General features: G+C 58.7%; 56 protein-coding genes and 1 pseudogene. 32 read left to right on the top strand and 25 right to left on the bottom strand.

Annotation, left to right across the window (positions count from 1 at the left end):
- Positions 1-51 precede the first annotated feature (51 nt).
- From AKU94_RS00360 to miaB, 3 genes are all read right to left on the bottom strand, one after another.
- Positions 52-417: a hypothetical protein gene (locus AKU94_RS00360; protein ID WP_157056336.1), complete on the bottom strand. Its 366-nt coding sequence runs from the start codon at positions 415-417 to the stop codon at positions 52-54.
- Between the two features lie 17 nt (positions 418-434).
- On the bottom strand, positions 435-1001 hold the full coding sequence (locus AKU94_RS00355) for an OmpA family protein (RefSeq protein WP_232295629.1): 567 nt from the start codon (positions 999-1001) through the stop codon (positions 435-437).
- Positions 1002-1177: 176 nt separating this feature from the next.
- The gene (gene miaB, locus AKU94_RS00350) at positions 1178-2485 is read right to left on the bottom strand and encodes a tRNA (N6-isopentenyl adenosine(37)-C2)-methylthiotransferase MiaB (protein WP_050525385.1); all 1308 of its coding nucleotides are present in this window, start codon (positions 2483-2485) and stop codon (positions 1178-1180) included.
- 163 nt (positions 2486-2648) lie between these two features.
- Between miaB and AKU94_RS00345 the strand changes: the two genes are divergently transcribed.
- Positions 2649-3518, top strand: a complete 870-nt coding sequence (locus AKU94_RS00345) for a DNA replication complex GINS family protein (protein ID WP_050525384.1) — start codon at positions 2649-2651, stop codon at positions 3516-3518.
- Positions 3519-3818: 300 nt separating this feature from the next.
- On the opposite strand, the gene AKU94_RS19440 is transcribed toward AKU94_RS00345, so the two are convergent.
- Complete coding sequence (locus AKU94_RS19440) at positions 3819-4142, bottom strand: SAVED domain-containing protein (protein ID WP_157056335.1); 324 nt, start codon at positions 4140-4142, stop codon at positions 3819-3821.
- 242 nt (positions 4143-4384) lie between these two features.
- On the opposite strand from AKU94_RS19440, the gene AKU94_RS20090 reads away from it, so the two are divergent.
- The 8 genes from AKU94_RS20090 to AKU94_RS00305 all read left to right on the top strand — a co-directional run bounded on the left by AKU94_RS20090 (position 4385) and on the right by AKU94_RS00305 (position 12386).
- A complete protein-coding gene (locus tag AKU94_RS20090) occupies positions 4385-4546 on the top strand; it encodes a hypothetical protein (RefSeq protein WP_232295628.1) in 162 nt (53 codons plus the stop codon).
- A 472-nt stretch (positions 4547-5018) separates the two neighbouring features.
- Positions 5019-5483 (top strand): (2Fe-2S)-binding protein, encoded by a 465-nt coding sequence (locus AKU94_RS00335; RefSeq protein ID WP_050525382.1) that lies wholly within the window; start codon positions 5019-5021, stop codon positions 5481-5483.
- Between the two features lie 3 nt (positions 5484-5486).
- On the top strand, positions 5487-7709 hold the full coding sequence (locus AKU94_RS00330; RefSeq protein ID WP_050525381.1) for a xanthine dehydrogenase family protein molybdopterin-binding subunit: 2223 nt from the start codon (positions 5487-5489) through the stop codon (positions 7707-7709).
- Between the two features lie 60 nt (positions 7710-7769).
- Complete coding sequence (arfB, locus tag AKU94_RS00325; protein WP_050525380.1) at positions 7770-8192, top strand: alternative ribosome rescue aminoacyl-tRNA hydrolase ArfB; 423 nt, start codon at positions 7770-7772, stop codon at positions 8190-8192.
- Positions 8189-9454, top strand: a complete 1266-nt coding sequence (locus tag AKU94_RS00320; protein ID WP_050525379.1) for an aspartate aminotransferase family protein — start codon at positions 8189-8191, stop codon at positions 9452-9454. Before arfB ends, AKU94_RS00320 begins: the two co-directional genes overlap by 4 nt.
- Complete coding sequence (locus tag AKU94_RS00315; protein WP_050525378.1) at positions 9451-10389, top strand: phosphotransferase enzyme family protein; 939 nt, start codon at positions 9451-9453, stop codon at positions 10387-10389. Before AKU94_RS00320 ends, AKU94_RS00315 begins: the two co-directional genes overlap by 4 nt.
- Positions 10386-10841 (top strand): NUDIX hydrolase, encoded by a 456-nt coding sequence (locus tag AKU94_RS00310; protein ID WP_050525377.1) that lies wholly within the window; start codon positions 10386-10388, stop codon positions 10839-10841. The genes AKU94_RS00315 and AKU94_RS00310 overlap by 4 nt, the downstream gene beginning before the upstream one ends.
- 72 nt (positions 10842-10913) lie before the next feature.
- A complete protein-coding gene (locus AKU94_RS00305) occupies positions 10914-12386 on the top strand; it encodes an inorganic phosphate transporter (protein WP_050525376.1) in 1473 nt (490 codons plus the stop codon).
- Here AKU94_RS00305 and pncB read toward each other — a convergent pair.
- Complete coding sequence (gene pncB / locus AKU94_RS00300) at positions 12383-13675, bottom strand: nicotinate phosphoribosyltransferase (RefSeq protein WP_050525396.1); 1293 nt, start codon at positions 13673-13675, stop codon at positions 12383-12385. The two genes, AKU94_RS00305 and pncB, sit on opposite strands and share 4 nt — an antisense overlap.
- Positions 13676-13791: 116 nt before the next feature.
- Between pncB and argC the strand changes: the two genes are divergently transcribed.
- Positions 13792-14694 (top strand): N-acetyl-gamma-glutamyl-phosphate reductase, encoded by a 903-nt coding sequence (argC, locus tag AKU94_RS00295; protein WP_050525375.1) that lies wholly within the window; start codon positions 13792-13794, stop codon positions 14692-14694.
- Between the two features lie 6 nt (positions 14695-14700).
- Here the strand turns inward: argC and pncA are convergent, their stop codons facing one another.
- Entirely contained in the window at positions 14701-15297 is a 597-nt protein-coding gene (gene pncA / locus AKU94_RS00290; protein ID WP_050525374.1) for a bifunctional nicotinamidase/pyrazinamidase, read from the bottom strand.
- Between the two features lie 66 nt (positions 15298-15363).
- Here pncA and trhO point away from each other — a divergent pair, with 66 nt between their 5' ends.
- The 13 genes from trhO to AKU94_RS00225 all read left to right on the top strand — a co-directional run bounded on the left by trhO (position 15364) and on the right by AKU94_RS00225 (position 29597).
- On the top strand, positions 15364-16269 hold the full coding sequence (gene trhO / locus AKU94_RS00285) for an oxygen-dependent tRNA uridine(34) hydroxylase TrhO (protein ID WP_050525373.1): 906 nt from the start codon (positions 15364-15366) through the stop codon (positions 16267-16269).
- Positions 16270-16389: 120 nt separating this feature from the next.
- On the top strand, positions 16390-16830 hold the full coding sequence (locus AKU94_RS00280; protein ID WP_050525372.1) for a c-type cytochrome: 441 nt from the start codon (positions 16390-16392) through the stop codon (positions 16828-16830).
- Between the two features lie 126 nt (positions 16831-16956).
- Positions 16957-17721 (top strand): NYN domain-containing protein, encoded by a 765-nt coding sequence (locus tag AKU94_RS00275; RefSeq protein ID WP_083444864.1) that lies wholly within the window; start codon positions 16957-16959, stop codon positions 17719-17721.
- Between the two features lie 113 nt (positions 17722-17834).
- Positions 17835-18830, top strand: a complete 996-nt coding sequence (gene accD / locus AKU94_RS00270; RefSeq protein ID WP_050525371.1) for an acetyl-CoA carboxylase, carboxyltransferase subunit beta — start codon at positions 17835-17837, stop codon at positions 18828-18830.
- On the top strand, positions 18827-20092 hold the full coding sequence (locus AKU94_RS00265; protein WP_050525370.1) for a bifunctional folylpolyglutamate synthase/dihydrofolate synthase: 1266 nt from the start codon (positions 18827-18829) through the stop codon (positions 20090-20092). The genes accD and AKU94_RS00265 overlap by 4 nt, the downstream gene beginning before the upstream one ends.
- Before the next feature lie 212 nt (positions 20093-20304).
- On the top strand, positions 20305-23160 hold the full coding sequence (locus AKU94_RS00260) for a monovalent cation/H+ antiporter subunit A (RefSeq protein ID WP_050525369.1): 2856 nt from the start codon (positions 20305-20307) through the stop codon (positions 23158-23160).
- Position 23161: 1 nt separating this feature from the next.
- On the top strand, positions 23162-23533 hold the full coding sequence (locus AKU94_RS00255; RefSeq protein WP_050525368.1) for a Na+/H+ antiporter subunit C: 372 nt from the start codon (positions 23162-23164) through the stop codon (positions 23531-23533).
- Entirely contained in the window at positions 23530-25044 is a 1515-nt protein-coding gene (locus tag AKU94_RS00250) for a monovalent cation/H+ antiporter subunit D (RefSeq protein ID WP_050525367.1), read from the top strand. The genes AKU94_RS00255 and AKU94_RS00250 overlap by 4 nt, the downstream gene beginning before the upstream one ends.
- Positions 25045-25048: 4 nt before the next feature.
- Positions 25049-25540, top strand: coding sequence for a Na+/H+ antiporter subunit E (locus AKU94_RS00245; protein ID WP_050525366.1), 492 nt, complete (start codon positions 25049-25051; stop codon positions 25538-25540).
- Positions 25537-25806 carry a K+/H+ antiporter subunit F gene (locus tag AKU94_RS00240; protein WP_050525365.1) on the top strand — a complete coding sequence of 90 codons (270 nt, stop codon included), beginning with the start codon at positions 25537-25539 and terminating at the stop codon, positions 25804-25806. Before AKU94_RS00245 ends, AKU94_RS00240 begins: the two co-directional genes overlap by 4 nt.
- Positions 25807-25816: 10 nt before the next feature.
- Complete coding sequence (locus AKU94_RS00235; RefSeq protein WP_050525364.1) at positions 25817-26215, top strand: Na+/H+ antiporter subunit G; 399 nt, start codon at positions 25817-25819, stop codon at positions 26213-26215.
- Positions 26216-26278: 63 nt separating this feature from the next.
- On the top strand, positions 26279-27268 hold the full coding sequence (deoC, locus tag AKU94_RS00230) for a deoxyribose-phosphate aldolase (RefSeq protein ID WP_050525394.1): 990 nt from the start codon (positions 26279-26281) through the stop codon (positions 27266-27268).
- A 4-nt stretch (positions 27269-27272) separates the two neighbouring features.
- A complete protein-coding gene (locus AKU94_RS00225; RefSeq protein WP_050525363.1) occupies positions 27273-29597 on the top strand; it encodes an aldehyde dehydrogenase family protein in 2325 nt (774 codons plus the stop codon).
- A gap of 1 nt (position 29598) precedes the next feature.
- On the opposite strand, the gene ccoS is transcribed toward AKU94_RS00225, so the two are convergent.
- The 7 genes from ccoS to AKU94_RS00190 form a co-directional block, all read right to left on the bottom strand.
- Entirely contained in the window at positions 29599-29757 is a 159-nt protein-coding gene (gene ccoS / locus AKU94_RS00220) for a cbb3-type cytochrome oxidase assembly protein CcoS (protein ID WP_050525362.1), read from the bottom strand.
- Positions 29758-29761: 4 nt separating this feature from the next.
- Positions 29762-31954 carry a heavy metal translocating P-type ATPase gene (locus AKU94_RS00215; protein ID WP_050525361.1) on the bottom strand — a complete coding sequence of 731 codons (2193 nt, stop codon included), beginning with the start codon at positions 31952-31954 and terminating at the stop codon, positions 29762-29764.
- Between the two features lie 2 nt (positions 31955-31956).
- Entirely contained in the window at positions 31957-32430 is a 474-nt protein-coding gene (locus AKU94_RS00210; RefSeq protein ID WP_050525360.1) for a FixH family protein, read from the bottom strand.
- Between the two features lies 1 nt (position 32431).
- Positions 32432-33862 carry a cytochrome c oxidase accessory protein CcoG gene (ccoG, locus tag AKU94_RS00205; protein ID WP_050525359.1) on the bottom strand — a complete coding sequence of 477 codons (1431 nt, stop codon included), beginning with the start codon at positions 33860-33862 and terminating at the stop codon, positions 32432-32434.
- Between the two features lie 276 nt (positions 33863-34138).
- On the bottom strand, positions 34139-34711 hold the full coding sequence (locus tag AKU94_RS00200) for a uracil-DNA glycosylase family protein (RefSeq protein WP_050525393.1): 573 nt from the start codon (positions 34709-34711) through the stop codon (positions 34139-34141).
- A 300-nt stretch (positions 34712-35011) separates the two neighbouring features.
- Positions 35012-35791 (bottom strand): CatB-related O-acetyltransferase, encoded by a 780-nt coding sequence (locus AKU94_RS00195; protein ID WP_050525358.1) that lies wholly within the window; start codon positions 35789-35791, stop codon positions 35012-35014.
- A gap of 71 nt (positions 35792-35862) precedes the next feature.
- Positions 35863-37266 (bottom strand): CDP-glycerol glycerophosphotransferase family protein, encoded by a 1404-nt coding sequence (locus AKU94_RS00190; RefSeq protein WP_083444863.1) that lies wholly within the window; start codon positions 37264-37266, stop codon positions 35863-35865.
- Between the two features lie 329 nt (positions 37267-37595).
- Here AKU94_RS00190 and AKU94_RS00175 point away from each other — a divergent pair, with 329 nt between their 5' ends.
- The 5 genes from AKU94_RS00175 to AKU94_RS00155 all read left to right on the top strand — a co-directional run bounded on the left by AKU94_RS00175 (position 37596) and on the right by AKU94_RS00155 (position 43426).
- Positions 37596-38414, top strand: a complete 819-nt coding sequence (locus AKU94_RS00175) for a flagellar motor protein MotB (protein WP_050525354.1) — start codon at positions 37596-37598, stop codon at positions 38412-38414.
- Positions 38415-38530: 116 nt separating this feature from the next.
- Entirely contained in the window at positions 38531-39841 is a 1311-nt protein-coding gene (locus tag AKU94_RS00170; RefSeq protein ID WP_050525353.1) for a flagellar hook protein FlgE, read from the top strand.
- A 12-nt stretch (positions 39842-39853) separates the two neighbouring features.
- Complete coding sequence (gene flgK, locus AKU94_RS00165) at positions 39854-41323, top strand: flagellar hook-associated protein FlgK (protein ID WP_050525352.1); 1470 nt, start codon at positions 39854-39856, stop codon at positions 41321-41323.
- Position 41324: 1 nt separating this feature from the next.
- Positions 41325-42335, top strand: coding sequence for a flagellin (locus AKU94_RS00160; protein WP_050525351.1), 1011 nt, complete (start codon positions 41325-41327; stop codon positions 42333-42335).
- Positions 42332-43426, top strand: a complete 1095-nt coding sequence (locus tag AKU94_RS00155) for a flagellar basal body P-ring protein FlgI (protein ID WP_050525350.1) — start codon at positions 42332-42334, stop codon at positions 43424-43426. The genes AKU94_RS00160 and AKU94_RS00155 overlap by 4 nt, the downstream gene beginning before the upstream one ends.
- Positions 43427-43524: 98 nt before the next feature.
- On the opposite strand, the gene AKU94_RS00150 is transcribed toward AKU94_RS00155, so the two are convergent.
- The 6 genes from AKU94_RS00150 to AKU94_RS00125 form a co-directional block, all read right to left on the bottom strand.
- A complete protein-coding gene (locus AKU94_RS00150; protein WP_050525349.1) occupies positions 43525-43932 on the bottom strand; it encodes an META domain-containing protein in 408 nt (135 codons plus the stop codon).
- 37 nt (positions 43933-43969) lie between these two features.
- Positions 43970-45199, bottom strand: coding sequence for a lytic murein transglycosylase (locus tag AKU94_RS00145; RefSeq protein ID WP_083444862.1), 1230 nt, complete (start codon positions 45197-45199; stop codon positions 43970-43972).
- A 72-nt stretch (positions 45200-45271) separates the two neighbouring features.
- Positions 45272-47527, bottom strand: a complete 2256-nt coding sequence (rnr, locus tag AKU94_RS00140; protein WP_050525348.1) for a ribonuclease R — start codon at positions 47525-47527, stop codon at positions 45272-45274.
- 43 nt (positions 47528-47570) lie between these two features.
- Positions 47571-47993 (bottom strand): GNAT family N-acetyltransferase, encoded by a 423-nt coding sequence (locus tag AKU94_RS00135; protein ID WP_050525347.1) that lies wholly within the window; start codon positions 47991-47993, stop codon positions 47571-47573.
- Complete coding sequence (dapE, locus tag AKU94_RS00130; protein ID WP_050525346.1) at positions 47990-49147, bottom strand: succinyl-diaminopimelate desuccinylase; 1158 nt, start codon at positions 49145-49147, stop codon at positions 47990-47992. The genes AKU94_RS00135 and dapE overlap by 4 nt, the downstream gene beginning before the upstream one ends.
- A gap of 97 nt (positions 49148-49244) precedes the next feature.
- The gene (locus tag AKU94_RS00125; RefSeq protein WP_050525345.1) at positions 49245-49595 is read right to left on the bottom strand and encodes a hypothetical protein; all 351 of its coding nucleotides are present in this window, start codon (positions 49593-49595) and stop codon (positions 49245-49247) included.
- Positions 49596-49709: 114 nt separating this feature from the next.
- Between AKU94_RS00125 and AKU94_RS00120 the strand changes: the two genes are divergently transcribed.
- Genes AKU94_RS00120 through arsH form a run of 4 tightly spaced genes read left to right on the top strand, consistent with a single transcriptional unit; the run spans position 49710 to position 52275 of the window.
- Positions 49710-50069 carry an ArsR/SmtB family transcription factor gene (locus tag AKU94_RS00120; protein ID WP_050525344.1) on the top strand — a complete coding sequence of 120 codons (360 nt, stop codon included), beginning with the start codon at positions 49710-49712 and terminating at the stop codon, positions 50067-50069.
- 16 nt (positions 50070-50085) lie between these two features.
- Entirely contained in the window at positions 50086-51153 is a 1068-nt protein-coding gene (gene arsB, locus AKU94_RS00115; protein WP_050525343.1) for an ACR3 family arsenite efflux transporter, read from the top strand.
- A complete protein-coding gene (arsC, locus tag AKU94_RS00110) occupies positions 51150-51572 on the top strand; it encodes an arsenate reductase (glutaredoxin) (RefSeq protein ID WP_050525342.1) in 423 nt (140 codons plus the stop codon). Before arsB ends, arsC begins: the two co-directional genes overlap by 4 nt.
- The gene (gene arsH / locus AKU94_RS00105; protein WP_050525341.1) at positions 51565-52275 is read left to right on the top strand and encodes an arsenical resistance protein ArsH; all 711 of its coding nucleotides are present in this window, start codon (positions 51565-51567) and stop codon (positions 52273-52275) included. The genes arsC and arsH overlap by 8 nt, the downstream gene beginning before the upstream one ends.
- A 33-nt stretch (positions 52276-52308) precedes the next feature.
- On the opposite strand, the gene rfbD is transcribed toward arsH, so the two are convergent.
- The 6 genes and pseudogenes from rfbD to AKU94_RS00080 all read right to left on the bottom strand — a co-directional run bounded on the left by rfbD (position 52309) and on the right by AKU94_RS00080 (position 57170).
- The gene (rfbD, locus tag AKU94_RS00100; RefSeq protein ID WP_050525340.1) at positions 52309-53160 is read right to left on the bottom strand and encodes a dTDP-4-dehydrorhamnose reductase; all 852 of its coding nucleotides are present in this window, start codon (positions 53158-53160) and stop codon (positions 52309-52311) included.
- A complete protein-coding gene (gene rfbB, locus AKU94_RS00095; RefSeq protein ID WP_050525339.1) occupies positions 53157-54209 on the bottom strand; it encodes a dTDP-glucose 4,6-dehydratase in 1053 nt (350 codons plus the stop codon). The genes rfbD and rfbB overlap by 4 nt, the downstream gene beginning before the upstream one ends.
- The gene (gene rfbC, locus AKU94_RS00090) at positions 54206-54778 is read right to left on the bottom strand and encodes a dTDP-4-dehydrorhamnose 3,5-epimerase (protein WP_050525338.1); all 573 of its coding nucleotides are present in this window, start codon (positions 54776-54778) and stop codon (positions 54206-54208) included. Before rfbC ends, rfbB begins: the two co-directional genes overlap by 4 nt.
- A 415-nt stretch (positions 54779-55193) precedes the next feature.
- Positions 55194-55316 (bottom strand): hypothetical protein, encoded by a 123-nt coding sequence (locus AKU94_RS20750; protein ID WP_408633646.1) that lies wholly within the window; start codon positions 55314-55316, stop codon positions 55194-55196.
- A 257-nt stretch (positions 55317-55573) separates the two neighbouring features.
- Positions 55574-55852 (bottom strand): annotated as a pseudogene (locus AKU94_RS18815) (transposase); the annotation flags it as partial.
- Positions 55853-56144: 292 nt separating this feature from the next.
- On the bottom strand, positions 56145-57170 hold the full coding sequence (locus AKU94_RS00080; protein WP_050525391.1) for an IS110 family RNA-guided transposase: 1026 nt from the start codon (positions 57168-57170) through the stop codon (positions 56145-56147).
- Positions 57171-57210: the final 40 nt, after the last annotated feature.

Raw genomic sequence — 57210 nt, 5'->3', positions numbered from 1 at the left:
ATAAAGGGCCGCAGCTTGCGCTACGGCCCGGTAAACCCGTTTGGCCATCGTTTAGCGACGGACAACCACAGTCTTGCGGCCATGTCCCGAAACGCTGTCTTTGATGCCTTCGGTTGTCGATTGATATTCACGGATCACCGTCCCGGGCGGGTAACGCCCATCACAGATAGGCAGGCCCGATACCGGGTCAAAGCGTGGCGTGGCATAACCTTCCAGCCCGTCATCGATGATCCAGTTCTGGCAACCATCCGGATCATAGGCAATAGCGGCACGGCCATTGGCCAATACGCCCTCGTCATGGCCCTGATCCTTCCCCGTGGCGATGATCGAGGATGCACCGCGGTACCCTTCGGTCCCTTCAAAGTTTTCACAGCCCATCAGTGCCAAGGCAGCAATCAGACCTGCGCTCAATTTCATTGCATTGATCATATCTGTTACCACCTGTAGCAAACGATTTCGACCCGACGGTTCTTCTGCATACCTTTGGCAGAAGAGTTGGGCGCAACGGGGCGTGTTTCCCCGTATCCCATCTGACGCTCTACCGCCGCCCCGACCGAGCGGGCAACAGTGCCAACAGAGGCGGCGCGCCGCTCTGACAGGCTTTGGTTATAGGCATGCGAGGCGCGGCTGTCGGTATGGCCATAGATGCCGTAGCCGAACGCATCCGTGCGTTGAAAGAATTCTTGCAAGCGGGCGCGCCCCTTGGCAGTCAACCGCGCGCTGTCGGTGTGGAACAGCGTGTCGCTGTTTTCCACCAGACAGGTGTTCTTCTTGAGGCAAACCGGCTTACCCGTTTTCGGGTCCCGCCGCGGCACCATATAGCCTTCCAGGCCACCATCCGCCCACCAGTGCATACAACCGTCGTCGTCGACCCAAAGGCCCCATTCGATCTGCCCGGTCACTTGCGGCTTTGCCAGAACCGCAGACGGACCAGAAAGACCGAGCGCAAGCGCAGCCGCACCGATCATGACCTTCATCGTATTGGTAATCTGTTTTCTCACAGTGGTAACCCCCCCGGGTTCACGCATACTTGATATCTATTCAAGACCTGCAATTCCACGCCATAATTGTAAAGCAAAAACTAGACCCTAGCACCATATTGCCGCAGCGATTGTTGCGCTGGGGGCGTTTTTCTGGGGTTTTTTGCCCCCTTTTTACAGGAAACCCGCGCTAATCGTTAAGGCAGTCGTACCGCGGCAAGCGAATTGGTTTTTGACTCCGTCACCCGCACGCGCACCAATTCCCCGGGTTTTCCGGCCGGATCGGTGACGTGAACCGCGTGAAGATGATCCGATTTTCCCACCATCTGCCCCTCTTGACGGCCCTGCTTTTCATAAAGCACGTGCACGTCACGCCCTACCATCGCATCCTGTGCCGCACGCTGTTGCGATGTCAGCAGGGCCTGCAATTCTTGCAGACGGGCATCGGCTACGGCGGTTTCCACCTCGGGCTTTTCAGCCGCCGGGGTGCCGGGACGGGCAGAATATTTGAACGAATAGGCCATCCCGTAACCGACCTCGCGCACCAGCGCCAAAGTCTCTTGGAAATCGGCATCTGTTTCGCCCGGAAAGCCGACGATGAAATCAGAGGTCAGCAAAATATCGGGCCGTGCCGCACGAATACGGTCCAGCACGCGCAGGTAATCGGCCGCCGTATGCTTGCGGTTCATCGCCTTAAGGATGCGATCCGACCCCGATTGCACCGGCAAATGCAGATAGGGCATCAGTTGCGGGCAATCGCCATGGGCCGCGATCAGGTCATCCTCCATATCATTGGGATGGCTGGTCATATAGCGCAGACGGTCGATCCCCTCGACCGCCGCCAGTTCGCGGATCAACCGCGCCAGGCCGTAACCATTGGCATTATAGGCATTCACATTCTGGCCCAGCAAGGTCAGTTCCCGCACCCCGCGCGAGGCCAGATTGCGGGCCTCGGCCAACAGACGCTCAGGGGGGCGGCTGACCTCGGCACCGCGGGTATAGGGCACCACACAAAAGGCGCAGAACTTGTCACAGCCTTCCTGCACCGTCAAAAAGGCCGCTGGGCCACGCATGGCCTTGCGTTCGGGCAAATGGTCAAACTTGTCCTCGGGCGGGAATTCGGTATCGATCGCGCGCTCGCCCTTTTGCACCTTGGCTTCCATCTGGGGCAAACGGTGATAGCTTTGCGGGCCGACGACCAGATCCACCAGCGGCATGCGGCGCAAGATCTCGGCCCCCTCGGCCTGTGCCACACAACCCGCGACCGCGATTTTCAAGTTCGGGTTTGCCTCTTTGGCGGGGCGCAAACGGCCCAGATCGGAAAACAGTTTCTCGGATGCCTTTTCGCGGATGTGGCAGGTGTTGATCATCACCATATCCGCGCCCTCGGCCGTGTCGGTCTGCACATAGCCCGAGGCACCAAGGCTTTCGGCCATGCGCTCACTGTCATAGACGTTCATCTGACAGCCATAGGTTTTGATAAACAGCTTTTTCGGCTCGGTCATTTTTTCGGCTCGGTCATGGGGGGGTACCTTTTGCAAACGCGCCCTTTTACACCGCACAGGCTCCAGCCGCAACGCTATGTGCACAGGGCTTGCCTTTACAGGGCGCTAGCCCGTACCTTCACGCAAAAGCAGCTGCTTTTACCAGCCGGACACCGGGGACAATATGCGACACGAAAATCTGGCATCCTATATTGAAAAGAACCAACAAGCCCTTGCCAAGGGGCCAACTGCCGTCATCCTTGCCGAAGACCCACAAGAACTGGAAAGCACGCTGCGTCACCTGTTGAAAATCAGGTTTCACAACATCGTGTTGCTTGCCGACCCCCAGATCGAGACTCCCCCCGCACTACAGGATGATATTCAGCGCGTTGATTACAACAGCTATCAGCCCCAAGCGTTACAGAGCGCCGTAAACCAGCTCATGGAACCCGCATCCGGCGCCTGGCTGTATTACGGCTATAACGCGGAATATCTATTCTATCCGTTTTGCGAAACACGGAACATCCATGACCTTCTCGCCTTTCACACGCAAGAACGGCGCGATGCCTTCTTAACCTATGTGATTGATTTATATGCAAGGGACCTGAACCTCGACGCCAATGCAGTTTCATTAAAAGACGCTATGCTGGACAAATCCGGCTATTATGCCTTGGCACGGCCCGATCCCGACAATCACAACTATCCGCGCGAACGGCAGCTGGATTTCTTTGGTGGTCTACGCTGGCGGTTTGAGGAACATATCCCCGTGCAGCGCCGCAAGATCGACCGCATCGCCCTGTTTCGTGCCAAATCCGGACTGCACCTGCGCGAGAACTACACCCTCTCGGACGAGGAATATAACACCTACGCCTGCCCGTGGCACAATAACATCACCACAGCAATGGCGTCATTCCGAACGGCAAAGGCCCTGAAATCCAATCCGGGATCACGCTATGATATTCATGATTTCACATGGCATAATTCCACAAAATTCGAATGGCACAGCCAACAACTCATGGATCTGGGCTTAATGGAACCGGGGCAGTGGTTCTGAGGTTTGCGGGTTCATATTGCTATTTGCAGGCAAACTTAGCGTAATTGACAGGTTTCTATCCGCAATTGCCATAGAAATCGTCAGCAATCGCGCTTTTGCCGCAAATATCGACATGTGGGATACGCAAAGCCCAGCCGCCTCGCTGCTGCTGAAGATAAAGTTGAAAAATTGTCGCAAGCGCAGATCAAGTAGCATTCATTATATCGCTTTTTGGTCAAGCGTGTGATGTCCCTCGAACCATATTTCGGTTCTAAGCTGGGTTGAGTTATCGGGTCGGATGGCTGTTTTGGTCTAAAGTTTTCAATTAAAGGACGGTTTCGAGATGAAGCCTATGCCTTTAGATTGATCAGAAATCTCAAGTGCTGGATGAGCTTTCGGTTGCCAGACCCTTCCAAATTCAATCGCACACAAAACCGGAACGGCCGGAAAAATAGACAATCTTACGCCCATTCCATGCGCATTTTTGATTTCATCTAGGGTGGATCGAACGATGGCTCTGTAGCGGCTGAGGTCATCATTATGCCTAAAAATGCCGTGCTTTTGCGGTTTACTGGATATTTCCCAAATAGACACGTCATTCCCAACAGCATCCACAACACGGTCGTCCGCTATTGCTGATGTCACCGAATTCTTCCGGACGACATGCTTTGGGCCTGCTCACGAATTTTCTGTGTGATCCGTCTCGCAAGACTTGCGGCTGGACTTACCAGTAGGTTTGGTCACTATCCTGAAAGTGCATTCCCTTGCTGGAACTTCTGGACATGGTCGGCATGGCTGCAAACCGGGATCAGCATCTCTCGCGCCTGTCATGTGACCAGCAATAGCGCGTAGCGATTGCCCGCGCGATTGCCATGCGCCCCAAGGTCATGTTGTATGCTGAGGTGACATCGGCGCTTGATCCTGAATTGGTCAGCAAAGTGACCGGCTCGATCCGCAACCTGGTCGACCAGCACAATCTTACCATGCTGATGGTGACCCATCAGCATGGGCTTCGCCAGAGACACCCCGGTCCGCGTCTGCATCTTTGATGGCAGCATCAAAGAGTAGGGTACTCGGGCTAAAATATTCGCCCCCCCCCAAGCAATAGCGCACTCAGCAGTTCCTGAGCGCCGTCCTAAAAGCCAACTGATCGCGATTCGCATCTGACGGGGCAGATGGAACCCGACTCTATTTCCCCGGCACCCAGGGCAAAATGCGGGCTGCGAATGAACAGGATCATTGCGCTGAATAGGAAGCAGGGTTCGGTCATTAAGCAAATATTCCGGTGGCGTTATTGCAGCGACCAACCGTGAGAATACCGCTGATAAATCTCGGCGGCATCGGTACTTCTGCGCGCAGCTGTGCGGGGTGTAGAAGGTGCAAATGACCAGCGGATGGCGCAATATCTCGCTCGGGGTCGCCTGCCACATCTCCTTGGCCAGCATTCTGCGACAGGATGTTTGACAGAAACGACACACCGCCCCATGTATAGTCACAGCATAGGAAAAAGGGGGGCCAAGCTTGACCTATGATCTGACCGTAAATGGTACGGCGCATAGCGTTGATATGCCCGGCGATACGCCGCTTTTATGGGTGCTGCGCGATGGGCTGCATCTGACGGGCACAAAATACGGCTGCGGGATTGCGGCCTGCGGGGCTTGTACGGTGCATCTGGACGGGGAGGCGGTGCGTTCTTGCCAGATATGGCTGGAGGATGCGGTGGGCCGCCCGATCACCACCATCGAAGGGCTGGGAACCCCCGACACGCCGCACGCGGTTCAGGCCGCGTGGGTGCAGCATCAGGTGGCGCAATGCGGCTATTGCCAGTCGGGACAGATCATGCAGGCGGCGGCTTTGCTGGCCGAAACCCCCTCGCCGGATGATGCTACGATTGAAGCGGCCATGGCGGGGAACCTCTGCCGTTGCGGGACATATCCGCGTATTCGCGCCGCCATAAAGACCGCCGCCGAAACGCTAAAGGGATAGGCAATGAACACCGCGAAAACCCTCGCACGACGCACGTTTATGATCGGATCCGTTGCTGTGGCGGGGGGCGTGGCATTCGGGGTTTGGGCCTATAAGCGGCCAGCCCCGAACCCGCTAACAGGCAAGGGCCACGCCCTTACGCCCTATGTGGTGATTGACGCCAATGGCATCACATTGATCGCGCCACGGGCCGAGATGGGGCAAGGGGTGCAGACCACGCTGGCCGCCTTGCTGGCCGAGGAGATGGACCTCGCATGGGAACAGGTGCGGGTGATGCACGGCCCCGCCTCGCACGCCTATTTCAACGCAGCCATACTGGAAGAGGGCGTACCCTTTGCCCCCACCGATGAAGGTTGGCTGGCCGAGACCGCGCGCGGGGCCATGCATGTTCCAGCCAAGTTTCTGGGGATGCAGATCACCGGCGGGTCATCCTCTACCCCCGATGCCTTTGACAAAATGCGCGCGGCGGGGGCCGTGGCGCGGGTGGCCCTGATTGCCGCCGCCGCCCGGCAAACCGGTCTGGCCGAGGGCGATTTGACAACCGCAGAGGGGGCCGTGATCTTGCCCGACGGTCGTCGTCTTGCATACACTGATCTGGCACAGGACGCCGCCGCAAGCGATCTGCCTGATGTGCCCCCCTTGAAACCCCGGTCTGAATGGAAGCTGTTGGGCCGTGCCCTGCCCCGCACCGATATGTTGGAAAAAGTCACTGGAACGGCGAAATTCACCGCAGATTTCCGCCATCCCGGTATGGTTTTTGCAACTGCGCGCAGCAATCCGGGGCTTGGCGCGGGCGTGAAAACCTATGACGCCACCAAGGCCCTGGCGATGCCGGGGGTCGTGGATGTTGTCCCCGTACCCGATGGGGTGGCCGTGGTCGCCAATTCCACTTGGGCCGCCTTCAAGGCGATGGATGCGGTCACGATTGAATGGGAACCCGCCCCCTATGCCGCCACAGATGCCGATATGCGGGCCGAGGTCGCGGCCTCTTTTACCCCCGACCACCAAGACAGCCGCAAGCGCGATGAGGGTGATGTCGACGCCGCCTTGGGCGCGGATGCCTGGGCGGCGGAATATACCGTCCCCTATCTCGCCCATGCCACGATGGAGCCGATGACAGCGGGCGCCTGGCTGACAAACGGCCGCTTGCGGGTTTGGGCGGGGAACCAACTGCCAACCCAAGTGCTGAAAGAAGCCGCCAAGGTCACCGGGCTGGACGTATCCGCGATTGAGGTGGAAACCCCCGTCATGGGCGGTGGTTTCGGCCGCCGTGCCGAGATGGATTTCATCAAGCAGGCGATCACGGTTGCCAAGGCGCTGGAGGGCCGCCCTGTCCTGCTGACATGGACCCGCGAAGAGGATATGACCCATGACGCCTACCGCCCGATGGCAACGGCGCGGGTGCGGGGCGCGGTCAAGGGTGGCAAGGTCGCGGGCTTTGATCTGCGGCTTGCGGCACCGGCGGTCATGGCCTCGCAGGCCGGACGCTTGGGGATATCATTGCCCGGACCGGATGCCTCTATTGTGCAGGGTGCATGGGAACAGCCCTACGGGTTTGAACACTACCGCGTGACCGGATACCGCGTGCCTGCGGGGGTGCCGGTGGGGTCATGGCGGTCGGTTGGCGCCTCGCAAAACGCCTTCTTTCATGACACCGCGGTGGATGAGCTGGCGCATCTGGCAGGCGTCGACCCGCTAAACTTCCGGCTGTCACAGATCGATCACGCCCCATCGCGCAAAGTGCTGGAAGCGGTGGCAGAGGCCTGTGACTGGGGGGCGGTTCCTGCGGGCCATGCGCGGGGCGTGGCCTTTTGCCTGTCCTTTGGCGTGCCAACCGCACAGGTAATCGAGGTCACGCAAACTGCGCAAGGCGTGGTGATGACCGGCGCTTGGGCGGCGGTGGATGTGGGCATCGCCCTTGACCCCTCGATCATCGAGGCACAGGTCCAGGGAGGCATGATCTTTGGCCTGTCCGCCGCAATCAGGGGGGAAATCACCTTTAAAGGCGGCCACGCCCAGCAGCGCAATTTCCCCGATTATGACGCGCTGCGCATGCCCGAATGCCCGCCGATCACTGTGCGCATCCTGGAAAACGGCACAAAAATCCGCGGGATCGGAGAGCCGGGAACACCCCCCGCCGCCCCCGCGCTTGGCAATGCAATCTTTGCGCTCACGGGGCAACGTATCCGCAGCCTGCCGCTGAACAAAACAATCAATTTCGCGTAAAGCCCCTTTGGTTTCACGTCCCCCCCTTCCCCCCGCCGCAATTTCGGGTAGGGTCTGCGCATGCTGCGTATAAATGATGATATCACCCTTGCGGATTGGGAACTGTCTGAAAGTTTCTCACGCGCCTCCGGGCCGGGGGGGCAGAATGTGAACAAGGTCGAAACCGCGGTCGAGCTGCGGTTCGAGGCAGAGCGATCCCCCAACCTGCCCGCCCCCGTCAAGGCGCGGCTGAAACGGCTGGCGGGTCGGCGCTGGACCAATGAGGGGGCCATCGTGATCCGCGCCGAGGAAACCCGCAGCCAGATCCGCAACCGCGAAATCGCGCGCGAGCGGCTGGTTGAAATGATCCGCGCCGCCCTTCATGCCCCCAAGCGGCGCATCCCGACAAAACCCACACTTGGCAGCCAACGCCGCCGTCTTGTTGCAAAATCTGTCCGTGGCACGGTCAAATCCCTGCGCGGCAAAGTGGAGCCTGACGAATGACCGAGACCCTGACCGACCGCCGCGCCCGCCTGATGGGGCCGAATGTCCCGACCTTTTACCGCACCCCCGTGCATATCGGGCGGGGCGAGGGGGTCTGGCTTTGGGACAAGGACGGCAAGCGTTATCTTGATTGCTATAACAACGTGCCGCATGTGGGCCATTGTCACCCTGCGGTGGTCAAGGCAATCGCCGATCAGGCCGCAATTTTGAATACGCACACCCGCTATCACCACGATCTTGTGCTGGATTACATCGAGGCGCTGACGGCACGGCTGGGCCATGATATTTCGCAATGTATCATGACCTGCACCGGCTCCGAGGCCAATGACATTGCCCTGCGGATGGCGCAGGCCGTGACCGGCAAGATCGGGGTGATCGCGACCGATAACACCTATCATGGCAACACAACCGCCACATCCGCGCTGTCGTCGCGTCGCCCGCCCATCGGGGGCTATCCCGCCCATGTCCGGCTGGTGCCCGCCCCTGACAGCCTGCGTAATCCCGACCCTGATGGCAGCATCTTTGCCGGTCATATCAAAGCCGCGATTGAGGATCTGAATGCCGCTGGCATCGGGTTTTCCGGCATGATGCTGTGCCCCGCCTTTGCCAATGAGGGCATCCCCACCGTTGCCCCCGGTTTTTTCACCAAGGCCGAGGCGGTGATCCGTGAGGCAGGCGGTTTGATCCTTTGTGATGAGGTGCAGCCCGGTTTTGGCCGGATGGGCAGCCATTTCTGGGGGCATGAGTGGCTTGGCCTTACCCCTGACGTAGTAACCTGCGGCAAGCCGATGGCCAACGGGCATCCGGCGGCGGCAGTGCTGGCGCGCCCCGATGTGATGGCGGCCTTTCGCAATGCCTTTGGCTATTTCAACACTTTTGGCGGCAATCCGGTATCGGCGGCGGCCTGTCTGGCCACGTTGAAGGTGATCGATGACGAGGGCTTGCAGGAAAACGCCGCGAAAACATCGGCCTATGTGATGGAACGCCTGCGCGCATTGCGCCACCCGCTTTTGGCCGAGGTGCGCGGTGTCGGGCTGTTCTTTGGCGCGGAATTTGTGCTGGATGAAAACCACACCCCCGCCACCGATTTTGTCGAGGATCTGGTCGAGGTGATGGTCGCCAAGGGCTTCATCCTCAACCGGATCGGCCGCGCGGGAAATACCCTGAAGATCCGCCCGCCCCTGCCCTTCGGGCGTGAGCATGCCGACCTGCTGATTGATGCGCTGACGGATGCGCTGGCCACCACAAAGGTGCCCGCATGACCATTGAAACCCTGGCCGCCGAGGCCGCCGCCCATTGGCAAGGCACCCCGCAAACCCTGATCCGCGACCGTGAAAACGCGGTGTTCCGCATGGCCTTGCCGGATGGCCATTTTGCCGCCCTGCGCCTGCACCGGATGGGATATCAGACCGCCGCCGCGATCCGGTCGGAGCTGTGGTTTTGCGGGGCGCTGGCCGATAAAGGCCTGCCGGTGCCGCGTGTTTTGGGCGCGAAAGACGGCGCGCAGCTGGTGGAGCTTTCGAACGGGCGGATGGCCTCGGCGGTGGAATGGGTGGCGGGATCGCCGCTGGGATATGCGAGCGTGCCACTGGCCGGAAGCCAAGATGATCAGGCCAAGCAGCACTACGGCCTTGGCCGATTGCTGGCCCAAATCCATGACGTGACCGAAACCCTTATCTTGCCCGCAGACTTTGCCCGGCCTGCGTGGGATCTGGACGGTTTGACCGGCGAGGCGCCCTTTTGGGGCCGTTTCTGGGAACATCCCGCCCTGACTGATTTGGAACGCGGCGAAATGCGCAAGGCCCGCGATTTCCTGCGCACCGCCCTGCAAAAGCATGCCGCCAATACCGCCTTGATGCCGATTCATGCCGATGTCTTGCGCGAAAATATTCTGGTGGATGGTGCGGCCCTGTCGATCATCGATTTTGACGACAGCGGCCTTGGCTTTCCGCTTTATGACCTTGGCACAGTCATGTCACAAAACCTCTATGAGCCTGCTGTGCAAGCCCTGCGCGCGGCGCTGATAGAGGGCTATCAGACCCTGCGACCGGCAGATCCCCGGATCGTGGATCTTTTCACACTGGCGCGCACGCTGGCCTCGGTGGGCTGGACAATGCCCCGCCTAGAGGCGAATGATCCGGTCATGCGCAGCCATATCGAACGCGCCTTGATGTACGCCCGACAGATGATCCGATGAACCCGTTTTTACGCCTGACAGCCAGCCTGTTTTACCGCCCGCCGATTCTCCAGATGGCGGCGCTCTGCCTGCGCGGAACGGGGGAAGGTGCCGAAGTGTTGCTTATTCGCAGCCTTGACAGCAAACGCTGGATCTTGCCCAAAGGCTGGCCCATGCGCGGCAAAACCCTGGCCGAGGCCGCCGAGATAGAAGCCTGGGAAGAAGCCGGCGTGACCGGCGAGATCGAACCCGATTCCATCGGCAATTTCGCCAGTTTCAAGCGCCGTGCCAACGGGTTGCGCCAACGCAGCACCATTGAGGTCTTTGCCTTGCATGTGGCCGATGTCGCCAAGGATTTCCCCGAGGCCGACATGCGCGAATCCCGCTGGTTCCCGGTAAGGGAGGCCATGGAAAAGCTCAAAGAGCCGGAGTTGAGCGAACTGATCGCGGACTACCTTTCATTGCCACAATGAACCTCGTTGTTATCAGCACAAAAAACCGATAGCAGGCGCGTCAGTAATCATTCCAAATGACAGGCAGCCAGAATGTCCGACCGCCCGGTGAACCAGTGGAAAACGCTCGACAAGGACCTTAACCGGATTTCGCATCTGGAACGGGCAAACCAATATGTCGCCCGCCCGCTTGTGGCACCGGGGATCGCGCTGGCCTTTATCGTGCTGGTTGCTGTGATCGCGGCGGTGCTGACGGGGGAATCCTCGGACCGGCTGATTGTCATCGTGGCGGCGGTATTCGGGGCCTATATGGCGCTCAATATCGGGGCCAATGATGTCGCCAATAATATGGGGCCGGCCGTGGGTGCGAATGCGCTTACGATGGGCGGTGCCATTATCATCGCCGCGATTTTTGAAACCGCAGGCGCGTTGCTGGCGGGCGGGGATGTTGTTTCCACCATCTCGGGCGGGATCGTCGCCCCCGAGAGCCTTGCCGACCGCGCGACCTTTATCTGGGCGATGATGGCAGCACTGTTTTCGGCCGCGCTCTGGATCAACCTTGCGACCTGGCTGGGGGCGCCGGTATCGACCACACATTCGGTGGTGGGCGGTGTCATGGGCGCAGGGATTGCCGCGGCAGGTCTGGCAGCCGTCAACTGGATCATGATGGCGCAGATCGCGGCAAGCTGGGTGATTTCCCCCGTGCTTGGCGGCGCGGTTGCCGCGATGTTTCTGGCATTCATCAAGGCCCGGCTGGAAGATGCCGAAGACAAGATCACCGCCGCCCGTTTCTGGGTCCCGATCCTGATTGCCATCATGGCGGGTGCTTTTGCCGCCTATCTGTCGATCAAGGGTCTTAAAAAGATCATGTCGATCAACCTGCCGGTCGCCTTGCTGATCGGGCTTGGCGTGGCGGTTTTGACACAGGTCATCACCAAGCCAATTATCCACCGCCAGTCCGAAGGAATGGAAAACCGCAAGAAATCGCTGAAAAAGCTGTTCGGTTTTCCGCTGGTCGTATCAGCCGCCCTTCTGTCCTTTGCCCATGGTGCTAATGATGTGGCCAATGCGGTTGGCCCTTTGGCCGCGATCGTTCATGCGGTGCAGGATTTTGACGCCGCCAACAAGGTCGAGATCCCGCTGTGGGTCATGATCGTGGGGGCGGCGGGGCTTTCCTTCGGGCTGATGCTCTTTGGTCCCAAACTGATCCGGATGGTGGGAAGCCAGATCACCAAACTCAATCCGATGCGGGCCTATTGCGTGGCCCTTTCGGCCGCGATTACCGTGATTGTCGCCTCTGGTCTGGGTTTGCCGGTCAGCTCTACCCATATTGCCGTTGGTGCGATTTTTGGCGTCGGCTTTTACCGCGAGTGGCACGCCGAAAACCGCGCGCGCCGCCTTGGCATCCTCAAGGGCAAACCCGTCGCCCCCGAGGAACGCAGCCGCCGCAAGCTGGTACGTCGGTCACATTTTCTGACCATCATCGCCGCTTGGGTGATAACGGTGCCCGCCACGGCGATACTTTCAGCCATTGTGTTCATCTGCCTGTCATTTCTGGCGCTTTAGACGATCACATCCATTTTGGTTTGTTCACCCACGCCGAACACCCGCTTATAGCGCGCGATTTCATCGGCCGGGCCCATTGCCTTGTTCGGGTTGTCCGACAGCTTGACTGTCGGGTGGCCATTGGCCGAAACCGCCTTGCACACAAGGCTGAACGGCGCCAGCGCATCTTCGGCCACCAAGCCGCGGAAATCATTGGTCAGCATCGTGCCCCAGCCGAATGACACCTTGACCCGACCTAGGAACTGCCGGTGCAGGGACTCGATCACATCCACATCCAGCCCGTCGGAAAAGATCACCAGTTTTTCACGCGGGTCCTCGCCCTGCGATTCCCACCATTTGATCGCATTTTCCGCACCCGTGGCCGGATCGCCGCTGTCGATCCTAATCCCCGTCCATGTTGCCAGCCAGTCCGGCGCATGGGTCAAAAAGCCCTCGGTCCCGTAGGTATCGGGCAGCATGATGCGCAGATTGCCGTCATGCTCCTCATGCCAATCGGCAAGTACCTGATAGGGGGCCTGGGCAAGCTCTTCATCCGTTTCCGCCAGGGCGCTATAGATCATCGGCAATTCATGGGCATTGGTCCCGATCGCCTCCACCTCACGGCGCATCGCGATCAGACAGTTGGAGGTGCCGGTAAACGCATCGCCCAAACCCTCTTGCATCGCCTGCACACAGCGGTCCTGCCACAAAAAGGAATGGCGGCGGCGGGTGCCGAAATCCGCGACCTTCAGCCCGTCAATGGCGCGCAGCCTCTCGACCTTTTCCCATAGCTTGGTCATGGCGCGGGCATAAAGCACCTGCAACTCGAACCGCCCCATATCGTTCAAAACAGCACGCCCGCGCAGCTCCATGATCACGGCCAGCGCAGGGATCTCCCACATCATCACCTCGGGCCATTTGCCCTCGAACGTCAGCTCATACTGGCCATCGCGTTTTTCCAGATTGTAGGGCGGCAATTGCAGCCCCTCGAACCATTCCATGAAATCGGGGCGAAACATCTGGCGCTTGCCGTAAAATGTGTTGCCGCGCAGCCATGTGCTCTCACCGCGAGACAGGCGCAGGGTGCGGATATAATCCAGTTGGGCGCGCAGCTCTCCCTCGTCGACGATATCGGCAAGACGGATGGATTTGGTACGGTTGATCAGGCTGAAGGTGACATTCGTATCGGGTTTGTTGCGAAACACAGACTGACACATCAACAATTTATAGAAATCCGTGTCGATCAGTGACCGGACAATCGGGTCAATCTTCCATCTGTGATCATAGACCCGTGCCGCAATATCCGCCATCATCCACCCCCCGTTTACATTAGATGACGTTAAATCAAGCCATTGCACGCTTGTCCAGCTTGGCGAACCGCACGCCAGGGTGTAATAGGGGTATTCACTGACAAAGGGAGCGGGCAATGACTGCGAAAGTCTTTATCGACGGCGAGGTTGGAACCACCGGGTTGCAGATCCGCGAACGCCTTTTGGGGCGCGAAGATATCACCCTGATTTCGCTGGCCGAGGACCGGCGCAAGGATGCGGGCGCGCGCGCCGAAGCCTTTGCGCAGGCTGATCTGGCGATCCTTTGTCTGCCCGATGATGCCGCGATTGAGGCGGCGGCGATCTGTGCCGACCTCCCCACCCGCGTGATTGATGCCAGCACCGCGCACCGCGTGAACCCCGATTGGGTGTTCGGCTTTGCCGAGATGGCTGCGGGCCAGCGTGATGCCATTGCCAAGGCCAAGCGGGTGTCCAACCCCGGATGCTATTCCACCTGTGCCATCGCGCTTTTGCGGCCCTTGGTGGATGCGGGGCTTGTGCCCGCTGCGGCGGATCTGTCGATCTTTGGCATTTCGGGCTATTCGGGTGGCGGCAAGGCGATGATCGCCGAGTTTGAAAAAGGCGAGGCCAGCGGCGCATTTATCTATGCCACCGGCCAGAAACACAAACATATGCCCGAGGTAATGGCCTACGGCAAACTGTCCCGTGCGCCGGTCTTTGTGCCTGCGGTGGGGCAATATGCCCAAGGGATGCTCGTGCAAATCCCGCTGTTTGATGTCGATGCGGGTGCCGTTCACGCGGCCCTGACGGCCCATTACGCAGGCAGCCAGTTTATCTCGGTCCGGCCCTTGGATCAGGTACAGCCCCGCGAAAACCCCCAAGCGCTGAACAACACCAACAAGCTGGAGCTGTCGGTGCTGGGCGATAAGGGTCATGTCGTGGTGTCTGCGATACTGGACAACCTTGGCAAAGGGGCCTCGGGGGCAGCGGTGCAAAACCTCAACATCATGCTGGGGCTGGATGAGGGCGCGGGGCTTTAGGCCCAGTTACGCCAGCACCACCCCCGCCGCGCGCATTTTCTCTACCATCACCGCCAGCGATCCCTCCAGATCAATGGCGCGGCACAGATCCATCCGCACGCTCACACCAAAGCCCAGTCTGGCCGCATCCAGCGCCGAGAACGCCACGCAAAAATCAGTGGCCAGCCCCGCCAGCACCAGATCCGTCACCCCACGGCTGCGCAGATACCCCTCCAGCCCCGTGGGGGTTTTCTGGTCATTCTCAAAAAACGCACTGTAACTGTCGATCCCGGCGCGAAACCCTTTGCGGATCACCATATCGGCACGGTCGCTGTTCAGATCCGCATGAAAAGCTGCCCCTTGCGTCCCCTGCACACAATGGCGCGGCCAGAGAACCTGCGCGCCGTAAGGCATTTCCACGACGCTGAACGGCACAGCCCCATGGTGATTATCGGCAAAAGAGGAATGATCCGCCGGGTGCCAATCCTGCGTCAGGACCACCGCCCCGAAATCCGCCATCGCCGCATTGATCCCGGCCACAATCGCATCGCCCCCCGTCACCGCCAAGGCACCATCGGGGCAAAAGTCGTTTTGTACATCGATCACGATCAGCGCGTTTGTCATGGTAATCCCTTCCCTGCGTCATCTGGCACCTTGCCTTTTTACCCGTCACACGGCAAGACATGGCGCATGTTTACTATTGCAGCACTCTATCATTTCACCCGCTTCCCCGACTTTGCCGCCCTGCAACAGCCGCTGCTGGAGCTTGGCCGCAAACATGGCATCCGTGGTTCCTTGTTGCTGGCCGCCGAGGGGATCAACGGCACCATCGGCGGGGATCGCGCCGGAATTGACGCGATGCTTGCCCATATCCGCGCCCTGCCCGGATGTGCCGATCTGGAACATAAGGAAAGCTGGTCCGAGGTGCAGCCCTTTGGCCGGTTCAAAGTCCGCCTCAAGCGCGAAATCGTGGCGATGGGGCAACCCGATGTCGACCCGCGCGCACAGGTGGGCCATTATGTAAATCCCGAGGAATGGAACGAGCTGATCACCTCGCCTGATGTGGCGGTGATCGATACGCGCAATGACTATGAGGTCGGCATCGGCACCTTTGAGGGCGCGATCGACCCCGAGACAAAATCCTTTCGTGAATTCCCCGCATGGTGGGAGGCGAACAAGCACCGTTTTCATAACAAACGCATCGCCATGTTCTGTACCGGCGGGATTCGTTGTGAAAAATCAACCAACTACCTGATCGGTCAGGGGGTAGAGGATGTCTATCACCTCAAGGGCGGCATCTTGAAATATCTTGAGGAGATGCCACCGGAAAAGAGCCGCTGGAACGGTGAATGCTATGTCTTTGACAACCGTGTTTCGGTCGGTCACGGGTTGGTGCCCGGCCCCTATTCCAACTGTCATGCCTGCCGCCGCCCGCTTGCCCCCGATGATCTGAAACATCCCGCCTATGAAGAGGGCGTGTCCTGCCATCAGTGCATCAATGAGCATACGGACACCGACCGCGAACGCTTCCGCGAGCGCCAAAAGCAGATCGCCCTCGCCCGCGCACGCGGCGAACGGCATTTGGCCGACGGCTGATCCAAGCCCTTGGGGCGACATGACAATGGCGTGAATATTTCGCATAAAATTCTGTTCGCGGCTATGATGACAGAATGTCGCAGCTATACTGGCCTTCAGAAATGAAAAGGAGCCACAGCAATGCGATTCGCAGCCAAAGCCATTATTCTCGGCCTGACCCTGACCGCAGGGGCAGCCCTCGCCAAAGAAGGCGTCGAAGATCCAACCGTCAAAGCGCGGATGGATGTCATGGGCATTGTAGGGGCAAGTACCAAAGTTCTGGGAGATATGGCCCAAGGCAAAGCCGCTTTTGATGCAAGCGCCGCAGCGGCCGCACAGACGGCCCTTGCCGCCGCCGCTGCTGAAATCCCCGCGGTGTTCGAAGAAGAAGCCGATGACCCGGTGTCCGAGGCCCGCCCTGACATCTGGATGAACATGGAAGGGTTTGTTGAAAAGGCAAAGGCCATGGAGGGCGCCGCAAATGCAATAGACGTCACCTCTCTCGAAGGGATACAGGCGGGCATGGGGCCGCTTGCCGCATCGTGCAAATCTTGCCACAGCGATTTCCGCGCCAAGAAATAGATCATCAGGCCGACAGTGAAAAGGGGCTGGCGCGATCTTGCGTCGGCCCCTTTTACGGTGCCTTACCCCCTGTCAAATCAGGACAGGCCTTGCTAGGGTCGGCCCAATTTCGAAAGGATCTCTTTGATGCCCAACATGCGCGCCCCCCGTCTTGCGGTTTTGATCGACGCCGACAATGTTCCCGCCTCCTATGCCGAGGCAATCTTTGAAGAAATCGCTGGTTTGGGAGAAGCCTCTGTCAGGCGCATCTATGGCGACTGGTCAGCGCAGCGGCTTGCCGGTTGGGCGCGGCAGGTGGCGGCATTGGGGCTTGTTGCCGATCAGCAGTTTTCCAACACGCGCGGCAAGAACGCCAGCGACATCGGCCTTGTGATCGCGGCGATGGATTTCCTACATTCTGGGCTGTTTGACGGCTTTGTTCTGGTCAGCTCTGACAGCGATTTCACCCGTCTTGCCGCCCGCATCCGCGAACAGGGGCTGGATGTTTACGGCATCGGCGAAAAGAAAACCCCCGAGGCGTTCCGCATGGCCTGCAAACGTTTCATTTATGTTGAAAACCTTGGCGATGATGATGAGGCCGAGGAAGCGCCCACACAGCCCGCACCGAAACCGGACCGCGATGTGCAGTACGACCAGCCCGCCCCCACTCGCCCGCCCAAAGAATCCCCGATCAACGCCATTCCCCTCATCATCGCGGCCATGCGCGCGATTGAACAAGAGGGCGAGTGGTACTCTTTGGGACAGATCGGTCAATATATCACCCAAGGCGCGCCGGATTTCGACACGCGCACCTATGGCAGCGCCAAACTGTCGGACCTGATGCGCAAGATCAGCCGCTTTGAGGTGAAATCCGGCCCCGGCGGGCAGCTTTTGGCGCGCGACGTGGCCTAAGCGCCGCCAGGGGCCAGCCCCTACACCCAAGCCGTTGCGCCATCCTGTTTGCATTTCCACCTCCATGCGCTTATCTGAACGGTAAGCTAGAGTGACCAAAGGGCAAAGCACCGATGAACTGGATTACCAATTACGTTCGCCCCACCATCAACTCCCTGTTTTCGCGCCGCGAGGTGCCGGAAAACCTGTGGACCAAATGCCCGGAATGCGGAACGATGCTGTTTCATCGGGAATTGAAAGACAATCTGAACGTCTGCACCTCTTGCAACCATCACATGGCGATCACACCGCGCGAACGCTTTACCGCATTGTTCGATGGCGGGGTCTTTGCCGAGATCAAAGTGCCAGAGCCGGTTATCGACCCGCTCCAGTTCCGCGATCAAAAGAAATACCCCGAGCGCCTGAAAGCCGCACAAAAATCCAGTGGCGAAAAGGATTCGATGCTGGTGGTTGAGGGTGAGATCGCCCGCACACCGATTGTGGCCGTGGGGCAGGATTTCTCGTTCATGGCGGGGTCGATGGGGATGTTTGTCGGCAACGCGATGCTGGCGGCGGCGGAACGCGCGGTCAAGCTGAAGCGACCCTTGGTGCTGTTTTCTGCCTCTGGCGGGGCGCGGATGCAAGAAGGGATCCTGTCCCTGATGCAAATGCCGCGCACCACCGTTGCCGTGCAAATGCTGCGTGAGGCGAACCTGCCCTATATCGTGGTGTTGACCCATCCGACCACCGGCGGAGTTACGGCCTCTTATGCGATGCTAGGCGATGTGCAGATTGCCGAACCCAACGCGCTGATCTGTTTTGCAGGCCCGCGTGTGATTGAGCAAACCATCCGTGAAAAGCTGCCCGAAGGGTTCCAGCGCGCCGAGTATCTGCTGGACCACGGGATGCTTGACCGCGTGACCCACCGCAAAGAGATGCGCGATGAGTTGATCACCGTGTTGCGGATGCTGACCAAACAGCCCCCCGCCGTACGCGGAGAGCTGCCCGCACCGGAGCCGGAACCGGCCCTCGCCGCGCCCGAGGCACCGCCAGTTGAACCCGAGGCCGCCAAGACAGAACCCGCGGCAAAGCCGGAACCAAAACTAGAAAAGAAGGCCGACAAGGCATGAGCCAGCCCGGCTCTGACGTGCTTCTGGAACGGATGATGACGCTTCATCCAAAGATCATCGACCTGACGCTGGACCGGATGGAACGTCTGTTGGCCGCCCTTGGCCATCCCGAACGCAAGCTGCCGCCGGTGATCCATCTGGCCGGAACCAATGGCAAAGGGAGCACCCAGGCCATGATCCGCGCGGGGCTAGAGGGGGTGGGCCTGCTGGTTCATGCCTATACCAGCCCGCATCTGGCACGGTTCCACGAACGCATCCGGCTGGCAGGGGAGCTGATTGATGAGGATGCCCTCTCGGCGCTGCTGGATGAGTGTATTGCCACCAACGGTCCCGATCCGATCACCTTTTTCGAGGCGACAACCTGTGCCGCCATGCTGGCGTTCTCGCGCGTGCCTGCGGATTATCTGCTGTTGGAGGTCGGGCTTGGCGGGCGTCTGGATGCAACCAATGTGATTGAGGACCCCGCGCTGACCATCATCACGCCGGTCTCCTTGGACCATCAGGGATATCTTGGCGATACGCTGCCGCAGATTGCTGCGGAAAAAGCCGGTATCATCAAACGCGGCGTGCCCTGTGTGGTTGGCCCACAGGATGATGAGGGTCTGGCCGTGATCGAGGCCCGCGCGGCGCGACTCTCGGCCCCGCTTTTTGTTTACGGCCAACAGTGGCATTGCTTTGAGGACCGCGGGCGCATGGTGTTTCAGGATGAAAACGGGTTGCTCGACCTGCCGTTGCCCAAGCTTCCCGGCCCGCATCAGATACAAAACGCCGGTGCAGCACTGATGGCCTTGCGCATTTTGGGTGTGGGCGATCCCGAGGCGCTGACCCGCGCCGAATGGCCCGCCCGCATGCAACGCCTGCGCCAAGGGCCGCTGATCGATGCCGCCCCGAATGCCGAGATCTGGCTTGATGGCGGGCATAATCCGGCAGGCGGTGCCGCGATTGCCGCGACGTTGGGCGCCATGCCCGAACGCCCGACGCATCTGATTTGCGGCATGCTCAACACCAAGGATATTGGGGGCTATATGCGCGCGCTTGCACCGCATGTGACCAGCCTTTCTGCTGTTTCCATTCCCGGCGAGGCGGCGACCCTGCCCGCAAGCGCCACCCGCGAGGCCGCCACACAGGCCGGTATGGTCGCGGTTGAGGAAGCCTCGGTTCTTGACGCGCTGCGCGCAATTGTCGCGGAAGAGCCGTGCGCAAGGGTTCTGATCTGTGGATCGCTTTACCTTGCGGGACAGGTGCTGCGCGAAAACGCCTGATGTTTTGGGATACGCTCGCCCCCGCTCTTTGCCCGTCATGCGGGTTTTATCAAAGCAAAATCATGGCTGGCCACGTGTCGACTCTGGTTTTGCCCGCTTTCGGTTCCGGTTTGGCTTGACAGGAGGCCGGCGGTCCCACAGTAAAAGAGCGGTCACGCGGTTTGTGGCCGTATTTTCATATTTGACGACCCGAGCAAAGAACGGAACAAACAATGTCCCTTGCCCTGATCGCCGCACTGCCCTTCCTTGGCGCATTGCTTCCCGGCCTTTTGATCCGCACGGGGCGTAATGCCTGTGCCACCGTTACAGGGCTGGTGACGGCACTCGCGTTACTTGGCATTTTGCTGCACGCCCCTGCTGTGATGCGCGGAGAGGTGATTACCACCCAGATTGAATGGCTGCCCGTATTGGGGCTGAATGCGACATTTTTCCTTGATGGGCTGGGGCTTTTGTTTGCGGGGCTGATCCTTGGGATCGGGTTGCTGATCATCCTTTATGCGCGGTTCTATTTGTCGACCAAGGACCCGATGGGACAGTTTTACAGCTACTTGCTGATGTTCCAAGGCGCGATGGTCGGGATTGTCCTTTCCGATAACATATTGCTTTTGCTTGTTTTCTGGGAGCTGACCTCGCTTTCCTCTTTCCTGTTGATCGGCTATTGGAAACACCTGCCCGAGGGGCGCCAGGGCGCGCGGATGGCGCTGACGGTAACGGGGGCCGGCGGGCTTGCCATGATCGCGGGGATGCTGATCCTTGGCCGTATCGTGGGCTCCTATGATCTGACGGTGATTTTGGAAAACAAAGAGCTGATTCAGGCCTCCGGCTGGTATCTGCCCGCGCTGATCCTGATCCTGATCGGGGCTTTCACCAAATCGGCGCAGTTTCCGTTCCATTTCTGGTTGCCGCATGCGATGGCCGCCCCGACGCCGGTTTCGGCCTATCTTCACTCTGCGACCATGGTAAAGGCGGGGCTGTTCTTGATGGCGCGCATGTGGCCGGTTCTGGCCGGCACGCCCGAGTGGTTCTATATCGTTGCCACGACCGGGTTGATTACCATGGTGATGGCCGCCAAAATCGCCTTGTTCAAGGATGATCTCAAGGCGTTGCTGGCCTATTCGACCGTGTCGCACCTTGGCCTGATCACCATGCTTTTGGGCTTTGGCACCTCCGAGGCGGCGGTGGTTGCGGTGTTCCACATCATCAACCACGCCACCTTCAAGGCCGCTTTGTTCATGAGCGCGGGGATCGTGGACCATGAAACCCACACCCGCGACATCAAACGTCTGGGCGGGCTGCGGCATCTGATGCCGATCACCTTTACCATCGTTTGCGTGACCGCGCTTTCGATGGCGGGGATTCCGCCGCTCAACGGGTTTCTGTCCAAAGAGCTGATGCTGGAGGAGGCGTCGCACACCCTCTGGATGGGCAACACATGGCTGATGCCGGTTCTGGCGACCATCGGGGCGGTGTTCTCGGTTGCCTATTCTTTCCGGCTGATCGCCCATACCTTCCTTGGGCCGGTGCGCGATGATTACCCGTCCAAGCCCCATGATCCGGGCTTTGGCATGTGGGCGGCTCCGGCACTTCTGGCCTGTTTGGTGATTGCGATTGGCGTGATGCCGATGACCACGGTTGGCGAGTTGATCCGCACCACGGCGGGCGCTGTGATCGGTGGCGAGGCCGAGGTTTACATCAGCCATTGGCACGGCTTTGTGCCCGCGCTGTGGATGTCCGTGATCGCGGTGGCGGCAGGCGCGCTGTTGCTGGCCTTGCACCGGCCTTTGGATGCGATCTGGCTGTCCACCCCGCGGCCCGAGGCGAAGGCGATCTTTGACGGGTTGATGGAGCCTTTTGCCCGTCTGTCGCGCAACATCACCGACAAGATGCATGACGGCTCCTTTGCACGCTATGCCGCGATTGCGACGGTCACCATCCTGCTGGCGGGGTATTTCGCCTATGCCAGCGGCACCCATAGTGCAGGCACGCGGGCGATGACCCCGATCGGCGCGGTTCCCTTTATCGGCTGGCTGTTGTTGATGGGGGCGACGGTTTCGCTGTTCACCTTCCATCGCAACCGTTTGCTAGCGCTGGTGCTGGTGGGTGTGATCGGGTTGATGGTCTCGGTCGGGTTTGTGTATCTTTCGGCACCGGATCTGGCCCTGACCCAGATCAGCGTTGAGGTTGCGACCGTCATGCTGCTGTTGCTGGCGCTGAACTTCCTGCCCAAAGAAAGCCCGGTTGAAAGCACCGCAGGGCGGCGTGGGCGTGACGGGTTGATCGCGGCCATGGCGGGGCTGGGTATTGGCGCGCTGATTTATGGCCTGATGATGCGCGATTTCGCCTTTCCGACGATTTCGGATTTCCACCTTGCGAACTCCAAGCCCGGCGGCGGCGGGACCAATGTGGTCAATGTGATCCTCGTCGATTTTCGGGGGTATGATACCTTTGGTGAAATCACCGTTCTGGGCGTCGCAGGCCTTGTGATTTACGCGCTGGTCGAGGCGCTGCTGCGTGGCGGTCCGGCCAATGACCGGCTGCTGGCCTGGGTCCCGGATCAGAAACGCGCGGGCGACCGGCACCCCTTGATGCTGGTGGTGGCAACGCGGATGATCCTGCCGATTGCGATCCTCGTCGGGGTGTATATTTTCTTGCGCGGCCATAATGAGCCGGGCGGCGGGTTTATTGCGGGGCTTGTCGTGGCGATTGCGACGATCATGCAATATATGGCCTCGGGCTATGGCTGGGCCGCTGCACGGCAACGGATTGATTACCACGCGCTGATTGGCTGGGGCGTGACGATCGCGGGGCTTTGCGGCGTCGGCTCGTGGTTTGCGGCGCGGCCGTTCCTGACCTCCAACTTCGGTTACTTCAAGCTGCCTTTCATCGAGAAGTTCGAGCTTGCGACCGCCGCGATATTTGATCTGGGCGTTTTCCTGACGGTGGTTGGTGCGGTGATGCTTGCGCTTGCCTCTATCAGCCGGATCGCGATCCGGGCCGGTGAAACCGTGAATATCGAGCCATTCGATATCCAGCCCGATGAAGATGAGAAAACCGAGGGGGCACACTGATATGGAACTTCTAGTAGCCTCTGCCGTGGGAATGTTGACTGCTTGCGGGTTGTATCTGATCCTGCGCAAACGCACCTTTCCGGTGATCGTCGGGCTGGCGGTGCTGTCCTATGCGGTGAACGTCTTTATCTTTGCCTCGGGGCGCTTGGCGATCGGCCTGCCCGGCATCATATCCGAAGGTGCGGCGGGTTATACCGATCCGCTGACACAGGCCTTGGTGCTGACCGCGATCGTTATCAGCTTTGGCATGACGGCCCTGATCGTGATGATGGCGCTGGGGTCCTTTTTGGAAACCGGCGACGATTACATCGCGATGGAGGATGACGAGACATCCGATGAAGGCTCGGATGAAGATAAGGAGGGCGCGAAATGAACCATTGGATCATCGCCCCCGTCATTTTGCCGGCCCTGCTGGCCCCCTTCATTGTTTTGGTGATGCGCCACGATCTATCATTGCAGCGGATCTTTTCGACCTGTGGCACCGTGGTTTTGGTCGGCATCTCCTTGATGCTGCTTTATACCGCCGCGACCAACCCGCCAGAGGTCTATTTCCTCGGCAATTGGGATGCGCCCTTTGGCATTGTATTGGTGCTGGACCGGCTGTCGGCGATGATGGTCGCCCTGACCGCGATTTTGGCGCTTTTGGTACAGCTATACGCCATCGGCACCAGTTGGGACGCCCGCGGCAACCATTTCCACGCCTTGTTCCAGTTTCAGCTCATGGGCCTCTTTGGCGCCTTTCTGACGGGGGATGCCTTTAACCTCTTTGTATTCTTTGAGGTGCTCTTGATCGCAAGCTACGGTCTGATGATCCATGGCGGCGGGGCAAAGCGGCTCAAGGCCGGCGTGCAATATGTTGCCTTCAACCTTGTCGGCTCGACCCTGTTTTTGTTCGCGCTGGCCACGGTTTATTCGGTGATGGGCACGTTGAACATGGCCGATCTGGCGGTAAAGATGGGGGAGCTTCCACCCGGTGACGCCGCTTTGATGCGTGTCGGTGCGGTGTTGCTTTTGTTGGTCTTTGCGGTCAAAGGCGCGCTGGTGCCGCTACAATTCTGGCTGCCCGCGACCTATAGCTTTGCGCCCGGCCCGGTCGCCGCCCTCTTTGCGGTGATGACCAAGGTGGGTGCCTATGCCGTGATCCGCGTTTATACGCTGATCTTTCCGCCAGATACGCCCGCAACCGGCATGTTCTTTGCCGATCTGTTGCTGCCGGCGGCACTTGTCACGCTGGTCGTGGGCGCGGTGGGCGTGATGGGGGCCACGGGGCTGGCACGGCTGGTGGCCTTTGCCGCCATCGGGTCAATGGGGACGTTGTTTATCGCAATATCGCAATTCACCCCCGAGGCGATGAGTGCCGCCCTTTACTATATGATCCATTCGACGCTTGCCACAGCCGCCCTGTTCCTGATCGTTGATATGGTCCAGGACCGTCGCGGCACCGATACCACCCGCGGATCTTTCCCGCCCTTTGCCCAGCATGGGCTGCTTTCGGCGCTTTTCTTTGCCGGGGCGATTGCCATGGCGGGTATGCCGCCGCTCTCGGGCTTTTTGGGCAAGCTGTTGGTGATGGACGCCACACGCGGGCCGGATATGGCGATGATCTGGACCGCGATCCTGATCACCTCGCTGATCACCATCGTCGGCTTCTCGCGCGCCGGTTCACAAGTGTTCTGGAAGGCCTATGCCACCACCACAGGTCAGGCCCGCCCCGAGGACAAGCCCGAGGGGTTGGCCTTTGCTATGGTCTTTGCCCTACTGGCGGGTCTTGTGGCCCTGACCGTGATGGCCGGGCCGGTAACCGACTGGCTGGGTGAAACCAGCGCCGAGCTGTTTGACCGGGCGGCTTATATCGATGCTGTTCTTCCAGCGGTAAAGGAGTAGGCCGATGCTGCGCAAGCTTTTCCCCCACCCCTATCTGACGCTGCTCTTGGTGATCTCATGGTTGCTTTTGGTCAATGAATACAAGCTGGGCTCGCTGGTTTTCGCGCTGATCCTTGGCATCATCATCCCGATGATGACGGCCCCCTATTGGCCCGACCGTCCGATCCTGCGCAATCCAGCGGCGATCATCGGCTATGTGCTGATCGTGCTTTATGATATCGTGAAATCCAATTTCATCGTTGCCGGGATCGTCCTGTTCACCCCCAACAAGAAGCTGCAATCCACATGGATCACCGTCCCGCTGGAGTTGCGCACCCCCGAGGCCATCACCGTGCTGGCCGGCACCATTACCATGACGCCGGGCACTGTCACCGCCGATATGTCGGGCGACGGCCGCGCGCTTTTGGTACATTGTCTGCATGCACCTGATCCTGACTCCGTCCGTGATGAGATCAAGACCAGATATGAAGCCCGTTTGATGAGGATATTCGAATGATCCAATATGCCTTGATCTTTGCCTTTGCCTGTTTCGGCATTGCGCTTTTGTTCAACCTCTACCGCATTTTCCGCGCTCCGGGCGTGGTGGATCGTGTTCTGGCGCTTGATACGATGGTGATCAATATCATCGCCATTTTCATCCTTTACGGCATTTCCACCCATTCCGGCGTGTATTTTGAGGCGGCTTTGCTCTTTGCCATGACGGGGTTTGTCTCCACCGTGGCCTATTGCAAATTCATCCTGCGCGGCGACATCATCGAATAAGGGGGCTGTCATGAGCTTACTCTCCGAAATCATCGTATCCGTTTTGCTGGTTGCCGCAGGTGTTTTCGGGCTGGTCGGCAGTTTTGGCCTGCTGAAGCTGCCTGATACCATGACGCGGCTGCATGCGCCGACCAAGGCCACGACCTTGGGCGTTGGCAGTACACTGCTGGCCTCAATGCTGTATTTCCTGTTGTTTCAGGGTCGGCTGAGCTGGCATGAGCTGATGATCACCATGTTCTTGTTGTTGACCGCGCCGATTACCGCGAATTTCATCGCCAAGGCCCATCTGCACCGTTTCCGCGATCAGGAAACCCTGCCCGACACCGGCACCCCCGATGATTGGGCCACCTTTGAGGATGAAGCCAAAGAGATGGAACCGGTCATGACACGGGACACCCCGCGCCGCTAAGTGCCCTTGCCGTTTGCCGGTTTGCATGCGACCTTTGGCGGATCGGTGCAGTCGGAGGCCCCCGTGCAAACCATCACCCCAACCAAGACGCAAAACCTGCCGCAGCTTACCCATGCCCGCAATGAGGGCATGCCGCTTGATCTCGATTGGGTGGCGGGCGTGCAGGCCAATACATCCGCGATTGAGCGCCGTGCGGCCAGCTTGCCCGGACGCCGGTCGGTCAAAAAGGACTATCAGGCGGCATGGCTGTGCAAGGCGATTTCCTGCATCGATCTGACCACGCTTTCGGGCGATGATACTAGGGGCCGCGTACAGCGCCTTTGTGCCAAGGCCCGCCACCCCGTCCGCGCCGATCTGTTGGCAGCCTTGGGGATGGAGGGGCTGACCGTGGGCGCGGTCTGCGTTTATCACGACATGGTCGAAACGGCTGTCCGCGCGCTTGAAGGGTCGGGGATACCTGTCGCGGCGGTCTCTACCGGCTTTCCGGCGGGGTTATCGCCCCTGCATCTGCGTCTGGCCGAAATAGGCGAGAGCGTCGCAGCCGGCGCACGGGAAATCGACATCGTGATCTCTCGTCGGCATGTTCTGACGCAAAACTGGCAGGCGCTTTATGATGAGACCCGCCAGATGCGTGAGGCCTGCGGTGCCGCCCATATGAAGGCGATTTTGGCCACAGGAGAGCTGGGAACCCTGCGCAACGTCGCCCGCGCCTCATATGTCTGCATGATGGCGGGGGCCGATTTCATCAAGACCTCAACGGGCAAAGAGCCGGTAAACGCCACGCTGCCCGTCACCCTGACCATGATCCGCGCCATCCGCGACTACCACGACCGGACCGGCATCAAGGTCGGCTATAAACCTGCGGGCGGGATCTCCAAGGCCAAGGATGCGCTGGTGTACCTGTCGCTGATGCGCGATGAGCTGGGCCTGCCATGGGTCCAGCCCGATCTGTTCCGTTTCGGCGCCTCATCGCTTTTGGGCGATATCGAGCGGCAGCTGGAACATCACGTCACCGGCGCCTATTCCGCCGCCAACCGCCATGCGATGGGATAACACCATGACCGTCAAAGAGATTTTTAATTCCATGTCCTATGGACCCGCCCCCGAATCCGGCACTGAAGCAATGGCGTGGATCACGCAAAACGCGCCATTTGGCCATTGGATCAATGGCAAACTCACCGATCCGGCTGACGGCTTTGTCACCAAAAATCCCGCGACCGGCACCGCATTGGCCCAAGTCACCCAAGGCACCGCCGAGGATATCGATGCCGCCGTCACAGCCGCCCGCAAGGCCCAGCCCAAATGGGCGCGTCTGCCGGGGCACAAGCGCGCGGCCTATCTTTATGCGCTGGCGCGATTGGTGCAAAAGCACAGCCGCTTGCTGGCAGTGACTGAAACGCTGGACAATGGCAAGCCGATCCGAGAGGCGCGCGATATCGACATCCCGCTGGTGGCGCGGCATTTCTATTATCACGCGGGGCTGGCACAACTGTTGGCATCCGAGCAGCCGGAGATGGAGCCTTTGGGCGTTTGCGGTGCGGTTATCCCGTGGAACTTCCCGCTGTTGATGCTTGCATGGAAGGTGGCACCTGCGCTGGCAGCCGGCAATACCGTGGTGCTGAAACCTGCCGAATATACCCCCCTTACCGCGCTTTTGTTTGCGCAGATCAGCCGTGAGGCGGGCCTGCCCGCCGGTGTGCTGAACGTGGTAACCGGCGATGGGGCGACAGGGGCGGCGCTGGTCGATCATCCGGATGTCAACAAGATCGCCTTTACCGGCTCTACCGAGGTGGGGCGCAAGATCCGTGCGGCCACGGCGGGTACGGGCAAGGCGCTGACATTGGAGCTGGGCGGGAAATCCCCCTATATCGTCTTTGACGATGCCGATCTGGATTCCGCCGTCGAGGGCCTCGTCGATGCAATCTGGTTCAACGGCGGGCAGGTGTGCTGTGCCGGTTCGCGGCTCTTGGTACAAGAGGGCGTGGCGGAACGGTTCCACGCCAAGCTGCGCGCACGGATGGACGGGCTGCGCATTGGCGATCCGATGGATAAATGCATCGACGTGGGCGCGGTCGTGGACCCGGTGCAACTGGCGCAAATCACCGCGATGGTCGATGCCAGCGAGGGTGAGAAATACCAGATCCCCTGCCCCGAGGGTTGCTTTTACCCGCCGACGCTGATCACCGGCCTTGGTGCGGCCTCCCCCTTGATGCAAGAGGAAATCTTTGGGCCGGTTCTGGTCTCCATGACCTTCCGCACGCCGTCCGAGGCGGTGGAGCTGGCCAATAACAGCCGCTACGGGCTTGCTGCCAGCATCTGGACCGAGAACCTCAACCTTGCGCTGGACATGGCCCCCAAGGTCAAGGCCGGTGTTGTCTGGATCAACGGCAGCAATATGTTTGACGCCGCCGCAGGCTTTGGCGGGATGCGTGAAAGCGGCTTTGGCCGTGAGGGTGGCTGGGAAGGTTTGCTGGCCTATCTGCGGCCTAAAGAGACCAAGCGGGCGCTGCGCCCCGTTGCGGCCGTGGCGGAACCGGCAAAGCCCGAGGTGTCGGGTCTGGACCGTACCGCCAAGCTCTATATCGGCGGCAAACAGGCGCGGCCCGATAGTGGCTATTCGCGCGCGGTCTGGTCGCCCAAGCGCAAGCTTCTGGGGCATGCGGGCCTTGGCAATCGCAAGGATATCCGCAACGCGGTTGAGGCCGCGCATGGCGCAAAGGGCTGGGGCAAGGCCTCGGCACATCTGCGCGCGCAGATCTTGTATTATATCGCCGAGAACCTCTCGGCACGCGCCGAGGAATTTGCCACCCGCTTAAAGGATATGACCGGAAAATCCGGCACCGAAGAGGTAGTGGCCAGCATCGCGCGGCTCTTTAGCTATGCCGCTTGGGCCGATAAATTTGATGGTGCGGTGAAATCGGTCCCGATCCGCGGCGTGGCCATGGCGATGAATGAGCCTTGCGGTGTGATCGGTGCGATCTGTCCTGATGAGGCCCCGCTTTTGGGGATGATCAGCCTGATGGCCCCTGCGATTGCGATGGGCAACACTTGCGTTCTGGTGCCGTCTGGGGCTTATCCGCTGGCGGCCACGGATTTTTACCAAATACTTGATACATCTGACGTGCCGGGGGGCGTAGTCAACATCGTGACCGGCCCGCATGAGGGACTGACGAAACCGCTGGCCGCGCATCTGGGCGTGAATGCCATCTGGTGCTTTGGCGCAAAACCCCTGTCAGAGGTGGTAGAGCGTGAGGCCGCAGGCAACCTGAAACGCACATGGGTGAACAATGGTATGGCCACCGATTGGACCAATGCCGAGGGGCGGCCCTTCCTGCGCGCGGCGACCGAGGTGAAGACGATCTGGGTGCCCTACGGCGAGTGACCTAGCTTTTGGGGCGGTCGTCGTAATCGGTTTTCAGGATACGCGCGGCATCACCCTGCGGATCGTCATATTGTTTGGTCTTCAACGCCCAGAAAAACGCCGCCAAGCCGGCCCCGCCAAGCAGCAGGGAAACCGGAATAAGGATCGTCAGAATTTCCATGGGATCACCTTAACCGCAATGCGTTCAGCGATACTGTAATCGAAGAGAGCGACATCGCCAAGGCCGCAAGCAGCGGCGTGGCCAGCCCCATCAGCGCCAAGGGCACCGCGATCACGTTATACCCGCCCGAAAGCATGAAATTCTCACGGATCCGGCGGGTGGATTGTTTGGCGATGCGCAGCGCATCGGCGACGGGTGCCATATCCTGTCCCAAAAGCACGATATCGGATGCGGTACGCGCCGCATCAAGGGCCGTCGCCGGTGAGATCGACACATGGGCCTGTGCCAGCGCCGCCGTGTCGTTCAAACCGTCACCGATCATCAGAACCTTATGGCCCGCGTCTTGCAACGCTTTGACAAAATCAGCCTTTTCTGTCGGTAACTGCCCCGCCTGCCAATCCTCAATCCCGATCCGCGCGGCAAGATCGACCACAGGTGCGGGCGCATCCCCCGAAAGCAACGTCAGCTTCAACCCCGCCGCCTTCATCGCGGCCACGGCGACCTCAGCCCCCGGGCGCAGCTTGTCAGCGAACAAGATCGCATGTGTTTCACTGCCCAGCGCAAGATAGGTCGCGGTTTGCGCCGCAGGCGTTGCGCCGACCCATTCCGCACGGCCCAGACGGACCAGCTTGCCGTCCAGCCGCCCCTCGATCCCATAGCCCGGCACCTCTTGTACATCCGACAAAACGGCAGGCGCGATATCGGACGCCTTGCTCAGCGCCATCGCCAGCGGATGCGATGACGCCCCGGCCAGCCCCAACGCCACGCCAAGCACCGATGGTGGCAAGGCGTCAAGGTTCACCGGCTTGGGTGTGCCAAGCGTCAACGTGCCGGTTTTGTCGAACACCACATGATCCACCTCGGCCAGACGTTCCAGCGCGGTGCCGTCCTTGATCAGCAACCCCTTGCGAAACAGCCGCCCACTGGCCGCCGTGACCACCGCAGGCACAGCCAGCCCCAAGGCGCAAGGGCAGGTAATAATCAGCACCGCCGCCGAGATATTGACCGCGTAACGCAAATCGCCCCCTGTCCGCCACATCCAAAAGCCAAATGCGGCAAAGGACAGAATATGCACAAGCGGCGAATAGGCGCGGGCGGCACGATCGGCAAGGCTGGTGTGTTTGGTCTTGGCGCTTTCGGCCACGGCAACCAGATCGGCCATGCGGTGCAGACTGCTGTCGCGCCCTGCGGCGGTGACGCGGACCAAAAGCGGGCCGGTCAGGTTAATTTCCCCTGCGGCAATGGCCATCCCCGGCGCTGCCATGGACGGCAGACTTTCGCCCGTCAGCAAAGAGCGGTCAACCTCGGACGTGCCATGGGTCACCACACCGTCCACCGGCATCCGGCCACCGGGACGCACGCGAACGATATCGCCGATTGCAAGGGCGGAGATGGCAACCTCTTCCTCAACCCGGTCCAGCAGACGCGTGGCGCGCGGCACCTCCAGTGCTGCAAGTTCCTCAGCGGCGGAGCGGGCTACGGCACGTGTGCGATGATCAAGGTAACGCCCCCCCAACAGGAAAAACGTCAACATTACCGCCGCATCAAAATAGGCATGATGGCCGGAATTAAAGGTCTCGAACAGGCTGATCGAAGAGGCCAGAACCAGCGCCAAAGAGATCGGCACATCCATACCCAATCGCCCTGCCCGCAAACTGGCCCATGCCGATTTGAAAAACGGCTGGCCTGCGAAGACCACCGTAGGCAAGGCAATCGCGGCAGAGATCCAGTGGAACAGATCGCGTGTCGCATCCCCTGCCCCCGACCATACCGCCACCGAGAGCAGCATGACGTTCATCATCGCAAAGCCCGCCACGCCCAAACGCATCAGCAAATCGCGGCCCTGCTTGTCGGTTTCTGTCGCCGAGAGCAATCCGGGGTCCAGCTCATGCGCCTCATAGCCCAGACCCGCCAGAACAGGGATCAGGCTGGCGGCGGTGACATCGGGGGCGGCATCCACGCTGACGCGCCGTAAGGTCAGATTGACACGGGCCGATTGCACCCCCGGTAGGGCCTGAAGGCCGTTTTCCACCGTAGACATACAGGCCGCGCAATGCGCTGTGGGCAATGACAACATCAACCGTGCATGGCTGGGTTGGCTCATCTGTGCCAGACGCTCGGCCGAGGGGGCAACAGCACAGGCCGGACAAGCCGAGGGGCTTACATGGCCTGCATCATATTCCTCTACCAGTGACATTTCTATCCTCGTATATTCAGATCAATGCGCTGGCGAAAGAGGGTGCCATCAGGCGCCGTCGCCTCTACCTGCATCATCCATTTCCCGATGCCGAGTTTAAGTGGCGCGATGAAAACGCCCGATTTGCGCACAAAATCTGGGCGCACGTCATCGCTGGCCTCTGTCGCACGGCCAATCAGCACGGAAAGCGACGAAACCTCCGCAGGGTAGCCCGTATTGTCGGTAAAGGCGAGGCGCAGCTCATCGGCAGCCCCGTCATATTCAGGGGCGAGTGTCCAGCCCAAGCCGATCTGCGCGCTGCGGTCGGCGTCAAAGCTCTGACTGGCGACATAGGAGTTTTTCACCTCTAACCCCGGAAAGGTGCTGATTGCCTTATAGGCCATCAAAAGGTTGACCGCGATAATGATACCAAAGGCACCGACGGTGAAGAACAGCACCTTGCGTCCAGTGATACGAAACCCCTGATCATCCGTCATGCTATTTACCTTTTCCGTTAAAGATCGTGTCGTGATAGATCCGGTTGGTCCCATCGCCATCCTCGACCCACAAGCGCAGATCGGTCCGGTCGGACAGTGCCGCCTCGGAACCCGGCGCTGCAAAGACATAGACCCGCTGGGTCTGCTGCTCATTCGCCCGGACCGAAACCGTCGTCGCGTCAGTCCCTTCCAAGGCAATCCGAAGATCAGCCTCTGAGGTCAGCGAAACATTCAGATCCATATCATGCCCAAGCTTGTTCAGCACCCGTATATCATAGGTGTTGCGAATGGTCCCGTCAGACAGTGTAACAAAGGTCGGATTGCGCACCGGCGTTACGTTCAGATCAACCGAGCTGCGCAAGAACAGGGCCACCACAAGGGCAATCCCGACCCCCGACCACAAGACAGTATACATGATCGTGCGCGGCCGAAAGACGTGTTTCCACACCGATTTTGGCGCTTTGCCCGAGATTTCCGCAACCTCATCCGTCAGCGCCATATAGCCGATCAGATCCCGTGGCTTGCCGATCCGGTCCATCACATCATTGCAGGCATCAATGCACAAACCGCAGGTGATACAGGCCATTTGCTGCCCGTCGCGGATATCGATCCCCATCGGGCAAACGTTGACGCAGGCCATGCAATCGATGCAATCGCCGTTTGTGCTGGCCACCTCACCCTTTTGCAACTTGCCGCGCGGCTCTCCGCGCCAATGGCGATAGTTGATGGTCAGCGTATCCTCATCGATCATCGCGGCCTGAATGCGCGGCCACGGGCAGGCGTAAATACAGATCTGTTCACGGAAAAACCCACCGAAAAAGAAGGTCGTCGCGGTCAGCACCAGAATGGTCATATAGGCAAGGAAATGCGCCTGTCCGGTGACCAGATCAACGGCCAGTGTTGGCGCATCGGTAAAGTAAAATACCCAAGCGCCGCCAGTCGCGACCGCGATCAAAAGCCATGCTGTCCATTTGGTCGCTGTCTTGCGGATCTTCTCGGCGGTCCACTTGCTGCGATGCAGGCGCAGACGCGCGTTCCGGTCGCCCTCAATCCAGCGCTCTACCAGAATGAAAAGATCGGTCCAGACGGTTTGCGGGCAGGCATAGCCGCACCACACACGCCCCGCAGCCGAGGTAAACAGAAAAAGACCCAACCCTGCCATGATCAACAGGCCCGCGACAAAGTAAAACTCATGCGGCCATATCTCGATCATCAAAAAGAAGAACCGGCGGTTGGCCATATCGACCAGAACCGCCTGATCAGGCAGGCTTGGCCCGCGATCCCAGCGCAGCCATGGCGTGATGTAGTAAAGGCCCAGCGTGAAGGCCATGATCCACCATTTAAGGTTTCGAAACGCACCCTTGACGCGGCGCGGAAAGATCGGCTCACGTTTGGCATATAGGCTTTTGGGTTCGGTATCTGGGCTGCTCACGGCATTACTCCGGCTTCGGTTCAGGCGCTGATATCCCGCAACAGTGCGACCGCTGCTTTGACCTGCATCAATAACATATCACAGATAAAGGTTTTGGGGCCCATTCCGCTGCGACATCTGCGCGCGGCTGGCAAAGTTTTTTAGCACAAAAAGCCACCGACACCCCTTGAAACATGCGCGAACAGGAAAGGTGTGGCGGTGGCTGGTCGGCAAAAGAACCGACCAGCACCAAGAATAGCACATTGCTCTGCCACCACATTGAGGCAAATCAACCCGCTACCCGTCTTGCCATAAATCGGCGATGCTTTCCCTTAACTTGGGCAGGGTTTGCGCTTCAAACCACGGGTTTTGTCTCAGCCACCGGTTGTTACGGGGGCTGGGATGGGGAAGGACAGCGATACCCTGCGGCAGATCCGTCGCCCCCACCACATTTGTCAAAGGGCGTTTGCCCGCGGTTGGCAGGTGCCACGCCAAGGCATAGCGCCCGATAATCAACGCCAATGCCACATCAGGCATCGCTTCTAGTAACGGGTGGCGCCACGTTGGCGCACATTCCGGACGTGGCGGCAGATCACCGTTTTTCCCCGTCCCCGGAAAGCAAAACCCCATAGGCAGGATCGCAACCTTTGCCGGATCATAGAAATCAGCCGTATCAAGCCCCAGCCATGTCCGAAGCCTGCGCCCCGAGGCATCATCAAAGGGAATCCCCTTGATATGGGTCGCGCGTCCCGGCGCCTGCCCCGCGATCAACAACCGCGACGTAGCGCTTGCCTGCACCAAGGGGCGCGGCCCCAACGGCAGCCCGTTGCACAATGTACAGGCCCGAACCTTGGCTAATAGTTGTTCCATAACCCCACCAAAGCGCAAAAAGCCCCAGAACGCAAACCTCGCCCATTCCGGCTTTTGGATCTCAAACGCAACGGCTACCGAAAGAAATCCCGGCACTCAAATCATCCGCCACCTGTTTGTGCGTCAGCGCAATACGCACCGTATCTTGGCAGAATTCGTCCGTCCGTTTTCGCCCAATAGCTTTGCCGCGTTGCTGCAATAGATGTTGAACTTCCCTCACGCCAAGTAGCCTTCTGGCATCACGGCTACTTTAATTGGCCGTTGCAATCGTAAAAACTCTCCGGAAAATGCGCTGGGTGTTCACTCAAATACCACGGACTGAGGGGTCTCTACAAGAGAATGATAACCCTTGGTGTTCACCATCACTTCCCGAAATTCATATGGAACGTCCCGAAGCTCGCCCCGAGCCTCACGGTTGGCGATTTCATCAATCGCTTTGTCTGGAACATCGAATGAGACACCGGCCAGCGCGTTAACGTCAAACCGCCACCACTTGATTGCCATCAGTTTTGCAACCGTTTCTTCATCAAACCTGTAGCGAATGATTTTTGCCGGTGTTCCCCCGACGATTGCATAGGGTGGCACGTCTTTGGTCACAAATGAACCGCCAGCAATCACAGCGCCGGAACCGATTTTCACGCCACGCCGGACGACCGAGTTACCGCCAACCCAGACATCATGCCCGATAACAATATCCCCTGTGGCGAAATTTGCATTTTCGGCCGTTGCCACTATCCTTCTGTTCTTTATTCGCTGTTTTTCGCCGGGATACCACGCAAACTGCCCCGCTGAATATTGCGCAGGGGAGGTCGAGAGCCAGTTTGTCGGGTGTTCGCCCTCACCAAGGACAACATCCGGCCCGATACTGCAATATCGGCCAATCGAGCTGACGTGCCGCGCGGTCCCGGTGCGCAGATAGGTATAGCGACCGACGGACAGGTCGCCATAGTAGAACATCGGGGCGTTATTAAGCTGCGCCGGGGCCTCGAACCGCACTTTGATGTGCTTCCCCCGCGTATCTATTCCATTTGTCACACGCAAACCAAACAGCTTCAGCTCAGATAGTTTCTGGAGTTCCACGGCTTTTCTTTCATGACTTCGGTCTTGGTCACGACAGGATCTACACCCGGCGCAGCTAAGGGGCGGGGCGATTATTCATTTGGCCAGATGAGCATTGTCTTGCCATCAACGACAGATTGAACCAGCTCCGCCAGCGCGGGGTCGGTCGGCAAGCCCAGCCGGGACAGATGGCTCTCTGCGCCCACCGGCAAACAGCCTTGCTGCATTTTCCGGTTTTTCCAGACGGATTCGCACAGGCCGATCTTGCTATCAAAAATATCGGCAACCTCCTGCTGGGTTTCCGCGCCAAAGAACATATCCTCACGCTTCTTCAGCCGGTTTTCCCAAAGGGGATCCGTTGCAATCGATTTCAGGAAATCATTCAGCGACATCGCGCGGAAATCCCAAAGATAGCAATAATTCGGCAGGCTCGTGGCGCGGATATAGGCTTCGAGCTTTTTATTCTGCGTATCAATCGGAATAACGACCGGCTTGCGGGAATAAAGATATTCGGACACGACGCCCGACACATCTGCAATCAAAACATCAGACCAATTAAAATCGGCAACCTTGCCTTTTCCCTTTGCGACCGCCTTCAGCCCTTCGGCCAGGGGCTTGTATGATTTATCGTTCAGCCCGGTTCCCGGATGCGGACGAAAACGCAGTTCAACACCATCTTTCACACAGTCCATAAATTCAGAGGCCAGCGCCGCCAAAGAGCTGAAATTACCCGCGGCGTCATAGCCTTCCCAGGTTGGCGCATAGATGATTTTCTTGATCTCTCCGGGTTGGCGTATCGCCTCCAGCCCCTCAATAGGCGAGCCGCCGATCACAAGCACCCGATCAGCCGCAAATTGCAGGCCGGACGCAAGAATCCGGTTGGTTGCGGTGGCATCCGCCGCAACAACATAGTCATACATCTGGCTGAGACGCGTCACCGTTGACGGCTTGTCCGAATCTCCGTGCAAGCCAAGGACATGGACCATCTGCGGGTTTTCCTTGAGGTATTTTACATTCCCCAGCTTGTTCGTTGGATAGACAGCTGTGTGCAGGTTCTTGCAGTTTGACAAAAAGAGATGCGGCTCAAAGCCGTCTTCGTAATGGAAAACAGGCACCCCTTCTGGCGCAAAATTCGGGATTTTCTTACCCTTCAAGCCCTTGCAGACCACCGCGCTTTTTCGTTTCGATCTGGCCATATATGGACGGTAGATATCGAGCTGGGAATACGCCAGATCCCCCCCCCCAAATATAGGCAACTTCAGGGTTGTATAAAAACAGGTTGAGCAGGCTGGTCGCCGCGCTTTTCCTTGCCGGTATTTCGCGCAGGGCAATTTCCGAGCGCCCGCTTTGCAAGGCATTTCCAAGGCTGATTTTATAAAACGCAAGCAGCGCTTCGATTTTTTCTTTATCGTCACAAACCAGCATTGTTCATTCCTCATGCTAAATCTTTGGCACTGTCCTACCAGTGCAGCTATATTTTGTCGACTATCCGTCATCAAGGCATTGGGCGCCGCTCATCCTATCGCAAAAGACATTGGATCATCTATCGGTTGTATAATGCCGCGCCCCGCTTTTTATACAAGCATCCCGCCCTGAACATCCCGCACCTGATGTCCGATCACGGCAGAAAAGCCGTTTTGCACACCCATTGGTAAAACCGGGCAGATGTCTCTTTGCCTGCGGGGAACAAGCAAGTCGGAAACCTGAACGAAAGCGTCCGCTTCCGGCCTATCAGCCCCCGAAAGTCATGAAAATTGTACAGGTTAACATGCCCTTTACTGCTCGGGTGTAGGTATGAACCCGGGTGTAATAAATGGGTGATGTGATGGACCGGCAATCAAATGCCAGACCAGTCATCATTAAGCGGAAGAAAATAATCAAAGGCGGCGGACACCACGGTGGTGCGTGGAAAGTCGCCTATGCTGACTTTGTGACGGCCATGATGGCCTTCTTCATGCTTATGTGGCTGCTAAATGCAACAACTGAAAAACAACGAAAAGGGCTTGCGGATTATTTTAGTCCCACAATTCCGATCACTCGAATTTCGGGTGGTGGATCTGATGCGTTTGGCGGTGACGATATCACGACGTCAGGCCAGAAACCGGAAAGTGGAACCAGCACGCCCGAACCAATCGCGGCCTCAGAGGGCGGTGAGGATGCCGCACCGACAGATGCCAAAATGGAAGCAGAGCTGATCGAAAAAGCTCTGCTCGCCCGCGGCGGTGAGAGCATGACGATGGAGCGGGCGATGCGTCATGTCGTCACCAAGGTAACGGATGAGGGCATGGTGATCGAGATCTTTGATCTTGACGATGTTCCCTTGTTTGAGGGTCTTACCGCAACCCCCATGCCAGTTCTGGATGACATTGCAACGCTGCTGGCAGAGGTCTTGTCGCTTGCCGCCAACAAGCTTGCGGTCAATGGCCACGTCAGATCCTTTCCGATCACACTGGTCGAAAACCCTGCATGGGCTTTGTCGGCGGCGCGCGCGCAAGCAATGCGCAGCCATCTTCAACAGTTCGGACTTGATTCGGAAAGGGTCGCACGAATTGGCGGTTTTGCGGATAAAAAACCCGCCACCGCGAACCCTATGGCCATACGAAACAACCGGATAGAAATAATATTATTACGTAGTAACAGATAGTTGCAGTCACACCGCCGTATTGACTGAATATGGCTTCGGGAATTAGGCGGATGTTAAGGCGCAGGATGCAATTTGAAAGCTGACCAAGGGTCTAAGCAGCAGAAAGGCGCTAAAACATGACGATTTCCTCTTCGCTCAATGCCGGGGTGGCAGGCCTTAACGCCAACGCCACCCGGCTCGCGACAATTTCCGACAATATCGCCAACTCTGGCACATATGGTTACAAGCGCGCCGACGCCAATTTCGAAAGCATGGTTATCACGCAGTCGAGCGGTTCCGGCACCTATTCTGCAGGCGGCGTTCGTGCAACAAGCAGCCGGATCATTGATGAGCGCGGCGCATTGGTCGGTACATCCAATGCGCTTGATATCGCGGTGTCAGAGCGGGGGCTGCTTCCGGTTGCCACTGCGGTCAGCTTGAATAATGGCTCCGAAGCGGTTGAGTTGCTGATGACGACGACGGGGTCTTTCCGGCCGGATGCCGATGGTACATTGCGCACCGAGTCTGGGCTTGTATTGCTGGGCTGGCCCGCAAATGCGGATGGCTCCATCCCGCCGATGCCACGCGATACTGTTGCGGGACTTGAGCCGGTAACGATCAATGCCAACCAACAGGCCGGGGATCCAACAACCGCCATGAAGCTGGGCGTGAATTTACCCGCCACAAGTGCTATTTCCGGCGCGGCGGGTGCCACTGAACCTCTTGCGGTCGAATATTTTGGAAACCTTGGAACGTCCGAAACATTGGACATCACCTTCACGCCAACTGGCCTGGCAGATAACGAATGGACAATGATTATCAATGACTCTGCGCAGGCGGGGGCAACTATTGGTCACTATACACTGACATTCGATGATACCCGCGGCGCAGGTGGCACATTGTCATCCGTTACGACCGTGTCTGGCGGGGCATATACGTCAGCTGACGGCACACTTGCCCTGACCGTTGGATCTGGCACCGCGGCCGGGCCGTTGACGATGACAATCGGTCGTGTGGGGGACCCCAATGGCCTGACACAGCTTTCCGACAGCTTTGCGCCAACATCCATCACCAAAGACGGTTCCTCGGTAGGTAATCTGACCGACGTGGAGATTGATGAAAACGGCTTTATCAACGCAACCTATGACACGGGCTTTACCCGGCGCTTGTATCAAATTCCATTGGTCGATGTGCCGAACCTGAATGGCTTGGACACGCTCAACAACCAAACATTCCAAATATCTCCTGACTCAGGGTCATTCTTCTTGTGGGATGCTGGCGATGGGCCGACTGGCGCGGTTGTTGGCTATGCGCGTGAAGGATCGACAACCGACGTTGCTGCCGAACTAACAGCGCTGATCCAGACACAACGCGCCTATTCCTCCAACGCCAAAGTCATTCAGACGGTGGATGAAATGTTGCAGGAAACCACAAACATCAAACGTTAAGGAGCCTAAGGGATGAGTATTTCAGGATCCATGGCGAACGCCATCTCGGGGCTTACAGCAGCCTCGCGATCGGCAGGGGTGATTTCATCCAATATCGCAAACGCGCTGACCGATGGCTATGGTCGGCGCGAGCTACAGGTCTCTGCCAATCAAATTGGCAATTCGGGCCAAGGTGTAACCGTAACCGGCGTAAGTCGTGACGTTGACCAAATGCTGATTGCCGAGCGCCGCACTGCCGAGGCCAGTTCTGCGGATCTGGACGCGCGCGCCAGCTTCTTGTCCCGGCTTGAATCAGCGCTTGGCACGCCCGAGGCTGGTTCCTCACTATCTGGTCGCGTGGCCGCATTGGACGCCGCCTTCATTGCTGCTGCATCGCAACCCAGCAGCGAAGTACGGCAACAAGAAGTAGTGACCGCGGCAAACGCCCTGGCCAACACTTTCCAGTCAATCTCAAGCGAAATCCAAACAAGCCGTCTGAACGCCGACTCGCAAATTGCTGCAGACGTCGAAACGGTCAACAGCGCCTTGGCAACTATTGCAGAATTGAACCGCAGCATCACATCGCTTTCCAGCAGTGGCCGCGACAGTTCTGCACTGCTTGACCAACGGCAGCAGCTTATTGACCAAGTCTCGACGATCATTCCGGTACGGGAACTGCCGCGTGATAATGGGCAGGTCGCCTTGATGACCTCCGGGGGTGCATTCCTGCTTGATGGAAAGGCAGCGACGCTGGAATTTTCATCGGTTGGCACCATCACGCCGGATATGACGCAAGCCGCAGGCGGGCTTTCAGGTCTGACCATCAATGGCAGATCTGTCGATACCGGATCGAACGGGCCGCTCTCAGGTGGCTCCATGGCGGCAGAATTTGCAATCCGGGACGAGTTGGCAACCAGTGCGCAGAGCGAACTGGATGCAATGGCACGTGATCTGATCTCACGCTTCCAAGAGCCGAGCGCCGATCCGCTTGTCGCACCCGATCCAGGCCTGTTCACAGATAGGGGCAGTGCGTTTACCAACGATGCTGCGCTGTTGGAAGCGCAAGAGATTGGGATAAGTAGCCGCATCAGTCTAAATGCGGCAGTGGACCCCGCTGAGGGGGGGGAACTTTGGCGACTTCGTGATGGGCTTGATGCCGTCACACCCGGTCCCGTCGGCGAATCCGCGCTTTTCACATCAATGCAGACCGCATTGAATGAAACACGAGAAATCGAGTCGGGGCAATTCGCAGGCAGCAGTCGCAGTCTGTCCGGGTTTTCTGGCCAGCTTCTTTCTGCCGTCGCGACCGAACGGCTGTCTGTTGAGCTAGAAGCTGGATTTGCTGCAGCCAGAACCAACACACTGAAAGGCCTGGAACTTGAAGGCGGCGTAGATACCGACAGCGAGCTGCAAGATCTTTTGTTGGTAGAGCAAGCATATGCGGCAAACGCAAAGGTTATTCAGACAGCGGATGAAATGATTCAAATCTTGTTAGGAATGTAGCATGACACTAGTAAGTTTCGGCGACATGGCACAAACCTCAATGTTGCGCCGCATGACGACCAGCGCCAAAAAAGACGCGCTTACCGCAGCGCAGGAGTTGACAACCGGAATCACTTCGGACATCGGCCACAAACTGCGTGGCGATCTCTCAAATATCACCGGCATCGAAGCCTCCCTATCACGGTTAACTGGATATAAGGCGGTAACCGACAATGCGACACTTACGGCCGATACGATGCAAAGCGTTTTTGCACATGTTGACCAACTGACAGATGGTATTAGCGCCCCCCTGTTGAACGCGACCACTTTGGAAAACACAAACACGCTGGATGCGCTCGCACATGATGCGGCGCAAAAGCTGGACTCTATGATCGCAGCCCTGAACACCAAAGTAGGCGATAGCACCCTGTTTGCGGGCGTCGCAAGTGACGGGCCCGCGCTGGCATCATCCGATATTATACTGTCGGCACTCGAGGCAGCCATAGCCAGTGACGGCGCCGTCACTGCAGACGAGATCGAGGCAAGCGTAACTGCATGGTTTGAATCCCCGACAGGTTTTGCCGACATCGGCTATCTTGGCGGTGACGGCACCTCCTCCTTCGCGATTTCGGCAGAAGACAAAATAGACCTGTCAATCACCGCGATGGAGCCTGCCCTGCGGGATACGATCAAATCACTCGCACTTGTGGCGCTTGTTGATCGCGGCACCGTAACTTCGGATACGGCGATCAAAACTGAACTGGCAGGCAAAGCAGGGGCCTCTCTTTTACAAAACCAGGCCGACCGAGCTGTTCTTGCTGGGCGTCTGGGTTTGGCGCAGGCCCGAATTGACCAGGCCCAAACGCGCAACACCGCAGAGACCTCTGCTTTGAACATTGCACGTTCCGATTTAATTTCGATTGATCCCTATGAGGCCGCGACGCGCTTGGAGAATTCCCAGGCACAATTGGAAACACTCTATTCCATTACCGCGCGCCTTTCGCGTCTTAGCTTGGTGGATTATCTGAGATGATCAAAATTTTGCTCTTTTTGCTTCTGATGCCCAGCATCGTTCTGGCTGCACCTATCCGCATTAAGGATCTTGTGGAATTCGATGGTGTTCGCGGAAACGATTTGGTTGGCTATGGGCTTGTGGTTGGCCTTAACGGGACCGGTGACGGTATGCGAAATGCACCCTTCACTGAGGAAATTATGACCAACTTGCTGGAACGTCTTGGCGTGAACGTCGATGGAGAGCAGTTTCAACCTAAAAACGTGGCTGCTGTTTTTGTAACTGCGGCTCTTCCGCCATTTGCGCGAATGGGGGGTCGTATTGATGTAACTGTCTCCGCAATCGGCGACGCCAAAAGCCTGCAAGGGGGAACACTGGTTATGACACCTCTGAATGGGGCGGATGGCCAAGTCTATGCTGTCGCACAAGGCACAATTATTGCCGGCGGTGTTTCGGCCGAAGGGGACGCCGCCCGAGTTGTGCAAGGCGTTCCCACTGCAGGCGTCATTCCGTCAGGTGCCAGAGTCGAACAAGAAGTAGATTTCGACTTTGCGGGCCTCAAAGTTATTCGTCTCGCATTGCGCACGCCGGATTTCACGACTGCCGCACGCATTGAAACGGCGATCAATAACAACTTTGGGCGAAGCGTAGCCGCAATGCTTGATTCCGGAACAGTAACGCTTGATCTGCGTGCAACCAAAATGGCATCCCCCGCCCATACAATCGGCAGGGTTGAAAACATCCGTGTAGAACCAGAGACCCGGGCAAGAGTGGTTGTGGATCAACGTTCAGGCACAATTGTCATGGGTGCCGACGTACGCATCAGCCGAGTGGCCGTTGCGCAGGGAAGCTTAACGTTGCGCGTTGAGGAAACGCCAATCGTGGTTCAGCCAAATCCCTTCGCCGATGGTGAAACTATTGTCGTTCCACGCACGAATGCCGAAATCACACAAGCCGCAGGTACTGGAATGGCCGAGGTAGAAGGCTCCACCAATTTGTCCGAAGTTGTCGCGGGCCTCAATGCTCTCGGAGTGGCCCCCCATGACATGATTGATATTCTTAAAAGTATCAATGCAGCCGGTGCGCTGCATGCCGAATTTCTAGTGCATTAAATACAGTCACCCACCGCGCTTCCGGCAGTGGGTGACCGCTTTTCTCGGCGCCGTCTGCGGAGAGTCCAAAGGGAAGCCCATCCTTGATCCCATGTCGCTTATTTACGCGCAGCCTGGATAAGCAGATTGTCATCGGCAAACAGCAAAAGATCTCCACCCGAAGAAAGGTCGAAGCGCGTTACCTCATCCAACGCCCTTCCGAAACGGACCTCAGTTTCCATCCCGGGAGGCGGGCACGCCATGCGGGTCATCGCGGCTGGGCCAAATGTCAGATTGTTGCCCGACATACTATACCCGCCACTATAACGATTACAGCCGGAGGAGCCGGAAACCCTGTCTTCCTCCAGATTCATCGTCACAACGACCGTTCCCGGCACATCAACGCCATCAACCTTTGTCACTTCCCAGCTTCCCGTAATATCAGCGGTTTGAGGTGTTTTGACGCATCCAGCCATGATCAAACCGACCCCCATCACTGCCAAGAAGATAGTAGAAAAATGTTTCATTCCCAACCCTTTATAGAATCAATATCAAAACGAGGCATCATTGCAGCTTTTGCATAAGATCAAGACTGGGGTAGCCATCGGGAACGATGCCCTCGGATTTTTGAAATGCCTTGATCGCCGCAATCGTATTCGGGCCGATCTTGCCATCCACGCCGAGCGTATCAAACCCCGCCAAGGTCAACTGCTTTTGCAGCAATAACCGCTCATCCAAGGTAAGGGCCCGTAAATCGCGCGGCCAGTCAGCCTGAATGCGTGCGCCGCCCCTTAACAAATCGGCCAGATGCCCCACAGCGATGACATAGGCATCAGCGGTATTGTAACGCTCGATCACCCCGAAATTCGAGAATATCAAAAACGCAGCGCCCCGTGCACCACCCGGCAACAGAACAGAGGCCGCGCCATGGTCTGGCAAATCACCTCCATTCACAAGGCGCACTCCCAACTCCTGCCATTCCGCAACCGGCTTTTTCACTCGCTCACTTGTCTGGTCATAGTCAAACCCCTGCGGAAGCGCGATTTCCACACCCCAAGGCGCATCCTTTGTCCAGCCATATCCCGCCAGATAGGCCGCCGCCGAGGCAACTGCATCAGTCGGGTCATCGCCCCAGATGTCCCGCTGGCCGTCGCCGTCAAAATCCACTGCATAGGACAAAAAGGACGTCGGCATGAACTGCGTATGGCCCATCGCCCCCGCCCAGCTGCCTTGCATCTGTGCGGGCGAGGTATCACCGGCCTGCAAGATTTCCAGTGCGGCCAAAAGCTCGCTTTCAAAAAACGCCGCGCGCCGACCGTCATAGGCCAAAGTCGCCAGCGATTGCAGCGTAGAAGAGGTACCGCGATAGGTGCCATAGGCGCTCTCCAGCCCCCAAATGGCTGCAACGACCTCTTTTTCTACGCCATAGCGCGCCTCAATCCGGTCCAGAACCGCAGCGTGTTTTTCCAAGGCCTCACGCCCGTTTTGTACACGCAGATCCGAGGTAGCGGTGTCCAGATAATCCCAAATAGTTTTGGTAAATTCAGCTTGGTTGCGGTCCCTGCGGATGACGTCGGCGTCATATTCAAGCCCCGTCAGCGCGGCATCCATCACGGCATCGGAAATTCCCGCCTTGGCGGCACGCACCCGAAACGAGGCCAACCAGCTTTGCAACCCTTGGGTATCTGCCACAGGTTCGCCCTGTGAGACCGCCAGCACCTCTGGTGCGATTGTGGTGCCATTTGCCACGCCAAATCCCAAACCTGATGCCAAAATAAATTGAAATATACGCATCCTGCCGCCCCGTTTTTTTCGCACTGTAGCCACCGTCACAAGATTGGCAACGGCCCTGCGGGCTATGGGCGGTTATTTGCGCCGCTGCCGCGAAACCTTGCGCTTGATCGCGCGGGATTTCGCCGCTGCTTTGCCGGGCTTGCGCGGGCTGCCGCGACCGCGCGGGGCATGGCCTTTGGGAAGGGCGCGGTCGTCGATCTCCAACAACTCCAATATCAACCCGCCGGTCACCGGCACCGCCTCGGACAGCCGCACTTTGACACGCTGGCCAATGCCGATCGTCAGGCCGGTATCAGCCCCCATCAAGGTCTGGGTATCGGCATCAAAGTGAAAGAACTCACGCCCCACAGACCGGATCGGGATCAACCCGTCGGCACCGCTATCATCCAGCTTCACGAACAGCCCGAAACGCTGCACCCCCGAGACGCGGCCATCAAAAATCGCCCCGACCCGGTCGTACAAATAGGCCGCAAGGTAGCGATCATTGGTATCGCGTTCAGCGACCATAGAGCGGCGTTCCGTGTCAGAGATATGTTTGGCGGTTTCGGCCAGCTCCTCTACATCTTGTGGTGTTAGCCCGTCATCCCCCCAGCCATGCGCCGAAATCAGGGCGCGGTGCACGATCAGATCCGAATAGCGCCGGATCGGAGAGGTGAAATGCGCATAATTGCGCAGCGCCAGCCCAAAGTGCCCGAAGTTTTGCGGGTTGTAATAGGCTTGGGTCATGGAGCGCAGGGTGCTGACGTTGATCAGCTCGTCAAACTCGGTGCCTTCGGCCGCGGCAAGCAGTTGGTTCAGATGCGAGGTCTTGAGAACCTGCCCTTTGGACAGCACAAAACCCGAGGCCTCGGCCACTTCGCGCAGGGCTTGCAGCTTTTCGGGGCTCGGCTCTTCATGCACACGGAACAAAAGCGGCGATTTCAGGCGGTTCAATTCCTCGGCGGCGGCGACATTCGCGAGGATCATGAATTCCTCAATCACCTTATGCGCATCAAACCGTTCATAGAAATCGACCGATAAAACCTTGCCCTCATCCGACAGCACAATCTTGCGTTCCGGCAGATCGAGGTTCAACGGCTGACGTTCATTGCGGGCCTGATTGGTGGCCTTATAGGCGGCATAAAGCGGGCGCAAAACCTCATCGAGCAGGGGCGCCGTTGCCTCATCCGCATCGCCATCAATCGCGCTTTGCACCTGTGCATAGCTGAGCGAGGCGACAGAGCGCATCATGCCGCGCGTAAACCGGTGGCTGATCTTGCGGCCATGCGCATCCAGCACCATACGCACGGCCATACAGGCGCGGTCCACATTTTCATGCAAAGAACACAGATCGCCCGACAGCGTATCGGGCAGCATCGGCACCACACGGTCGGGGAAATAGCTGGAGTTGCCACGGTTTTTCGCCTCGCGGTCCAGCTGTGATCCGGGGCGGACGTAATGTGCCACATCGGCAATCGCGACCCAGACGATATGCCCGCCGATATTCGCAGGGTCAGGGTCGGGCATCGCCAGAACCGCATCATCACGGTCGCGGGCATCCAGCGGGTCGATGGTCACCAGCGCCAGATCGCGCAGATCCTCACGATTGCCCATGGGCGCGGGGGTGGCGGCATCGGCCTCGGCCACGACCTTATCGGGGAATTGGTCGGGTATGCCGTGTTGATGGATCGCGATCAGGGAAATCGCGCGCGGACCGGACGGGTCGCCCAGACGGGCGGTGATGCGCGCTTGGGGCAGGCCCATGCGGCGGGGGCCTGCTTGTTCGGCCTCGACCAGCTCACCATCGCGGGCGTCCATCGTGCCATCGCGCAGCACGCGCCATTCCTTGTCGTTCTTTTTGTCAACGGGGACAACACGCCCGCCCTCGCTCTCAGACCGGAAAATCCCCAAGAGTTTGAGCGGGTTATGCCCCAGTTTGCGGATCAGTCGCGCCTCGTAGGTATGATCCCTGCCGCCCACAGGTTCCAGCCGTGCCAGAACACGGTCGCCCTGCCCCAAGGCCGGATCAGAGGGTTTGGTGATAATCAGGATGCGGGGGGCCGTGCCCTCACCCGTCCATTCCATCGCATCGCCAAAGAGGTCGCCATCACCGTCGGGGGCCAACACCTTGAGGATGGACACCGGCGGCAGGGCGGCAGGATCACGGTAGCTGCGCTGCGCCTTGACCAGCTTGCCCTCCGCTTCCAGCTCTTTGAGCATACGTTTCAGCTCAATCCGCAGATCCCCGCCTTTGATACCAAAGGCCCGCGCGATATCGCGTTTCGAGGTCAGCGTGGGGTTGTCAGCCAACCATTGAACGATCTGTGATTTTGAGGGCAATTTTTCCATGCCCCAGCCCTATCACGCGCCGCATATGCGCAGCAAGCACGCCTTACAGCGCCAGCATCATATCGCGGTGTGGGATGCCCGCGTCATCATATTCCGGGCCAAAGGCGGCAAAGCCCAGCTTTTCATAAAAGACAATCGCATGGCACTGCGCCCCAAGCTTGACCTTTTCCACCCCCGGCATGGCGCGAAACTGGTCCACCGCGGCCATAATCAAAGCCGCGCCAAGCCCCGTCCCGCGATATTCGCGCAGCACACAAACCCGCCCGATCTTGCCCGTATCACCCAGAACCATCAACCTTGCCGATCCCGCAGGCACCCCCGAAACCGAAGCAAGCAAATGCAATGCCGCATCATCAAGGTTGTCCATCTCTTCGGTCTCGGACACGCCTTGTTCCTCAATAAACACTGTCCGGCGCAGGGCGTGACAGGCGGCGAGGTCTTGTGTCAGCCCGATCCGGACCGTCATGCGAAATAATCGGTCAGGATGCGGGAATAGATGGATTTCAGCTGATGGATCTGGGCCACTTCCACACGTTCATCAACCTGATGCATGGTTTTGCCAACCAGCCCGAATTCCACGACCGGACAGTGATCCTTGACGAAACGCGCATCCGACGTCCCGCCCGAGGTAGAGGCAACCGGCGTCACGCCCGTTTCTGCCTGCACCGCCTTTGCGATCATATCCGACAAGGCACCGGGCGGGGTGACAAAGCTTTCGCCTGAAATCGTGACCTTCATGTCAAAGGCAACGCCGGTTTTTTCCTGCTCCTCGGCCGCCAATGCCCGCAGCCAATCGGAAATACTGGCGCCCGTATGGGCATCGTTAAAGCGGATGTTCACCGTGGCGCGGCATTGTGCGGGGATCACATTCGTCGCCGGATTGCCGGTATCAATCGTGGTGATCACCAATGTGGACGGGTCAAAATGATCGGTGCCCTTGTCCATCTCATGCCGCGCAAGCCTGTCCATCAAGGCAACCATCGCATTCAGCGGGTTATTGGCACGGTGCGGATAGGCGGCATGCCCCTGCACCCCTTTTGCTGTGAAATAGGCCGTGAGCGAGCCGCGCCGCCCGACCTTCATCATCTCACCCATCACATTCGGGCTGGTCGGCTCTCCCACCAAACACACGCTCATCGCCTCATTATTGGTGGCCATCCAGTCCAAAAGGGCCACGGTGCCATCGGTGCCGCCGCCCTCTTCATCACCGGTGATCGTCAGAATAACGGCGCCATCGGGCGGGGTGGTTTGAACAAAATCAATCGATGCGGCGACAAAGGCGGCAACCCCCGATTTCATATCGGTCGCCCCGCGGCCATACATCCAGCCGTCCACAACCTCGGCGCCAAAGGGGTCATGCGTCCAGGCGGCAACATCCCCCACGGGCACAACGTCGGTATGACCGTTAAATCCAAACGTCCGGTTCGCACCAACCCTGCCCCAGCGCGCAAACAGGTTACAGATACCGGCACGGTCCACCCGCGTGCAGGCAAACCCCGCCTTGGTCAGAAGCTCCTCCAGCAAAACCAGCGCGCCACCCTCGGCGGGTGTCACGGAATTGCAGCGGATCAGATCGGCGGTCAAAGCTGCGGGATCAACGGGGGTACGACTGGCGGGCATATATAAACATCCTCAGGGCTGGCCGCAGGACACGCGGCATTGCCCAATCGATAACGCTTGCGCCCCGTCCGTGCAACCTATGCCCCCCCGTATGGGATCAGTCGAAAAACGGCGTCATAGAGGCCACGACAACCGAGTTTTCAGCCAGCGCGCGGTCCATCAAGGCACGCTCCTCCGCGCCGATTTCGTCACCCGCCTCCAGCCGTTCCTCCAGCGTGCCGTATCCCGACACATCCAGCGGGGCCATATCGGCCTGTTTCAGGATCGCCACGGTCTCGCGTACGGCCTCGGCCTCATCGACACCGCTGGCATAGATCATCAGCGCCGCCCCCGTGGCCTTGGCTGGCAGGCCGTCACCGGGGTTGCGCCCGACCTCGATCACAAGGGTAAAGACCTGCTGACGCGAGGGCTTCTTGGGTTTTGCGGCTTTGGGTGTTTCATCAGACATGAGCGCAGCTTTCGGTTTTGATCGTCACGCAGGTGACGGCAAGCGCGATGATTGTCAAGCAAAGCGGTCGTCTTGGGCTTGACAGCCCGTCATTAAATCCATAATTCATGATATATGGATAAGACATATGCCCTCGACGCCTTTGCCGCCCTCAGCCAAACCACCCGGCTGGATGTATTCCGCTTGCTGATCAAGGCGGGCGAACAAGGCATGTCGGCGGGTGAGATTGGCGATGTCCTGAACGTGCGCCAGAATACGATGTCGGCGAACCTGTCGATCCTCGCGCGGTCCGGCTTGGTTCGGAATGAACGTGAGGGCCGCAGCATCCGCTATTTCGCACATATGGACGGGGTGCGCGGCTTGCTGGCCTTCTTGATGGAAGATTGCTGCGGGGGCCGCCCCGAGCTTTGCCAGCCCGTCATAAATGAGATCGCCTGTGCCTGTCCGCCGCCCCTAACCGATCAAGATCACTAACCACCGAAAGGCCATCATGACCGATACATCGACGCCCGCCGCTGCGGGATTAGGCACCTTTGAACGTTGGCTTTCCGTTTGGGTGGCCCTTGCCATCGGCGCGGGGCTTTTACTGGGCAACCTCTTTCCCGGCCCCTTTGCGGCACTTGCCGCGCTAGAGGTCGCATCGGTCAACCTGCCCGTAGCCGTGCTGATCTGGGCCATGGTTTACCCGATGATGGTCGGCGTGAATTTCGGCGCATTGGCCCGTGTGGGGGACAAGCCCAAGGGGCTGGTCGTGACGCTGGTGGTCAACTGGCTGATCAAACCCTTTACCATGGCCGCGCTGGGGGTTCTGTTTTTCGAGTATGTTTTCGCCGGGTTGATCCCGCCGGATGATGCGCAGGCCTATCTTGCGGGGGTTATCCTGTTGGGTGCGGCCCCCTGCACGGCGATGGTCTTTGTCTGGTCCAACCTGACGCGCGGTGATGCGACCTATACGCTGGTACAGGTCAGCGTGAATGATGTTGTGATGGTCTTTGCCTTTGCGCCCATCGTCGCCTTTTTGCTGGGCGTTACCGATATCGTGGTGCCGTGGGATACCTTGCTGTTGTCGGTCGGGCTTTATGTGCTGTTGCCGTTGCTGGCCGGATATCTGACCCGCAACAAGCTGGTGGCCAATGGCGGTGAGGCCGAGGTCGACGCCTTCAAATCCCGCGTCCAGCCGTTTTCCATCATCGGGCTATTGCTGACCGTAGTGCTGCTCTTCGGCTTTCAGGGAGAGGTGATCCTTGACCGCCCGCTGGTGATCGTGCTTATCGCGGTTCCGCTGTTGATCCAGTCTTACGGCATCTTTTTCGTGGCTTACGGTGCTGCACGCGCTTGGGGTATCCCGTTCAACGTGGCCGCACCTTGCGCCCTGATCGGCACCTCTAATTTCTTTGAGCTGGCCGTCGCTGTTGCCATCAGCCTGTTCGGGTTGGGGTCCGGGGCCGCGCTTGCAACCGTGGTTGGCGTGCTGGTTGAGGTGCCGGTGATGCTGTCGCTTGTCGCCTTTGCCAACCGCACCAAACACTGGTTTCCAACCGAAGGAACATCATCATGACCGTCGTAATCCATCATAACCCCGCCTGCGGTACCTCGCGCAATGTGCTGGCGATCATCGAGGCCGCAGGAGAGACGCCCGTGGTCATCGACTACCTTGAGGTCGGCTGGACCCGCCCGCAGCTTCTGGCGCTCTTTGCCGCCGCCGGTCTGACACCGCGCACCGCCCTGCGCACCACAAAATCCCCCGCCGAGGAGTTGGGCCTGCTGGACCCTTCGGTCAGCGATGACACCTTGTTGGAGGCCATGCTGGAACATCCGGTACTGGTGAACCGCCCTATCGTGTGTTCGCCCAAGGGGGTGCGTTTGTGTCGGCCGAGCGAGGCGGTTCTGGACCTGCTTGACCGCCTGCCGCCCGGCCCGATGACCAAGGAGGACGGCACTCCATTGATTGATGCAAAGGGAAATCGCCTTGACTGACACGCCGAATATTGACGAAATCCATTTCCGCACCATCGACACCGAGGCCCTGCTGACCCCTGAACGGGCGGCACATGCGCCGCGTATCCTTTTGCTCTATGGCTCCTTGCGGGAACGCTCGTTCAGCCGGTTGATGACCGAAGAGGCCGCCCGCGTGCTGACACGGCTGGGGGCCGAAACCCGCACATTCTGCCCCTCGGGGTTACCACTGCCAGATGATGCCGAGCCCGATCACCCCAAGGTGCAAGAGCTGCGCGATCTGGTGACATGGTCCGAGGGGATGGTCTGGTGTTCGCCAGAACGCCACGGCGCGATGACCGGCATCATGAAGGCCCAGATCGACTGGATTCCGCTTTCGATCGGGGCGGTGCGGCCCGCGCAAGGCAAAACGCTGGCGGTTATGCAGGTCAGCGGTGGCTCCCAAAGCTTTAACGCGGTGAACCAGTTGCGGATCCTCGGGCGCTGGATGCGCCTGTTGACGATCCCGAACCAGGCCTCAACCCCCAAGGCCTTTCTGGAATTTGATGAGGCCGGACGGATGAAGCCCTCTCCCTTCTATGACCGGATGGTCGATGTGATGGAGGAGTTGATGAAGTTCACCCTACTGACGCGGGACAATAAATCCTATTTGGTCCAACGCTATAGCGAGCGCAAGGAAAGCGCCGAAGAGCTGTCAAAACGGGTGAACCAAAAGGCGATCTAGGCGCAAAGGCCCCCGGATCGGGGGCCTGCTGTCTTAGCCAAGCTCAGCGATAATCGCGCGCAGGCCTTGATGCCAATCGGGGCGCGCAATGCCAAAACTGTCCATGGTCTTGCTGTTATCCAGACGGGAATTCAGCGGACGCTGTGCCGGTGTTGGGTAATCGCTGGTCGGGATTTCCTTGACGTCACAGGTCAGCCCCGCCTCGGCAAAGATCGCACGGGCGAAACCGGCCCAGCTGATGTCCGGCCCGCCCGAGAAATGGTAGCTGCCCGATTTCGACGGCACCTCAACAAGCTGTGCGGCGATGCTCAGACAGGCATCGGCAATATCGGCCGCACAGGTCGGCCCGCCAATCTGATCGGCAACGATGCCAAGCTGGTCACGTTCGGCACCCAGACGCAGCATGGTCTTCACGAAATTCTGCCCATGCGCTGATACCACCCAAGAGGTGCGCAAGATCGCATGCGTCCCGCCCGCGGCGCGTACCAATTCCTCCCCGGCCAGTTTGGTGCGCCCGTAAGCGCCCAAAGGGGCGGTGGGGTGATCGGTGGCAAAGGGCGCGGTGCCAGTGCCGTCAAAAACATAATCGGTTGAGATGTGGACCAAAGGCAAACCCCGCGCCGCCGCCGCCTTGGCAATCGCGCCGGGGGTGGTGGCATTGATCAAAAGGGCGCGCGGCTCTTCTTCCTCAGCGCGGTCAACGGCCGTATAGGCGGCGGCATTGATCACCGCATCGGCATCTGTTGCCGCCACGATTGCGGCGCATACCTCGGGGTTCTCGAAATTCGCCTGATCCGATCCGTAAACCTCAAGCGTGACCGGCCCGCAACGACGTTGCAACTCTTGCGCGACCTGACCGTTTTTCCCGAATACCAATATCTTCATTGCGAAACCTTCACGCCAAGCCGCGCGCCAACACCGTCGCGTTGTTGCAAGGCACGCCACCAATCCTCATTGTCGAGATACCATTGCACCGTCAGCGCAAGCCCTTCCTCAACCGTCACGCTGGGCCGCCAGCCCAGTTCATTGCGGATACGGCTTGGATCAATCGCATAGCGCGCATCATGGCCGGGGCGGTCGGTAACAAAACTGATCTGCTCGGCATAGGGTGCCTTGCCGGGGCGTTTCTCATCCAGAATGGCACAGATGGTCTGCACCAGCTCAAGGTTCGAACGCTCGTTCTCGCCACCAATGTTATAGCTGCGCCCGACCTCGCCCTTGGTCAGAACCGTCAGCAAGGCATCGGCGTGATCCTCAACAAAAAGCCAGTCGCGCACGTTTGAGCCATCACCGTAAATCGGCAACGCTTTCCCCGCCAAAGCGTTCAGGATGATCACCGGAATCAGTTTTTCCGGGAAATGATACGGTCCGTAATTGTTCGAGCAATTCGTCAGAACCACCGGCAAGCCGTAGGTTTCGGCCCAGGCGCGCACCAGATGGTCAGAACTGGCCTTGGAGGCCGAATAGGGGCTGCGCGGGTCATAGGGGGTGGCTTCGGTGAACTTTACCGACGGGTCCGCCGGAAGAGAGCCGAACACCTCATCGGTGGAAATATGATGGAAACGGAAATCTTCAGGCCGACCTTGACGGTCCCACAAGGCACGGGCCGATTGCAGCAGGTTGTAGGTCCCCATGATATTGGTTTCCATGAAAACACCCGGCCCGTCGATGGAACGGTCAACATGGCTTTCGGCCGCCAGATGCATGATCGCATCGGGGGCGGTTTCGGCGATACAGGCCTCAACCGCGGCGGCATCACGGATATCGACCTGCATAAAGCGGTAAAGCGGGCTGTCCGCGACCGAAGCCAGATTGTCGAGACAGGCGGCATAGGTCAGCGCATCAAGGTTGATCACCTCATGATCCTGGCCGATGGCCTGACGCACAACAGCCGATCCGATAAATCCGGCCCCGCCGGTTACGAGCAGTTTCATGGTTGCGATCCTTCAAATACAAACGGGCTGTCGAAATCGGCAAAAAGCTGTGCCTTGGCATCCTTTTCCGACAGGATCGCCGCATCGGCGGCCACGCCCCAATCAATCCCGATGGTCGGATCATCAAAACGCACCGCCCCGTCACATTCGGGCGCATAGTAATCCGAACATTTATAGACAATCTCGGTATCGGGTTCGCGCGTCACAAAGCCGTGCAAGAAACCCGCAGGGATCAACAGCTGACGCCCGTTCTCAAAGCTCAGCTCCACCCCGACCCAGCGGCCATAGGTCGGGCTGCCCTTGCGCGCATCTACAGCGACATCAAACAAGGCGCCGCGCCCGCAACGCACCAATTTGGCCTGCGCATGGGGCGGCGATTGGAAGTGCAGCCCGCGAACGGTACCGACATCGCGCGACAGCGAATGATTGTCCTGCACAAAGTCGATATCGATCCCGGCAGCCTTTGCCCGCGCGCTGTTCCAGCTTTCGCTAAAGAAACCCCGATGATCGCCAAAACGCGGTGGTGTGATGATAACCACGCCAGCCAATTCAGTTTTTTGAATATCCACTGCGCATCTCGCTTTCAGATTGCCAAAATCAATTGCACAGACGCGTAGCAGGGACGAACAGAAATGTCATCCGCCCTTTTCTCGTCAATTGGCCCCCTCCTTGCGCAGAAGCTGATTGCACCGCCCCTTGATAAATCCAGGATTGCTTGTGCCAAAACCTGCGGGAGGCGTTGCCACAGAAAAAGCCCGCTGAAAAAGATAGCGCATTCCGTATAGTGAGGAAAACAAACACTAAACCCTGTCGCGTAGATCGATTCATGTATTGTATTTATTTAATACAATTGGGGTCTCAGGGGCCCTTGAAGTGGCTAAAAGTCCGATACTACCTTCCTTGCCACGATGGCGAAGGCTGTTGTACCTCTGGTAATAGAGGTAGTCGCGGAAATTTGGGCCATTTGCTAGGGCATGTTGACGTTCACTTCAATTGGATCACGGTGGCCGCGATTGAGATGAATGCGTTGAAGCTGGCGTCAGTTTTGCAGCTGCGCATTGCGATTCCCCTGTATTCCTTGAGCTTTCCAAAGAAACTCTCGATCAAGTAGCGTCATTTGTAAGTATCGCGGTCGAAGTCAGCCGGGAACAGTCGGTTGGATTTTGGCGGAATGACCGCCTCGATTCCGGCTTCGGTCGGCGCACCACATAGCCAGTTTGCGTCGAATGCCCGGTCACACATGTTGCACATCGGCACGATGTGACGCGCCAGCAAAGGCGCAGTCTTTCTGCCAATCTATTTCCATGTTGCAAACGCAGTGAAACGGTAATCCCCCCATTTTTAACGGGGTGCATTCGTAGAATTTACGCGGCCATTTTCAGTTTCTGGGCGGGTGTGATGCCGCCGATACCCATATTCGGGCGGTCGTTGTTGTAAGTCCAGAGCCATTGCGTGGCGAAGTCTTGTGCCTCCTCGATGCTTTCAATGATGTATTGGTCGAGCCACTCATGCCTGCCGGTGCGGTTGTAGCGCTCGATGTAGGCGTTCTGCTGCGGCTGGCCGGGTTGGATGTGCTGGATGGTAACTCCATGTTTTGTTGCCTATTTCATCAGCTTTTCGCTGATGTATTCCGGCCCGTTGTCCGTTGCCCGGCAGGGTTATGCGTAGCATGATCCCGTGTATGGACGCCCCCGGGTTTGCAAGCGGCTTTTTTGACGTTGGCAACAGCACTGCGGTCGAGTTCCTTCGTGTATCCGGCCTCTGGTTGCGACCTTCAACGTCGCGGGCCCTCATGGTGAGTTCGAGGAACAGGTCCAAAACGAGAGGCCGTAGTACAAGCTACTCGGGACATTACTGGTTTTCCTATTCCTGATCTCGTCGACGCTTTGCCATGACCTCCGTTCAGAACCGCCGCACCCCAGCCTGCCTTCGCGCTCAGGCGTTGGCAGGTTTCTTGTAGACGCCGCCATGAGCCATGATCGCCCATGCCATCCGCGCCATCTTGTTCGCCAATGCGACCGCTACCAGCATTTTGGGTTTGCGCATAAGCATGCGAGCCAACCACGACCCCTCCGGCGCGCCGCCGCGCTTTTGCGTTGCTTGAATCGCCGACATGGCACCGATGATCAGCAAGCGTCTCAAATCGCGTTGCCCCATCTTCGATATCTTGCCCAGCCTTGTTTTGCCGCCCGTAGAATGCTGGCGTGGTGCTAGCCCGATCCAAGCCGCAAAGTCGCGTCCCTTGCTGAACACCTCTGGTGGTGCAGCCAGCACGGCAATTGATACAGCCGTCACCGGACCGATCCCCGGCATGGTCATCAACCTGCGCGCCACATCGTTCTGACGTGCGATTTGGCGGAGCCGCCTGGTCAGTTCATCAATGCGTTCGCTCAGCCCATCAATCATATCGAAGAACATTTGGCAGAGGCTCGTCACATCGGCTGGCAAGCGCTCGGCATTCTCAGCCACATCCCTCTCCAACCGAGGAAGATGTTGAGGGCCCTTCGGAGCAACAATCCCATGTTCTGCCAGATGCCCTCGCAGCGCATTGATTGTTTGGGTGCGCTGCCCGGTCAGCAGATCGCGGGTCTTGAGTACCATCGACTGTCCTTGTTGTGCGGTGGTCTTGGTCGCCACAAAACGCATGGTTGGCCGGGACGCTGCTTCAGCGATGGCCGCAGCGTCGTTCGCATCGTTCTTTTGCCGCTTCACGTAGGGTTTGACGTATTGCGGGGCGATCAGCTTGACATCGTGACCAAGTCCGGAAAGCTCCCGGCTCCAGTGATGCGCACCTGCACAGGCCTCCAGGGCGATGATACAGGGCTCAACCCGACCGAAAAACTCCAACACTCGGCCTCGCGGTAAAGCCTTACTAAAAACCTTCGATCCGTCCTCGGCCGCTCCATGTGCGTGAAATGAATTCTTGGCAATATCCAGCCCAACAATGCTAACCTTTTCCATGGGCGCTTCCTCCTCGTAGCAAGTTTCGACACCGCTACCT

The organism is Pseudorhodobacter aquimaris, assembly GCF_001202025.1.
Taxonomy (GTDB): Bacteria; Pseudomonadota; Alphaproteobacteria; order Rhodobacterales; family Rhodobacteraceae; genus Pseudorhodobacter; species Pseudorhodobacter aquimaris.
Note: the sequence above shows the minus strand (reverse complement) of the source record. Positions and strands in the feature narration are given on the sequence as shown.

Excerpts from the sequence above, each read along its gene's own strand:
- AKU94_RS00360 (WP_157056336.1), bottom strand. The coding sequence starts at position 417 with ATGAAATTGAGCGCAGGTCTGATTGCTGCCTTGGCACTGATGGGCTGT.
- miaB (WP_050525385.1), bottom strand. The coding sequence starts at position 2,485 with ATGACCGAGCCGAAAAAGCTGTTTATCAAAACCTATGGCTGTCAGATG.
- AKU94_RS00345 (WP_050525384.1), top strand. The coding sequence starts at position 2,649 with ATGCGACACGAAAATCTGGCATCCTATATTGAAAAGAACCAACAAGCC.
- AKU94_RS20090 (WP_232295628.1), top strand. The coding sequence starts at position 4,385 with ATGTTGTATGCTGAGGTGACATCGGCGCTTGATCCTGAATTGGTCAGC.
- AKU94_RS00330 (WP_050525381.1), top strand. The coding sequence starts at position 5,487 with ATGAACACCGCGAAAACCCTCGCACGACGCACGTTTATGATCGGATCC.
- arfB (WP_050525380.1), top strand. The coding sequence starts at position 7,770 with ATGCTGCGTATAAATGATGATATCACCCTTGCGGATTGGGAACTGTCT.
- AKU94_RS00320 (WP_050525379.1), top strand. The coding sequence starts at position 8,189 with ATGACCGAGACCCTGACCGACCGCCGCGCCCGCCTGATGGGGCCGAAT.
- AKU94_RS00315 (WP_050525378.1), top strand. The coding sequence starts at position 9,451 with ATGACCATTGAAACCCTGGCCGCCGAGGCCGCCGCCCATTGGCAAGGC.
- AKU94_RS00310 (WP_050525377.1), top strand. The coding sequence starts at position 10,386 with ATGAACCCGTTTTTACGCCTGACAGCCAGCCTGTTTTACCGCCCGCCG.
- AKU94_RS00305 (WP_050525376.1), top strand. The coding sequence starts at position 10,914 with ATGTCCGACCGCCCGGTGAACCAGTGGAAAACGCTCGACAAGGACCTT.
- pncB (WP_050525396.1), bottom strand. The coding sequence starts at position 13,675 with ATGGCGGATATTGCGGCACGGGTCTATGATCACAGATGGAAGATTGAC.
- argC (WP_050525375.1), top strand. The coding sequence starts at position 13,792 with ATGACTGCGAAAGTCTTTATCGACGGCGAGGTTGGAACCACCGGGTTG.
- pncA (WP_050525374.1), bottom strand. The coding sequence starts at position 15,297 with ATGACAAACGCGCTGATCGTGATCGATGTACAAAACGACTTTTGCCCC.
- trhO (WP_050525373.1), top strand. The coding sequence starts at position 15,364 with ATGTTTACTATTGCAGCACTCTATCATTTCACCCGCTTCCCCGACTTT.
- AKU94_RS00280 (WP_050525372.1), top strand. The coding sequence starts at position 16,390 with ATGCGATTCGCAGCCAAAGCCATTATTCTCGGCCTGACCCTGACCGCA.
- AKU94_RS00275 (WP_083444864.1), top strand. The coding sequence starts at position 16,957 with ATGCCCAACATGCGCGCCCCCCGTCTTGCGGTTTTGATCGACGCCGAC.
- accD (WP_050525371.1), top strand. The coding sequence starts at position 17,835 with ATGAACTGGATTACCAATTACGTTCGCCCCACCATCAACTCCCTGTTT.
- AKU94_RS00265 (WP_050525370.1), top strand. The coding sequence starts at position 18,827 with ATGAGCCAGCCCGGCTCTGACGTGCTTCTGGAACGGATGATGACGCTT.
- AKU94_RS00260 (WP_050525369.1), top strand. The coding sequence starts at position 20,305 with ATGTCCCTTGCCCTGATCGCCGCACTGCCCTTCCTTGGCGCATTGCTT.
- AKU94_RS00255 (WP_050525368.1), top strand. The coding sequence starts at position 23,162 with ATGGAACTTCTAGTAGCCTCTGCCGTGGGAATGTTGACTGCTTGCGGG.
- AKU94_RS00250 (WP_050525367.1), top strand. The coding sequence starts at position 23,530 with ATGAACCATTGGATCATCGCCCCCGTCATTTTGCCGGCCCTGCTGGCC.
- AKU94_RS00245 (WP_050525366.1), top strand. The coding sequence starts at position 25,049 with ATGCTGCGCAAGCTTTTCCCCCACCCCTATCTGACGCTGCTCTTGGTG.
- AKU94_RS00240 (WP_050525365.1), top strand. The coding sequence starts at position 25,537 with ATGATCCAATATGCCTTGATCTTTGCCTTTGCCTGTTTCGGCATTGCG.
- AKU94_RS00235 (WP_050525364.1), top strand. The coding sequence starts at position 25,817 with ATGAGCTTACTCTCCGAAATCATCGTATCCGTTTTGCTGGTTGCCGCA.
- AKU94_RS00225 (WP_050525363.1), top strand. The coding sequence starts at position 27,273 with ATGACCGTCAAAGAGATTTTTAATTCCATGTCCTATGGACCCGCCCCC.
- ccoS (WP_050525362.1), bottom strand. The coding sequence starts at position 29,757 with ATGGAAATTCTGACGATCCTTATTCCGGTTTCCCTGCTGCTTGGCGGG.
- AKU94_RS00215 (WP_050525361.1), bottom strand. The coding sequence starts at position 31,954 with ATGTCACTGGTAGAGGAATATGATGCAGGCCATGTAAGCCCCTCGGCT.
- AKU94_RS00210 (WP_050525360.1), bottom strand. The coding sequence starts at position 32,430 with ATGACGGATGATCAGGGGTTTCGTATCACTGGACGCAAGGTGCTGTTC.
- AKU94_RS00200 (WP_050525393.1), bottom strand. The coding sequence starts at position 34,711 with ATGGAACAACTATTAGCCAAGGTTCGGGCCTGTACATTGTGCAACGGG.
- AKU94_RS00190 (WP_083444863.1), bottom strand. The coding sequence starts at position 37,266 with ATGACGGATAGTCGACAAAATATAGCTGCACTGGTAGGACAGTGCCAA.
- AKU94_RS00175 (WP_050525354.1), top strand. The coding sequence starts at position 37,596 with ATGGACCGGCAATCAAATGCCAGACCAGTCATCATTAAGCGGAAGAAA.
- AKU94_RS00170 (WP_050525353.1), top strand. The coding sequence starts at position 38,531 with ATGACGATTTCCTCTTCGCTCAATGCCGGGGTGGCAGGCCTTAACGCC.
- flgK (WP_050525352.1), top strand. The coding sequence starts at position 39,854 with ATGAGTATTTCAGGATCCATGGCGAACGCCATCTCGGGGCTTACAGCA.
- AKU94_RS00160 (WP_050525351.1), top strand. The coding sequence starts at position 41,325 with ATGACACTAGTAAGTTTCGGCGACATGGCACAAACCTCAATGTTGCGC.
- AKU94_RS00155 (WP_050525350.1), top strand. The coding sequence starts at position 42,332 with ATGATCAAAATTTTGCTCTTTTTGCTTCTGATGCCCAGCATCGTTCTG.
- AKU94_RS00150 (WP_050525349.1), bottom strand. The coding sequence starts at position 43,932 with ATGAAACATTTTTCTACTATCTTCTTGGCAGTGATGGGGGTCGGTTTG.
- AKU94_RS00145 (WP_083444862.1), bottom strand. The coding sequence starts at position 45,199 with ATGCGTATATTTCAATTTATTTTGGCATCAGGTTTGGGATTTGGCGTG.
- rnr (WP_050525348.1), bottom strand. The coding sequence starts at position 47,527 with ATGGAAAAATTGCCCTCAAAATCACAGATCGTTCAATGGTTGGCTGAC.
- AKU94_RS00135 (WP_050525347.1), bottom strand. The coding sequence starts at position 47,993 with ATGACGGTCCGGATCGGGCTGACACAAGACCTCGCCGCCTGTCACGCC.
- dapE (WP_050525346.1), bottom strand. The coding sequence starts at position 49,147 with ATGCCCGCCAGTCGTACCCCCGTTGATCCCGCAGCTTTGACCGCCGAT.
- AKU94_RS00125 (WP_050525345.1), bottom strand. The coding sequence starts at position 49,595 with ATGTCTGATGAAACACCCAAAGCCGCAAAACCCAAGAAGCCCTCGCGT.
- AKU94_RS00120 (WP_050525344.1), top strand. The coding sequence starts at position 49,710 with ATGGATAAGACATATGCCCTCGACGCCTTTGCCGCCCTCAGCCAAACC.
- arsB (WP_050525343.1), top strand. The coding sequence starts at position 50,086 with ATGACCGATACATCGACGCCCGCCGCTGCGGGATTAGGCACCTTTGAA.
- arsC (WP_050525342.1), top strand. The coding sequence starts at position 51,150 with ATGACCGTCGTAATCCATCATAACCCCGCCTGCGGTACCTCGCGCAAT.
- rfbD (WP_050525340.1), bottom strand. The coding sequence starts at position 53,160 with ATGAAGATATTGGTATTCGGGAAAAACGGTCAGGTCGCGCAAGAGTTG.
- rfbB (WP_050525339.1), bottom strand. The coding sequence starts at position 54,209 with ATGAAACTGCTCGTAACCGGCGGGGCCGGATTTATCGGATCGGCTGTT.
- AKU94_RS00080 (WP_050525391.1), bottom strand. The coding sequence starts at position 57,170 with ATGGAAAAGGTTAGCATTGTTGGGCTGGATATTGCCAAGAATTCATTT.